Consider the following 53,859-nt stretch of genomic DNA (forward strand, 5'->3'; position numbering starts at 1 on the left):
GTTGAGCTAATCGCTCCAATCGCAATGGACGAAGGTCTACGTTTCGCAATCCGCGAAGGTGGCCGTACAGTTGGTGCTGGTGTTGTAGCTAAAATCTTCGCTTAATAGCATTTAGATTTTTGCACACTCTTCATTAGAAGAGCACGCATCTGAAAAGGGGAGCTTCGGCTTCCCTTTTGTTTTCTCGAAAGAAATATTACCTTCCATCTATCTTCTTCCCTCTCGATACAAAACCAACTTCCAATAAATTCCGATTATTTTTCCAACACTACTTGCATACTAAAGTGTGATCTGTATAATGCATCGCACTGGCTAACGCTGGTTGTGAACCAATGAGCACTGAGGAGTAGGTCTTACCTAGTAATGTATACTCAGCTTATGTTCGCGGTTAATAAAAATAGTAAACTTTTTGTTTGCTTCAAAAGTTAACTGACAATGCGTCCTAATTTTGGATGCTACGGTTTCACATAAATCAATCGGCATTCTCTCGTTTTATCGGGTTTGAGTGGCGATATTGTTTGTGTAATTTTTAATAATTGGAGCTCTGTCTCATGCAGAACCAACGTATTCGTATCCGCCTTAAAGCGTTTGATTACAAGCTAATCGATGCTTCAACTGCGGAAATCGTTGAAACAGCAAAACGTACTGGCGCACAGGTTCGTGGTCCTATTCCACTTCCTACTCGTAAAGAGCGTTTCACTGTTCTTACCTCTCCACACGTCAACAAAGATGCACGTGATCAGTACGAAATCCGTACTCACAAGCGTTTGATCGACATCGTTGAGCCAACAGATAAAACTGTTGATGCTCTAATGCGTCTTGATCTTGCAGCTGGCGTTGATGTTCAAATCAGCCTAGGTTAAGGGAGATAAGAATAATGATTGGTCTAGTCGGACGTAAAGTGGGTATGACCCGCGTATTTACTGAAGAAGGCGTTTCTATCCCAGTAACTGTTGTTGAGGTTGAAGCGAACCGTATTTCTCAAGTTAAAACTCTTGAGACAGACGGCTACGCAGCAATCCAAGTAACTACTGGTGCTAAGAAAGCTAACCGTGTAACTAAACCTGAAGCTGGTCACTTCGCGAAAGCGGGTGTAGAAGCAGGTCGCGGTCTTTGGGAATTCCGTTTAGAAAACGGCGAAGAGTTTGAAGTTGGCGCTGAGCTAAACGTAGAACTTTTCAACGAAATTAAAAAAGTAGACGTTACTGGTACATCTAAAGGTAAAGGCTTCCAAGGCGCTATCAAGCGTTGGAACTTCTCTACTCAAGATATGACTCACGGTAACTCTTTGTCTCACCGCGCACCGGGTTCAATTGGCCAATGTCAAACTCCAGGCCGCGTGTTTAAAGGCAAGAAAATGGCAGGTCACATGGGTGCTGAGCGTGTAACGACTCAAAACCTAGAGATCGTACGTGTTGACGCTGAGCGCAATCTACTCCTTATTAAAGGTGCAGTACCGGGCTCAACAGGCGGAAACGTGATCGTAAAACCTGCTGTTAAAGCATAACGTCTAGGAGTAAGTAATGGAATTGATGGTTAAAGGTGCTGATGCACTAACTGTTTCCGAGACTACTTTCGGACGTGACTTCAACGAAGCTCTTGTACACCAAGTAGTTGTTGCATATGCAGCAGGTGCTCGTCAAGGTACTCGTGCTCAAAAGACTCGTTCTGAAGTATCTGGCGGTGGCGCTAAGCCATGGCGTCAAAAAGGTACTGGCCGCGCACGTGCTGGTACAATTCGTAGCCCAATCTGGCGTACAGGTGGTGTTACTTTTGCTGCGAAACCACAAGATCACAGCCAAAAAGTAAACAAAAAAATGTACCGCGGTGCTATGAAGAGCATTCTTTCTGAGCTAGTTCGTCAAGAGCGTTTAATCGTTGTTGATAACTTCTCTGTAGAAGCACCAAAAACAAAAGAACTTGTAGCTAAGCTTAAAGAGCTTGAGCTAAGCGACGTTCTGATTGTGACTGGCGAAGTAGATGAAAATCTATTCTTAGCTGCTCGTAACCTATACAAAGTAGATGCACGTGATGTTGCTGGTGTTGATCCAGTATCACTAATCGCTTTCGACAAGGTTCTAATGACTGCTGACGCAGTTAAGCAAGTTGAGGAGATGCTAGCATGATCACTGAAGAGCGTATCTTAAAAGTTCTACGTGCTCCGCACATCTCTGAAAAAGCAACTATGGCAGCTGAGAAAGCGAACACTATCGTTTTCAAAGTAGCTAAAGATGCAACTAAGAAAGAGATCAAAGCAGCTGTAGAAAAGCTATTTGAAGTTGAAGTTAAGTCTGTAAATACTCTTGTATTAAAGGGTAAGACCAAACGTCAAGGTATGCGTGAAGGCCGTCGTTCAGACGTGAAAAAAGCCTACGTTACTTTGAAAGAAGGTCAAGATCTTGACTTCGTTGGCGGCGCGGAATAACAGGAGTAGTAAAAATGGCTATTGTTAAATGTAAGCCGACTTCCCCTGGTCGTCGTCACGTCGTTAAAGTTGTTAACGCTGACCTACACAAGGGTAAGCCATACGCACCACTTCTAGAGAAAAACTCTAAGAACGGTGGTCGTAACAACAACGGTCGTATTACAGTACGTCACATCGGTGGTGGTCATAAGCACCATTACCGTGTAATTGACTTCAAACGTACTAAAGATGGCATCCCAGCGAAAGTTGAGCGTCTAGAATACGATCCAAACCGTAGTGCTAACATCGCTCTAGTTCTGTACGCAGACGGTGAGCGTCGTTACATCATTGCACCTAAAGGTGTTAACGCAGGCGACCAGATTCAATCTGGCGTAGATGCTGCAATCAAAGCAGGTAACACTCTGCCGATGCGCAACATCCCAGTAGGTTCTACTGTACACTGTGTTGAACTTAAGCCTGGTAAAGGTGCTCAACTAGCTCGTTCGGCTGGTGCTTATGCTCAAATCATCGCTCGCGATGGTGCATACGTAACTATCCGTCTACGTTCTGGTGAGATGCGCAAAGTACTTTCTGAAGGTCGTGCAACGATCGGTGAAGTTGGTAACTCTGAGCATATGCTACGTGAACTTGGTAAAGCTGGTGCTTCACGCTGGCGCGGCGTACGTCCAACCGTACGTGGTGTAGTAATGAACCCGGTGGATCACCCACATGGTGGTGGTGAAGGCCGCACATCTGGTGGTCGTCACCCAGTTTCTCCTTGGGGCGTTCCTACTAAGGGCTTCAAGACTCGTAAGAACAAGCGCACTGACAAGTACATCGTACGTCGTCGCACTAAATAATTTATAAAGAGGAATCGCCATGCCACGTTCTCTCAAGAAAGGTCCTTTTATTGACCTACACTTGCTGAAGAAGGTAGAGAAAGCGGTGGAAAGCGGAGACAAAAAGCCTATTAAGACTTGGTCCCGTCGCTCAATGATCATCCCAACAATGATTGGTTTGACCATCGCTGTCCATAATGGTCGTCAGCACGTTCCAGTTTTCGTTACCGAAGAAATGATCGGTCACAAACTGGGCGAATTTGCACCAACTCGTACTTATCGCGGTCATGCTGCAGATAAGAAAGCTAAGAAGAAATAAGGAGTAGATGATGGAAGCTTTAGCTAAACATAACTTTGCTCGTATTTCTCCACAGAAAGCTCGCTTAGTTGCAGACCAAATTCGCGGTAAGTCGGTAGACCAAGCTCTAGAAATTCTAACTTTCAGCAACAAAAAAGCTGCTGTATTAGTTAAGAAAGTTCTTGAGTCAGCTATCGCTAACGCGGAACATAACGAAGGTGCAGATATCGACGATCTAAATGTCGCTAAAATCTTCGTAGATGAGGGCCCTATCATGAAGCGTATTATGCCTCGTGCTAAAGGTCGTGCGGATCGTATCTTGAAGCGTTCAAGCCACATCACTATTGTTGTAGCAGATCGCTAAAGACTAGGAGAGTAAGCAATGGGTCAGAAAGTACATCCTAATGGTATTCGTCTTGGCATCGTTAAGCCTTGGAATGCTACATGGTTTGCTAATACCAACGAATTCGCTGACAACCTAGACGGCGACTTCAAGGTACGTCAGTTCCTTACAAAGGAACTACAAAAAGCATCATTATCTCGTATCGTTATCGAGCGTCCAGCTAAGAGCATCCGTGTGACTATTCACACTGCTCGTCCTGGCGTTGTTATCGGTAAGAAAGGTGAAGACGTAGAGAAGCTACGCGCAGCTGTAGCTAAAATCGCAGGTGTACCAGCGCAAATTAACATCGCTGAAGTACGTAAGCCTGAGCTAGATGGTCAGCTTGTAGCTGATAGCATCGCGTCTCAACTAGAGCGTCGTGTTATGTTCCGTCGTGCAATGAAGCGTGCGGTACAAAATGCTATGCGTCTAGGCGCTAAAGGCATCAAAGTACAAGTAGGCGGCCGTCTTGGCGGTGCTGAAATCGCACGTTCTGAGTGGTACCGTGAAGGCCGTGTGCCTCTACACACTCTACGTGCAGACATTGATTACGCAACTTCTTCGGCTCACACTCAATACGGTGTGATCGGCATTAAAGTTTGGATCTTCAAAGGTGAGATTCTAGGCGGTATGCCAGCTGCTAACGCAGTAGAGCCAAAAGGCGATAAGCCTAAGAAGCAGCGTAAAGGCCGTAAGTAAGGAGTCGAACGATGCTACAACCAAAACGTACTAAGTTCCGCAAGGTTATGACTGGTCGTAACCGTGGTCTAGCTAAAGGTACTGAAGTAAGCTTCGGCGAATTCGGTCTTAAAGCTGTTGGCCGTGGTCGTCTGACTGCACGTCAAATTGAAGCGGCACGTCGTGCTATGACACGTCACATTAAGCGTCAAGGTCAAATCTGGATCCGTGTATTCCCAGACAAGCCGATTACTGAAAAGCCTCTTGAAGTTCGTCAAGGTAAAGGTAAAGGTTCAGTTGCGTACTGGGTTGCTCAAATCCAACCAGGCAAAGTTATGTACGAGATGAATGGCGTACCTGAAGAGTTGGCACGTGAAGCGTTCCGCCTAGCGGCACGTAAACTGCCTGTTAAAACTACTTTTGTAACTAAGCAGGTGATGTGATGAAAGCACAAGATCTACGCGAAAAGAACGTTGAAGAGCTTAACGCTGAGCTATTGAATTTGCTACGTGAACAGTTCAACTTGCGCATGCAAGCTGCAACTGGTCAACTACAGCAAACTCATACTCTAAAAGCTGTACGCCGTGACATCGCACGTGTGAAAACTGTTTTGACTGAAAAGGCAGGCGCATAATGAGCGAAACTAACCGCATCCAGCAAGGCCGTGTAGTAAGCGACAAGATGGACAAGTCTATCGTTGTTGCTATTGAACGCACTGTAAAACACCCAATTTACGGTAAGTTCATCAAACGCACGACTAAAGTACACGCACACGACGAAGACAACACTTGTGGCCTAGGCGACAAAGTTGAAATCGCTGAGTGTCGTCCTCTGTCTAAGACTAAGTCTTGGACATTGGTTAAAGTTCTAGAAAAAGCGAAGATTTAATCTTTGTAATTCTATAACTTATAAGCGGCTCCAAATAATTTTTTGGAGCCGCTTGTTTTTTGTCTACCCAATTTAAAAAAAGGGTGGTACAATTCGCGTCCCTTTTAAAGAGGCAGCCCGACCCGAGAGGGTCTAGTTTTAATATTTAGCGGAGCACTAACAATGATCCAGATGCAAAGTACACTTGACGCAGCAGATAACTCTGGCGCGCGCAAGGTAATGTGTATTAAGGTTCTGGGTGGCTCTCACCGCCGTTATGCACATATCGGTGACGTCATCAAGGTTACAGTGAAGGAAGCGATTCCTCGCGGTAAAGTAAAGAAAGGTGATGTTCTGAAGGCGGTAGTAGTGCGCACCCGTAAAGGCGTTCGTCGCCCAGACGGTTCTGTCATTCGCTTCGACAGTAATGCTTGTGTATTGTTAAATGACACTACTGAGCAACCAGTCGGCACACGTATCTTTGGTCCTGTGACTCGTGAACTTCGTAACGCGAAATTCATGAAGATTGTATCACTAGCACCTGAAGTTCTGTAAGGAGCGGCAATATGGCAGCTAAAATCCGTCGTAATGACGAAGTAATCATTCTTGCTGGTAAAGATAAAGGCAAGAAAGGTAAAGTAACTAAGGTTCTGACAACTGGTAAAGTTATCGTTGAAGGCATCAACCTTGTTAAGAAACACCAAAAGCCGGTTCCGGCTCTAGGTCAACAAGGTGGCATCGTTGAACAAGAAGCAGCTATTGATGCTTCTAACGTTGCTGTTTTTAACGCGGCTACTGGTAAAGCAGACCGTATCGGTTTCCGTATCGAAGATGGCAAGAAAGTTCGTTTCTTCAAATCTAACGGCGAAACTGTTTCTAACTAATTAGAAGTAATTTGGAGTTCTACTATGGCGAAACTGCATGATTACTACAAGTCGTCTGTAGTCGCTGAGCTTACCAAAGAGTTCAGCTACACAAGCGTCATGCAAGTCCCTAGGATTGAGAAAATCACCCTAAACATGGGCGTTGGTGAAGCAATCAACGATAAGAAACTGCTAGAAAACGCAGCAGCTGATATGGCAACGATCTCTGGTCAAAAGCCACTTATCACTAAAGCGCGTAAATCTGTAGCTGGTTTCAAAATTCGTGAAGGCTACCCAATTGGTTGTAAAGTAACCTTGCGTGGTGAGCGCATGTGGGAATTTTTAGAGCGTTTAATCTCTATCGCACTTCCACGTGTACGTGATTTCCGTGGTGTTAGCGCTAAGTCTTTTGACGGTCGCGGTAACTACAGCATGGGCGTTCGCGAGCAAATCATCTTTCCGGAAATCGACTACGATAAAGTCGATCGTGTCCGCGGTCTTGATATCACTATCACGACTTCTGCGGGTTCCGATGAGGAAGGCCGAGCTCTGCTGGCTGCCTTTAACTTCCCATTCCGTAAGTAAGGGTAGGGTTACTGTTATGGCTAAACAATCAATGAAAGCACGTGAAGCTAAACGTGCAAAACTAGTAGCTAAGTTCGCTGAAAAGCGTTCTGCGCTAAAAGTTATCATTAGCGATGTAAACGCATCTGAAGAAGATCGTTGGAATGCGGTTCTTAAACTGCAATCTCTTCCACGTGATTCAAGTGCATCACGTCAGCGCAACCGTTGCAACCAAACTGGTCGTCCACACGGTTACCTACGTAAATTCGGTCTAAGCCGCATTAAGGTTCGTGAAGCTTGCATGAAAGGCGAGATTCCGGGTCTTCGTAAGGCTAGCTGGTAATTGCCACTTAATCATTTGGAGTAAATCTTATGAGCATGCAAGATCCGATTTCGGATATGCTGACCCGAGTTCGTAACGGTCAGGCAGCAAACAAAGTTGCTGTAAAAATGCCTTCTTCAAAGCTTAAAGTTGCAATTGCTGCATTACTTAAAGCTGAAGGTTACATCGTAGACTTCGCTGTTAACAGCGAAGCAAAACCTGAGCTAGAAGTTACTCTTAAGTACTTCCAAGCTAAACCTGTAATCGAGCAAATCAAGCGTGTATCACGTCCTGGTCTAAGAGTTTATAAAAATAAAGACTCTTTACCTACAGTGATGGGTGGTCTTGGTATTGCAGTTGTTTCTACTTCCAAGGGTCTGATGTCTGACCGTGCTGCTCGTAAAGCAGGTCTTGGCGGTGAAATCATCTGTTACGTAGCTTAAGGAGTAGATTATGTCTCGTGTTGCTAAAGCACCTGTCGCTATTCCAGCTGGCGTAGAGGTGAAACTAAACGGCCAAGAAGTTACTGTAAAAGGTAGCAAAGGTGAGCTTACTCGCGTTCTTAACAGCGCCGTAGTTATTGCACAGGAAGAAACCAACCTAACTTTCGGTCCGAAAGAAGGTGTTACTAACGCATGGGCACAAGCTGGTACAGCTCGCGCTCTAGTTAATAACATGGTTATGGGTGTTACTGAGGGCTTCACTAAGAAGCTAACTCTTAAGGGTGTTGGTTACCGTGCTGCTATGAAAGGCAACTCTGTAGCTCTAACTCTTGGTTTTTCTCACCCAGTAGAGCACGCTCTACCTGAAGGTATTAAAGCTGAGTGCCCTAGCCAAACTGAGATCATCATTACTGGTTGCGATAAGCAAGTAGTAGGTCAAGTTGCGGCTGACATTCGTTCTTACCGTGCTCCTGAGCCTTACAAAGGCAAAGGTGTTCGTTACGCAGATGAAAATGTGCGTACTAAAGAAGCTAAGAAGAAGTAAGGTATCACTATGGATAAGAAAGCATCTCGCATCCGTCGTGCTACACGTGCACGTCGTAAGATTGCAGAACTTGGTGCAACTCGCCTGGTAGTACACCGTACTCCTCGCCATGTTTACGCACAAGTTATCGCGGCAAACGGCTCTGAGGTTATCGCAGCTGCTTCTACTGTAGAAAAAGCGATCCGTGAGCAAGTTAAGAACACTGGTAACGTTGATGCAGCTAAAGCAGTTGGTAAAGCTGTTGCTGAGCGCGCTCTTGAAAAAGGCGTAGCTTCAGTTGCATTTGATCGTTCTGGTTTCCAATACCACGGTCGAGTAGCGGCGCTAGCAGAATCTGCTCGCGAAGCTGGTCTGAAATTCTAAGGTAGGGTTGGAAGATGGCTAAAGAACAACAACAAGCTAATGATTTGCAAGAAAAGCTGATCGCAGTTAACCGTGTATCTAAGACGGTTAAAGGTGGTCGAATCATGAGCTTTACTGCACTAACAGTAGTTGGTGACGGTAACGGTCGCGTAGGTTTCGGTTACGGCAAAGCTCGTGAAGTCCCTGCTGCGATTCAAAAAGCAATGGAAAAAGCGCGCCGTAACATGGTTACAGTATCGCTTAACGAAGGCACTCTTCACCACCCGGTGAAAGGTCGTCATTCGGGCTCTAAAGTTTACATGCAGCCAGCTGCAGAAGGTACAGGTGTTATTGCCGGTGGTGCAATGCGTGCTGTACTTGAAGTTGCGGGCGTACATAACGTACTTTCTAAAGCATACGGTTCAACGAACCCGATCAACATCGTTCGTGCAACGATTGGTGCTCTAGTAGACGTTAAGTCACCAGAAATGGTTGCTGCTAAACGTGGTCTAACTGTTGAATCTATTTCGGAGTAAGCACACGATGGCAACTATTAAAGTAACTCAAACTAAAAGCTCAATTGGTCGCCTACCTAAGCACAAAGCGTGTCTTAAAGGTCTAGGTCTTCGTCGCATCAACCATACAGTAGAACTTGAAGATACTCCGTGCGTACGCGGTATGATCAACAAGGTTTACTACATGGTTAAGATTGAGGAGTAATCAGAATGCGTTTGAATACTCTATCACCGGCTGCTGGCTCTAAACCTTCTAAGAAGCGTGTAGGTCGTGGTATCGGTTCTGGCCTTGGTAAAACAGGTGGCCGCGGTCACAAAGGTCAAAAGTCACGTTCTGGCGGCTCTGTTCGTCCAGGTTTTGAAGGCGGTCAAATGCCTCTAAAACAACGTCTACCTAAATTCGGTTTCACTTCTCGTAAGAGCCTAGTGTCTGCTGAAGTTCGCCTAGCTGAGCTAGCGAAAGTAACAGGTGACGTAGTTGATCTTAACAGCCTTAAAGCTGCTAACGTTATCACTAAGAACATCGAATTTGTTAAGATCGTTCTTTCTGGTGACCTAAGCAAAGCTGTTACTGTTAAAGGTCTACGCGTGACTAAAGGCGCTAAAGCTGCAATCGAAGCTGCAGGCGGTAAAATCGAGGAATAATCTCGAGGAACGAGGTACAGATGGCTAAGAAACCAGGACAAGATTTTCGTAGTGCTCAGAGCGGCTTAAGTGAACTAAAGTCGCGCTTATTATTCGTAATTGGTGCACTTTTAGTATTCCGAGCCGGCTCTTTTGTGCCGATCCCTGGTATTGACGCAGCTGTACTTGCCGATTTGTTCGATCAGCAAAAAGGTACCATCGTTGAAATGTTTAACATGTTCTCCGGTGGTGCTCTTGAGCGTGCATCTATATTAGCATTGGGTATCATGCCGTACATTTCGGCATCGATCGTAGTCCAATTGCTAACTGTAGTTCATCCAGCGTTAGCGGAACTCAAGAAAGAGGGTGAAGCAGGCCGTCGTAAGATAAGCCAATATACACGCTACGGCACGCTTGTACTTGCAACATTCCAAGCTATTGGTATCGCAACAGGCTTACCAAACATGGTCGACAATCTGGTTGTTATCAACCAAACCATGTTTACGCTTATTGCTACCGTGAGTTTAGTAACTGGTACCATGTTCTTAATGTGGTTAGGTGAACAAATCACTGAGCGAGGAATCGGTAATGGTATTTCCATTCTGATTTTTGCAGGTATTGTTGCTGGATTGCCTTCTGCAATCGGTCAAACAATCGAGCAAGCGCGTCAAGGTGAATTGCATGTGCTTCTTCTGCTGTTGATTGCTGTATTGTCTTTTGCTGTTATTTACTTCGTAGTTTTCATGGAACGTGGTCAACGCCGTATCGTCGTTAACTATGCGAAACGTCAACAAGGTCGTAAAGTTTTTGCAGCACAAAGCTCTCATTTGCCTCTTAAGATTAATATGGCAGGTGTTATTCCAGCGATTTTCGCATCAAGTATTATTTTGTTCCCAGGAACATTAGCGCAGTGGTTTGGTCAAAATGGTGAAAGCAGCGCGTTCGGTTGGTTAACTGACGTGTCATTAGCTCTTAGCCCAGGTCAACCTTTGTATGTAATGCTTTATGCAGCAGCTATCATCTTCTTCTGTTTCTTCTATACAGCGTTGGTGTTTAACCCACGTGAAACAGCTGATAACTTGAAGAAGTCTGGTGCATTCGTACCCGGTATCCGCCCAGGTGAGCAGACAGCGAAATATATCGATAAAGTGATGACTAGACTAACCCTTGCGGGCGCTCTATACATTACTTTTATATGTCTGATTCCTGAATTCATGATGGTCGCGTGGAACGTTCGTTTCTACTTCGGCGGCACATCACTACTAATCGTAGTGGTAGTTATCATGGATTTCATGGCACAGGTACAGACTCATCTGATGTCACAACAGTATGATTCTGTGTTAAAGAAAGCGAATCTGAAAGGTTACGGCCGTTAATTCGGTGGTAATTATTTCGATTCCATTTACGGAGTTTAGCAATGAAAGTTCGTGCTTCCGTTAAAAAAATCTGCCGTAACTGTAAAGTTATCAAGCGTAACGGTGTCGTTCGCGTGATTTGCAGTGAGCCAAAGCATAAGCAACGCCAAGGCTAATTAGCAGAAATTTTTACTTGAAATACAAGGTAGAGTCGAGTATATTCCTCGGCCTACCTTTTGCGTGCAAAAGAAGTAGTATGCCGCAGCGTATCCATAACGGGCTTTGCTGCGGATAATTCTTTTATGAACCCCTTAGGAGTGAATAATGGCCCGTATAGCCGGCATTAACATTCCTGATCATAAGCATTCTGTAATTGCACTTACTGCAATCTACGGTATCGGTAAAACTCGCTCTCAAGCTATTCTAGCTGAAGTGGGTATTGCTGAAGATGCTAAGATCAGTGAACTAACTGAAGAGCAGATCGATCAACTGCGTGATGGTGTAGCTAAGTACACTGTAGAAGGTGATCTACGTCGTGAAGTATCGATGAACATCAAGCGTCTTATGGACCTTGGCTGTTACCGCGGTCTTCGTCATCGTCGCAGTCTACCACTACGTGGACAGCGTACTAAAACCAACGCTCGCACCCGTAAGGGTCCGCGCAAGCCGATCAAGAAATAGTCGGATAAGGTAGAGTACAATGGCAAAACAACCAACTCGCGCGCGTAAGCGCGTACGCAAGCAAGTAGCTGATGGCGTAGCGCACATTCATGCTTCTTTCAACAACACAATCGTAACTATCACTGACCGTCAAGGCAACGCTCTTGCATGGGCTACAGCAGGTGGTTCAGGTTTCCGTGGTTCTCGTAAATCTACTCCGTTCGCAGCACAAGTTGCAGCTGAGCGTTGTGGTGAAATGGCTAAAGAATATGGCCTAAAGAACTTGGAAGTTATGGTTAAGGGTCCAGGTCCAGGTCGCGAATCTACTGTTCGTGCACTGAACGCTGCTGGTTTCCGTATCACTAACATTGTTGATGCGACACCAATCCCTCATAACGGTTGTCGTCCACCTAAGAAACGTCGCGTTTAAGTTTCGTTTCTAGGAATATTGGAGAAAGATCATGGCAAGATATTTGGGTCCTAAGCTGAAGCTTAGCCGTCGCGAAGGTACTGACTTATTCCTTAAGTCTGGTGTCCGTGCGATCGATACCAAGTGTAAAATTGATAACGCACCAGGTGTACACGGCGCTCGTCGCGGTCGTCTATCTGAGTATGGCGTTCAGCTTCGTGAGAAGCAAAAAGTTCGTCGTATCTACGGCGTTCTAGAAAAACAATTCCGCAACTACTACAAAGAAGCTGCACGTCTTAAAGGCAACACAGGTGCAAACCTGCTTCAGCTTCTTGAAGGTCGTCTTGATAACGTAGTTTACCGTATGGGCTTTGGTGCTACTCGTGCTGAATCTCGTCAACTAGTTAGCCACAAGTCTATCCTAGTTAACGGTAAAGTTGTAAACGTTCCTTCTTTCAAAGTAGCGGCAAACGACGTTGTTTCTATCCGCGAGAAAGCTAAACAGCAATCTCGTATTAAAGCGGCTCTAGAAGTTGCTGAACAACGTGAAAAGCCAACTTGGATTGAAGTAGATGCTGGCAAAATGGAAGGTACATTCAAGCGTATGCCTGAGCGTTCTGACCTATCAGCTGACATCAATGAACACTTGATCGTCGAACTTTACTCTAAGTAAGGTTAAAAAAAGAGAGGACACAATGCAGGGTTCTGTAACAGAATTTCTTAAGCCGCGTCTTGTTGACATTGAACAGATCAATACGACACACGCGAAAGTAACTCTTGAGCCATTAGAGCGCGGTTTCGGCCACACTCTAGGTAATGCTCTTCGCCGCATTCTTCTATCTTCTATGCCGGGTTGTGCCGTAACAGAAGTTGAAATCGAAGGTGTGCTACACGAATACAGCACTAAAGAAGGCGTTCAGGAAGATATCCTGGAAATCCTTCTAAACCTTAAAGGTTTGGCTGTACGCGTTGCTGAAGGCAAAGATGAAGTGTTTATTACACTGAACAAATCAGGCTCAGGCCCTGTTGTTGCAGGTGACATCACCCACGATGGTGATGTAGAGATCGCTAACCCTGAGCACGTAATTTGTCACCTAACGGATGACAATGCTGAGATCGCTATGCGTATCAAAGTAGAACGTGGTCGTGGTTACGTTCCAGCTTCAGCTCGTATCCATACTGAAGAAGATGAGCGTCCTATCGGTCGTCTACTAGTTGACGCTACTTACAGCCCGGTTGATAAAATCGCTTACGCTGTAGAAGCGGCACGTGTAGAACAACGTACCGATTTAGACAAGCTTGTTATCGATATGGAAACGAACGGTACTCTAGAACCTGAGGAAGCAATCCGTCGTGCAGCTACTATTTTAGCTGAACAACTGGATGCGTTCGTAGATCTTCGTGATGTACGTGTACCTGAGGAGAAGGAAGAGAAGCCAGAATTCGATCCTATCCTACTACGTCCTGTAGACGATCTTGAACTAACAGTTCGCTCTGCTAACTGTTTGAAAGCAGAAGCGATTCACTACATCGGTGATCTTGTACAGCGCACTGAGGTTGAGCTACTTAAAACGCCAAACCTTGGTAAGAAATCTCTTACAGAGATTAAAGATGTGCTTGCTTCACGTGGTCTGTCTCTAGGCATGCGTCTAGAAAACTGGCCACCAGCGTCAATCGCTGAAGATTAATCGAAAAGTTAGAAGGATTAGGTCATGCGCCATCGTAAAAGTGGTCGTCAACTCAACCGCAACAGCAGTCATCGCAAAGCGATGTTCAGCAACATGGCTAGCTCTCTTGTTCGTCACGAAGTTATTAAAACTACCGTGCCTAAAGCAAAAGAACTACGTCGCGTAATTGAGCCATTGATTACCCTAGCTAAGACAGACAGTGTTGCTAACCGTCGTCTTGCATTTGCTCGCACTCGTGATAACGAAGTTGTGGCAAAACTATTTAATGAACTAGGCCCGCGTTTCGCGGCTCGCCAAGGTGGTTACACTCGCATTCTTAAATGTGGTTTCCGTACTGGTGATAAAGCTCCAATGGCTTACATTGAGCTTGTAGACCGCCCAGCTGCTGAAGAAGCTGCTGAGTAATCTATACTAGATTCTTAATACAAAAGCCGAGCATTAGCTCGGCTTTTTTGTATCTGTAGAATAAGGAAATCTATACTAAGTAATTGCACCACGATGTTTGGCATTTTTGCTTGTCTTATCTGCTCCATTTTTCAAAAATATCTCTCGTATCTCGTATCTCGTATCTCGTATCTCGTATCTCGTATCTCGTATCTCAAATATCTTTTCTTTCACGCATAAAAAAGAGCACCGAAGTGCCCTTATCAGATTTCCATACTAGCTATTAATAATTAGCTATTATTGCCATACAGCAGCAAGTGAATCCATTAGACCGCTTGTTGCGCCTTGCGACTGCAGTGCTTGAAGAACGATTGGCGCAAATGTTGAAACCATCGATGAGTCCATTCCTAGACTTGTGAAGGCACTTTCAACCGCACTTTGCGAGTTAAGTAGTGATGATAGTCCAGTTGACTCAAGAGTCGACATGCCAGGAATAAGTGTCGCGAGTTCTTTGTTGTCGGCTGTGCCAAGTGAATTTTGTGCAAGGGCCAACATTGAACCGATGCCGCCAATTGCTTGATCGCTGGTAACAGAAGCTTGGTCAGCGACAGTATCTGCAAGAGGTGTTGTTTCATTCTGTTGAGACCAAATATTCACTGCTGCCATTAGTGCAGTTTGTGATAGTTGGGAATAATTGGTATCTGATGATGAACTGGTTTGTTCTGAGTCGCTAGTGCTAGCGCAAGAGACAACAGCAAGGCTGCTTAAAACTGTGATGAGTACTTTCTTCATTATTCGTCCTTAAGTAATAAAGTAATTTACTCTTTCACTATAAACGAAAAACGGCGATGTAGTCACATCGCCGTTGGATTATTTCAATTTTATTTGCCTATAGTATTTTGTTTTACTATAGGATTTTATAAAAATTAAAGAATTGCTAGAAGTTCTACTTCAAATACTAGAGCAGCAAATGGTGGGATTGCAGCACCTGCGCCGCGCTCACCGTATGCTAGATCTTGAGGGATGTATAGCTTCCACTTAGAGCCAACAGGCATCATTTGTAGAGCTTGTACCCAACCTTGAATTACGCCAGTTACTGGGAATTCAGCAGGTTGACCGCGAGATACAGAGCTGTCGAAAACAGTACCGTCAGTTAGTTCACCGTGGTAGTGAACACGTACTTGCTTGTCTGCAGTAGGGATTTCGCCAGTACCTTCAGTTAGTACTTCGTACTGAAGACCAGACTCAAGAACTGTTACTTCTGAACGAAGAGCGTTGTCAGCTAGGAAAGCTTCGCCGTCAGCAGCAGCAGCTTTAGCTAGTTCTTGACGTGCAGCTTCACCACGAGTGTGTAGCTCTTGTAGTGCGTTGTTGATTTCGTCAACTTCGATAGCTGGCATGTCACCAACTAGAGCTGTTGCAATACCAGCAGCGATTGCGTCAACGTTTAGGCCTTCAAGACCAGAACCAGCAAGTTGTTGGCCCATTTGTAGACCGATACCGTAGCTAGCTTTTTGCTCTACAGTTTCAAATTTTACTTCAGACATGAAAAGTCACTCTTTTTGTCAGTACGAAAAGGGTAAGAATACCAGTATTAGCAGCGTGAAGAAACGGCTAGCCCCTGATCACTTACGCTTTACCGTGTCCAAATCACAGCTATGTCAATTTTCTTGCTTTGGTCTCTGTTGTAGCGGAAAGATCTATACTGTTGGTACTTTGGTTTTTATACTGTAGTTATTCAATGTATAGGACGCAGTGGTATGAATCGTCGTCAAAAGAAAAAACAGAAAGTTGACCACTTAGCAGAATTCAAGGATCGACTGAATCAGGTCAAAGAGAAGTTGAGTTCGATCGATATGAAGAAAATGAAAACCTCAACCGTGCAAACTTGGGGGTCATTGCCGAAGTTACACCAAAGACTGTTGATGGTGATTTTTCCGATCGTACTGATATTACTTTTTGTGCCGCTACCAGAACCTAAAGTAGACGCTGCGCCAACAACATCGCGCGTTGAGCTTGAGATAAACACCGTTGGTTTAAGCGAACAGCAAAATGCCAAGAGCAGTTCATCAGAACTGAGTAACAACAATTGGCAGGAGTACCTCGTAAAGCAAGGGGATACGTTAGCACAGGTTTTTCGAAACAACGATTTACCGTTGTCGGACTTGAACGCGCTAGTGCGTATTGAAGGCTCAGACAAACCACTAAGTCAGATTCGTAAAGGCCAATTAGTTCGATTCAAACTTGCCGAGACCGGGCAGCTGGACATTCTTCAGTTAGAAAAAGGCGACACTTCGGTAATGTTCTTCCGTTTATCTGATGGCGGCTTTGGTCGCAGTAAATAGATGAATAGTGGTCCTGAGTTAAAGAATTTCACTAGGCATAGATAGACAATAGAAAAGAGCTAAGCATTAGCTCTTTTTTTTGGTCGCTTGAAAGGGGCCAGCGGTAAGATGATCAGCATAATTCCAATAAAGGTTAATGTGTCTGGAATCTCATTGAACCATATAGCACCGATCAACGCGACAAACACTAACCCTGAATACTCAGCCAAAGCAATTTGGCTAGAGTGTGCTTTTTGATAGGCAGCAACCGCAAGGCCGTTGTAGCTCAATATCAGTGTTGCACTCAGGGCGATGTATCCCAAGTGTTCGACAGATACCGGTTGCCAGTATAGGAAGCACAGTATCAACGATGCAGGAATAGAGAATAAGGTTGTCCACCACAGCGTAGTGACCACCGTTTGTTCGCTAGGAAGCTTTCTTACCAATACATTGAACAGTGCGAGCGTCAGCGCTGTGCCTAACGCAAACAGTGCTGCCCAATGAAATTGTGATGGCCTCAATACAATTAATGCACCAATAAAACCTATGGTCGTGGCGATAACCTTGCCAAGTGCCGGTTGCTCTTTCAACAGCAACATAGAGAGAGGTAACATCAACAGGGGGGCGACGTAAAATACTGCGTTGGCGGTAGCCAAAGACAAGTGGGTGATCGCGACCACCATACATCCGCTGCCGATTAGGATCAGTTGTCCTCGAATAAAGGTCACTTTAGCTTGTTGTAAGCGTCGTTGTTCTTTTTTCTGTTGTAGCCACAAAGGGGTAATGAGTAACAGGGATATCAGCTGACGGAAAAAAATATACTGAAGAGGCGGTACTTCGCCGTTCAATAATTTCACGGCTACGTCAGAGAGCGAGGCAAACAGGTTACCTGCAATCAGCAGTAGGATACCGACAGTGATATTCGACATTACTTCTCTAATCTCATGTCTACGTGTGGAATATCATCTTCCAAGTACATATCAGAGATTGTCTTGAATCCATGGCTCGCATAGAAATCTTTTAGGTGCTCTTGTGCACCAATATCAATGGCCGTATTAGGCCAAAGATCCTCACAGCGTGTTAATGCTTCTTTTACTAATTGATGCCCCAAGCCACCACCTCTCGCTGATTGTTTAGTTGCTACTCGGCCGATGCTGGTATTGTCGTAAGAGGTGCCTGGTGGTAATAAGCGTGCACACGCGACCAACTCTTCATCAGAATAGCCAAGCAGGTGCTCAACACCCGCGAGTGTATCTTTACCGTCGAGCTCAGGGTAAGGACAAGTTTGCTCGACAACAAATACATCGACTCTTAATTTAAGTAGTTGATAAAGCTGATGTGTTGAGAGTTCAGAAAAGGGAATTGAGTGCCAAGTGATCATGTTTACATCCAGAGGTTATCGATGCTCTGAATGTACTATGCGCGATGATTGTTGGCATTAACTATTGTTAATTCGGCCTTTAATTCTGCTAAGGCTGATTGCAGTTATTCCTAGGTAAGCGGCAATTTGGTTGTCGTTCAAGCGCTGTTCAAGGTCGGGATAGTGTTCGCAGAACAGCTGATAACGTTGCTCTGGTGTGTAGAGCAGCATGAAGCGTTCTTTGTTTTCCTTATGCATCAGTTGAGTTTCTAATAGCTTTAAATACAAAGGATTATTTGATGCACGCCACTCGATAACCGCATTCATTGGCAGCTCTAACATTGTGATGGGAGTCAGTGTTTCTAATAGGTAAGGAGACGCTTGGTTCTTTATCAAACTCTCGAAGCCAATTATCCAATCTTGTTCCCAGTAGAACTCTTTGCTGTACTGTTTACCGTCATTGGTCAGGTAGCAAGCATGGCACAAGCCTTCAAGCACGAAGTAAATTGATCCTGCCATCTCTCCTTGATTGATAAGGATGTGTCTGGTTGGCAGCTCAAGTGGCTTCGCGACAGCTAGTAGCGATTCAATCTGGCTTTCAGAGAAGTCGAAGCTTTGTAGTTGTTCGATAAAAGAGGTGTGCATGAAAATAACCGATCCCAAATAAGTGCCGAAATCATCGCACTTATTTATGGATAGGTACAGAGTAAGATAAATCAGCGTCGAGCGTGTTGCTCTAGGTAGTCTTGAGCGAGTTCTCGACCCATGTATTTACCTAAGGTCTTCAAAGGTACCTTCTTAAGGTTCACCACAATCAAACCATCTAAGGCATCATTAAACGATGGGTCGACATTAAAACACACCAACTTCCCGTTCATCCCTAGATATTGTCGCAATAATACCGGTAGGCCTTTTCCTTGTTCCATACGAGCTAGCACTTTAGAAAGCAGAGGCACACTCGCCAATGACGACAATAGATGATTCTGCCAGAAAACATGACTACTGGTATTGAGCGGTGAAGAAGGGGAAACCAGATTCGCTTTTTCTTCATCGTAGTGGTGAATCGATAAGGTGGTTGCTATCAACAGGCGCGCATTGTGGCTGTAATCATTACTGATGCTGACCGGGCCAAATAGGTGGGTGTATTTAGGGTGACGAGAGACAAAGGTCGCAATACCTTTCCAAAGCAGTAACAGTGAGTTAAGGCTCTTTTGATAAGGTTTACTCACTACAGAGCGACCAAGCTCAATGCTGTTATCTAACGTATCGATAAACTCTAGGTTATAGTTAAACAGACTGCGGGAATAGAGTTGATCCAACCCGTGCTCTGCGATTAACTTGTCGACCATACCCAATCGATAAGCACCGACCAATTCTGCCTTAGTTTTGTTCCACACAAACAATTGGTGGTAGTAAAGGTCGTACTCATCTAAATCACAAGCAAGCCCACTGCCTTCTCCAACTTCACGGAAGCTCTCTTCTCTTACTCGACCAATCTCACGCATTAAGTTAGGAATAGATTGGCTTGGCGTGCAGTAGACCTCGAAGCCCCCTTGCTCAAGTAACTTCATCTCTTCCGGAAGAGAATCGACCTCTATTGACAACACTTCTGGTGGAATAGGCGCAATCACTTGGGTATCAAAAGAGGGGGCTTGGATTGGCGTGTTCGGACTATCTTGTTGACTCATTAGGTAGGTATTGAGTCGTAGGTAGTTGACGATATCCATCTCTTTTTCAAACGATTTTATCTCTGAGTATAGAATCGAAGAACCGATAGAAATCGAGATGGTCGAAGCTCGTTTATTAAGAAGTTCACGCCCGAGTAGAGCGGTTCTCAGTAATGGATGAACACGACCTGCTTGATAGAAAAGCTCACTGTTTTTACCATTGATAAAGATAGGCACCGTGGTGGCTTGGTGACGCTTCACGAATTTCGCGACCGACTTGCTCCACTCGATGTCTGTCAGTGTTTTTACCCCTTTACGGTAGCTCGATACTTCACCTGCAGGGAACACGATCAACAGCCCGCCGTCGGCTAAGTGATGATTGGCATCTCGAATGGCTTTAGCATTGGTTCGTTTCGACTCTTTACTATTAAAGACATCAACGCCAATGAAAAGATCATCCAGTTCAGGTAGTCGCTTGAGCAATTCATTCGCCAACACCTTCACATCCTTCCTGACTGATCCTACGAGATCGGCAAGGATCACACCTTCAATGGCGCCAAGTGGGTGGTTCGCCACAATCACGACAGGCCCTTCTTCCGGGATATTCTCTGTGCTTCCTGATGCAACCGAGTAGTCGATATTAAGTGCCGATAGGGTGTAATTCATGAATTCAAAGCTAGATAACTCGTTTTTTCGATCTTGGTAGAGTCGGTCTAGCTTAGATAGCCCAGTTGCCCACTCGACAACAGACTCACCTAAACCAAAAGGCGTGTAACGTGGTAAACGAAAAGGACTATCAATCATAATGAAGCTACCTTATTGACTAAAGTTGTTTAGGAAACCGTCTTGATTCTTGAAATCTTTCACACTTAAAAAAGCACCGCATAACCACACTAGGCATGCCATGCCAAACAATAATCCACCGTCGTAACCGACAATTTCACCCGCAGCATTGAACTCAGGCATTTGAATGCCGAGCGGCGTAAACAGGTGGAAAAATATCGCACCACTCATGATGCCAACGCTCATAATGGCACCCAGGCCGTGCCAACGCGTGAAGAGCAAAATGGCAGCAATCAATTCAGCGAATCCAATCAAGTAGCCGCCAAACGAGCCGAACCAACTGAGCCCTGACCATGTCGCGAGCGTGCCAAAGATATGCTCTGTCTCGTATGAGCCAGTGAACTTAAAGAACAGCGACTGAATAAACACAAACGCGATAAATGCCGCAGGGATATGTTTGGCTGGAGTGAATGTCATGATTATTCCCTTACTTAATCAGTTGCGGCCAAACTTTATCGGCTTGTTGAATATGCTGTGCTTGGTCTTGCTCCCAACGCAGCTTAATCTCTTGGTCATAGTTGAGGTAAAGCTTGTTATCAACAATCGTCCATTGATGTGGGTCACCCGGTGCAAAGTCACTCTTCGCTGATACTGCCCAAGCGCAATAGCCACCATATTGAGGGGCATATTTTTCAGGATTATTAACAAATAAAGTCAGATTCTTTTCAGAAGAGAAATACCAATCCGCCCCTTTGTACTCGGTGCTGAATTTTTTACTGCCTTCAATGGGCTTACCGGAAGTGAAATACGCGACGGTATCGTAGCCATCGAGCGCCTTACTGCTAAAGAAACCAGTGTAGATTTCATCGGCGGCAAATACGTACGGGCTAACAAGTAGCAGAACCATAGTTAATAGTTTTCTCATGATGGACTCCATCTATAGATTGATTGCGGGTGATAAATCGAACGTAAAGCGCTGTTGATTTATCTGGCATTGCTTAATGGGTTCACAAGGCGAGCCGGGTGCATAAAACATCGAGGCTTGGCCATGTAGATTATGTAAGTGTGTAAAGCTCACCGTATGTGCGTCTTCACGATGCATACAGGTCGCTAAATGATGCTGTTCGCTATGATGGTGGGAGTGAAATTGAAGTAAGTTCTGCTGATTCTTGCCTGTTGTCATAAGTTGATCGTATTTTGCTTGTCGGTAGGCTTGTACTCGCTCTAAATCAACACCGGATGAGAAGAGTGGAGAATCAGTGTTGACGATGTGCTGTTGAATACCATCCCACATGTAGGCGATAACCAAACCATTGTTCTGAGTTAAATTCGGCGCGAAAGCCAACAAGGTAAAGGGGGCAAAAGAGTGCAGATCGAGCTTATGAAATGCTTCAGAGAGCTGACTGATATTACGACTCGATGATAGGTTCTTGAGTAACAAACCACGGCTGACTAAAAGTCCATCAGGTACGATGCCTTGATAGTTATTGAGTAGGCATAACGAAAGCCCGAACTCATTGATACTGATCCAGCTACCACCGCCGGTTGGGTCGAGTGGCATGATGATATCGACGCCGTTAACTCGATATTGTTTAGGTGGCATCGCCAGTGCCCGTGTCTTTTGTTCATCACGATTAAAGAAGACCTGATAGCCATTGTCTTCAAGCAGCCAAGATACTGAACACATGATTATTGCTCCCTCAGATAGCTGCTGGTGGTTGGGGCATAACCAAAGGTGTTGCATGTTTCGACATCAAGAAAGGTCGTGATCACCTTGATCATCGCGTAATGATGATTGGCGTGCAGCGCAGCAAAGGTGACTTCTCTTTCTAGCGTAGAAGGTAGGCTTGCAAACACCTGAACATCCATCGAAACCTCGGTTTGGATCATGATAGGCGCTTCGAGATCTCTGCGGTCTAATCGTTCAAGCCAGTTGATCACGTAATGGATCTCTTTTACTGCGATTGACCTGTCGAATTCGACAGGGTGACCACGGCGACGAGTGTTGTAATCAACGGTCGCGTTCTCTTTTAAAATAAGCGCATGAAAAAGATCGAGCGTGTGGCGAGTATGCTCACCAATAGAGCTTGTGACGTGCGGATTCGCTCGTGTCAGGTAGTCGCTGTCAGATATCGTTAACAAAAACTCTAAACCCTGATTCAATATCTCTACCGCTCCCTTGATACTAGGAGAGAAAGAAGTGAGGGCGCTCGGTTGGGCTATGGGGTTCATTCATTGTCCTCGTACAAAGTTAGTCAGTGGTCGGATATTGTTGAACAAGACGTCGCTCTTCTTGCCACGCAGCGAATAAGCTCTTGAAAGAAGGAGTCTTATGGCCTCGTTGTTTTTGCTGAGCGCCAATATCAAAAAGAATGCGGTATTGCAGAAGTAGCGTAGAAAATATCTCTCGCAGCTGTGTGTTGCGATCCCAGATATGCCCAGCCTCACTGCTTGCGCCATTGACCTCAAGGATCGTGAAATCCTCGCCGTTCATTAAGCTGTGCATGTCTTTAAACTTGACGTCGAGTCGGCCAAAATGAAAACCATCGAAGTCATCGAATATCTCGTCTAAACGTTCAGTTAAAGCCTGAGTAATGTATTGATTGCCATCGCGGAAGATGCAGCCACGGCTATGGCTACCTGCGAACGCGAGTTGGAACTCTTCGCCCTCTGCGAGCACTTGATCCAATCTATCTTGATGTCTTGGCAGATAGAGGTGACTGAGCTGCCCAGCACGCGGGCTATTTTCAATTAACTGTTTGATTGTCGACTTGCCATCACCCATCACCATTGGCGCATATTTGAGTGTGATCGAGATGATCTCGCCTTGCTTTTTGTTTGGGTAACGAACATAGAAAACGCCAGCTTCTGCCTGATAAGGCGCCTTTTCTTGCAGTAGAAAGCGAGCATTATTTGGGAAAGATTCAACATATTGCTCAAGTTGATCTTGTGTGTTGATTAGCTTGACGCCAACGCCTCGACAGCCAAGATCTGGTTTAGCTACAATCGGGAAATCAAGATCTGATTGTATGAGTGCGCTGCGTGCATCTTCAGCTTGTTTCTTACCGCTGAGATCCGTTTTGGTGAGGGTGATAAACGGAGAGATCCAACGCTGACTTGAAGATCCGGCAAGGCTTAATATCTCGTGTTTTGATTCGCCGACCATGCCGCTTAACTTGATGCTTGGGTTGGCAATGAGCGGTAGCGCCCAGTCAAAGTGCCGTAACCCTTGCATCAGGCTTTGAATCACCACTGGTGTGTAGAAGAACCAAGTTGGAAGAAACTCATAAGGAGAGACACTGCGCACGGTATCTTTTTCAAGCAAAGGCATGCCTGCATTGATTTGATGTGCGGGAATGATGCGAATATCTTGCGGTGAACTCATGATAATCCTCTAGAGTAGGTTTTATTCATTAATCGATTACCGATAAACAGTAAAGCGATGGCACACGGGATGATGATCCATTGATATTCAGAGGCTTGCAGCCACGCTGATGTCCCTAAATAGTAGATGGCAGAGAAGACAATGCCAGTCCAGATCGCAGTGGCACTAATAACGGCAAACAAGAAAGTAGGCAGTGGGATTGCGAAAAAGCCACTTAAGGTAAAGCCGACGGTACGAAGCCCTGGAATAAAGCGGATGACAAAAAGACTGCTGAAAGCGTTTTGACGTAATTTAGTGCGAAGTGCACGAAAGTATCGGTTGGTGAGGGCTTTGTAACGAACGCCTCGGAAATAACTTCCTGATTTACCTAGGTAATAGAGACCGAGATCACCTGTGGCAATACCGATGAAAATGGCAAGCAACGCATATTGAGGAAGAATCAGTCCTTGTGTTGCTAAACCTGCCGCCGTAACAATCGCAAGATCTTCAAGCAGGTAAGAAAGCGCGATAATGCCAAGCATCAGCCATAGCAGCGACTCCTCTCCTGAGTGTAACCATGCTTGAATGCTCTCGACGGTGCTCATCAAATGTCCTTATCTATCCTATAGATGAATGCCTTAATAGCTATTCATTGAGTGTAGTAAATTAAATAGACAGGAAGAGCCGAGAAAAACTTACAACGAATTGCAGCTTTTTTAATCTGGTTGGGCGCCGTTGGGTATCAACTTAGTATGTTTCGATGAGGGAACGCGATAAGAGGCTGTGATTTTAAAAGCAGTTTGAGAGTGACGAATTATTAGAGGTTCAGAAATAATCTATCTGCTATTCAATTACTTAAGTTGTTTGAAAACAAAAAGGCTGAGTCGTGAGACTCAGCCTTTAGAAGGTTAACTATCGATTACTTGAGTAATTTATTTAGTTAGGTCGATTTGGTAAACAGCGAAACCAACATCGTCAGTCGCAACACGTTTCATCGGGTATTGACCCTTCTCTTTGATGAACTCTGCCGCTTTCTCGCTTGGCGACGTTTCAAAGCGGATATCTAGCTTGTTATCTGTTTTGATTGGCGCAAATGACCAGTTGTTATCAGCAGTTGGGCTTACTTGACCTTGCTCTTTGCTTACGCGAGAGATGTAGTTTGCAAGAACAGTACGGTTCTCATCTGGTGCATCAAATGCGATGAAATCTTCACCTGTACCTGGGAACTTAGCACTGTATGCACGGTAGTTGTTGGTTGCGATCAGGAAGTCTTGCTCCATGTCGATTGGCTTACCTTGGTAAGTTAGACCAACAATACGCTGTGAGTCAGGGTTAACCACTTTACAGTTTGCATCGTATTTCGCAGGTTGAGTGACGTCGATTTGGTAATCAACACCGTCGATAACATCGAAGTTGTAAGTACGGAAGTTATCCCACTCGATCAGCTGTTGTGGTGCAGTTGAGTTCACGTCGATCTGGTTGAATTGACCAGCAGAGCACTCAAGCCACTCTTTTACTTCGTGACCTGTTACCTTCATCGCCACTAGAGTGTTCGGGTAAAGGTATAAGTCAGCTGCGTTACGAAATGTCAGTTGACCAGATTCAACTTCAGTGAAGTTAGCTGGGTCATTCTTACGACCGCCCGCTTTGAATGGTGCAGCTGCTGAAAGTACTGGCGTACCATCTAGGTCAGGATCGCCTTGGATGAACTGCTCAACGTAATCTTTCTGTGCAAGGTTAACAATTTGTACTGTTGGGTCGTCTTGTACTAGAGATAGGAAGCTGTACATCACATCGTCTGCTTTACCAATTGGTTGGTTAACAAACTCACGCGTACCTGCGTGGTCTTTTTCTAGTGCTGTTACGATGCCTTCATCAGCTGCAGCAAGCGATTTTTTCTCAACCTTGTCGTAAATAGGGCGTGCTTCTGATTGGCCTTTAACCACTTCCCACTTACCGTCTTTTTGTGCAAGTGTTAAGTCCATAACACCCACGTGGCTACCCCAACGACCTGGCATGACTGCCGCAACACCGTTCATGGTGCCATTTTCGTTATCAACACCTTGGATGTTGTCGAATCCTTTACCTGGGAATACCGCGTGAGAGTGACCGAATGCGATAGCATCAATGCCTTCTACTTCAGAAAGGTAAAGCGTAGAGTTTTCTTCGCCAGCTTTGTATGGGTCTTGAGACACGCCAGAGTGAGGGATTGCAACGATAACGTCTGCACCTTCAGCCTTCATTTGAGGCACTAACTCGTTAGCGGTTTCAATGATGTCACGAGCAGTAACTTTACCTTCAAGGTTCTTCTTATCCCACGTCATGATTTGTGGTGGAACGAAACCGATGTAACCCACTTTGATCTCATGTTCTACGCCAGCTGTATCTTCAAACGTGTGTGTCTTGATGATGTAAGGCGTGAAGTAGTGCTCTTTGGTTTCTGCGTCGTAAACGTTAGCACTGATGTATGGGAAATCAGCGTCGTTGATAGACTCTTCTAGGAACTCAAGACCGTAGTTGAATTCGTGATTACCGATGTTTGCTGCGTCATAGCTTAGTTGGTTCATTGCTTTGTATGCAGGGTGAACTTCACCTGCAACGATGCCTTTGTCTGCCATGTAGTCACCCATTGGGCTACCTTGCAGCAAGTCACCGTTATCAACTAATACGCTGTTGGTTACTTCGTTTTGAGCTTCTTTTACTAAAGTTGCAGTACGTGCTAAGCCGATTTTTTTCGATGGCTTGTCTTTGTAGTAATCGTAATCCATTAGGTTGGTATGGATGTCCGTTGTCTCTACGACACGTAGTTTAATCACTTCATCGGTATCTGGTGTTGTTGTACAGCCTGCTAGAGTCAAACCAAGACCCGCAAGTACAGCCAATGACAAAGGTTTCATTGCAACTTTCATTTTGTAGCTCCAAAGTGGATAGTAGAAAATTCGTTGCGTAATGTAACAAAATGGAATGAAACAATGATTACAACGAATGTTAATTCGTGACTTAGATCGATTACTTTATGGTGTTCTGCAAGACGTCTCCCAAAGCTGCTCAATCGATGCGCAATTGGTATCAATTATATTAGTCCATTCATTTCACTTGCTTATCGATAAATTTAATCCCTTATCAGCTTTTCGAATAAAAAATGAAATTTTAGAATTTCCAGTAATATGAGAGGCTCGTCATAATGCCTATATCAAGGACGTATCAGGCAGATGAATAGCAAGGATAGCTCAACACGAAGCTTCTGTTTTCTTCTAGTGCCAATACTCCCATTCACTCAAGTGGATGAGTTAAATCCCATGCTTGGCAAGACCAAGTAATGAATTGCTCGTAACGCGAGCCTTAAAGGAAGCACTGAAATGGACCAAGAACGTTTAACCCACTTAAAACAGCTCGAAGCGGAAAGTATTCATATTATCCGTGAAGTGGCGGCTGAGTTTGATAACCCAGTGATGATGTACTCCATCGGTAAAGATTCTTCTGTGATGCTTCATTTAGCTCGCAAAGCGTTTTACCCAGGCAAGATTCCATTCCCATTATTACACGTTGATACGGATTGGAAATTCCGCGAGATGATTGAGTTTCGTGACCGCACAGCAGAAAAGTACGGTTTTGACCTTTTAGTACATAAGAACCCTGAAGGTATCGAGATGGGTTGTAGCCCATTCGTACATGGTTCTTCGAAACACACAGACATCATGAAAACTCAGGGCCTTAAGCAGGCGTTAAACAAGTATGGGTTCGATGCCGCTTTCGGTGGTGCGCGTCGTGATGAAGAGAAATCTCGAGCGAAAGAGCGTGTTTACTCATTCCGCGATAAGAACCACACATGGGACCCAAAAAACCAACGTCCAGAGTTGTGGCACACCTACAACGGTCAGGTAAATAAGGGCGAAAGCATTCGCGTATTCCCTCTGTCAAACTGGACTGAACTGGATATTTGGCAATACATCTATCTAGAGAGTATCGATATCGTTCCACTTTACCTTTCTGATAAACGCCCAGTTGTTGAGCGTGATGGCATGCTGATCATGGTTGATGATGAGCGAATGGAGCTGCAAGAAGGTGAAGTAATTGAAGAGAAAAGCGTTCGTTTTCGTACTTTAGGCTGTTACCCACTAACCGGAGCGGTTGAATCTGAGGCGAATACGCTAACAGGCATTATTGAAGAGATGCTGGTGGCGACGTCTAGTGAGCGTCAAGGTCGAGCGATTGACCATGATCAGTCGGGCTCTATGGAGCTGAAAAAGCGCCAAGGTTATTTCTAAGAATCTAAGGAAAGAAAAATGAATAGTGCAGTAGAAGCCGAATTGGCTGAACTAGGGATTGAAGGTTATCTAAGTCAGCATCAGCATAAATCTATGCTTAGATTTTTAACTTGTGGCTCAGTCGATGATGGTAAAAGTACGCTAATCGGTCGCTTGCTCCATGATACAAAACAGATTTATGAAGATCAGCTAGCAGCCGTTCACTCGGATAGCCAACGAGTGGGTACGACAGGTGAGAAACCTGATTTGGCACTGCTTGTTGATGGCCTGCAGGCTGAACGTGAGCAAGGAATTACGATCGATGTGGCTTACCGTTACTTCTCGACTCAAAAACGTAAGTTCATTATTGCTGATACTCCAGGGCATGAGCAGTACACGCGCAACATGGCAACAGGTGCTTCAACCTGTGATCTAGCGGTGATCTTAATTGATGCTCGTAAGGGCGTTCTGGATCAAACACGTCGTCACTCGTTTATTTCTAACCTGCTTGGTTTGAAGCATTTCATTGTCGCTATAAATAAGATGGATCTCGTGGATTACGCACAAGATCGTTTTGAAGAAATTCGCGATGAATACCTAGAGTTTGCTGAAAACCTAGAAGGCGAAACTAACATTCAGATCTTGCCAGTTTCAGCGCTTGAAGGCATCAACGTTGCTGCACCAAGTAAAGAACTAGCATGGTTCGAAGGCCCATCTCTATTAGAAGTGTTAGAGAATGTCGACATCGACCAAAAACGTTCTGCAGGTGAATTCCGATTCCCAGTTCAGTACGTAAACCGCCCTAACTTAGACTTCCGCGGTTTTGCAGGCACTGTGGCTTCTGGCCGCGTGAGTGTCGGTGATGAAATCAAGGCGCTGCCGTCTGGCAAAACCTCTAAAGTTGCACGCATTGTGACCTTTGATGGTGATTTGGAATCTGCGCAAGCGGGTTTAGCGGTAACGCTGACCCTTGAAGATGAGATCGATATCAGTCGCGGTGATTTGATTGTGCTGGAAAACGCTCAGATTGAATCTACTAACCACGTATTGGCTGACATCGTGTGGATGACAGAGCAACCGTTGCAACCGGGCAAAGCTTACGACATCAAGATCGCAGGCAAGAAAACTGTCGGTCAGGTTGAAACGGTTCGTCACCAATATGACATCAACAACCTGTCGACTCACGCTGTCGATGAGTTGCCACTGAATGGCATTGGCTTGTGTGAATGGTCACTGAACGAGACTGTCGCGCTGGATAAATACCGTGAGAGTGCTGATACCGGTGGTTTCATCGTTATCGACCGACTAACCAACGTGACGGTTGGTGCGGGTTTGATTCGAGACCGTTTGGACTCTGTTGAACAGCAAGTCGGTAACATCTCTGCATTTGAACTTGAGTTCAACGCTCTGGTTCGTAAGCATTTCCCTCATTGGGATGCCAAAGATTTAAGCCAATTACTGAAGTCATAAACGACCAAGTAACAGCTTATTGAATCAGGCGGAAACCGATCGTTTCCGCCATAAAGGACGGGTATATGTGGCAACAAGGATTTGTATTAGCGATTTTGCTCGGCATCATTACTTGCCTGCTCGTTACCCGTATTAAGCCAAGCTTTATCTTTGCTGGCGCGGCGTTTATTGCTTTTATGGCTGGCATGATCGACTTGTCGAGCCTAGCTAATAATTTCACTAACTCCTCGTTACTGACTTTAATTCTTCTGATCCTCGCATCAAGTGCGTTGGAGAAAACTCGCTTAATCAGTTGGGTTAGCCGCAATATCTCTGAAGGTAGGCTAGGCACAGTGGTTGCGAAGTTGGGTATTTCCACAGCGCTACTTTCTTCTTTTACTAATAACACTGCGGTGGTTGTCTCTTTGATCGGAGCGATCAAACGTAATCAGCAACATGCGCCATCTAAACTACTTATCCCATTGTCATACGCTGCCATTTTAGGTGGAACGCTGACATTGATCGGCACCTCAACCAATTTGATCATTAATAGCTTTGTTGAAGATGCCGGACTGCCGAGCTTAAACTTTTTCACACCAACCTTGATCGGTCTGGCGGTCTTGGTCGGTGGCGTGTTGATCCTTATCCCTCTGAGTTATTTCTTACCAAGCTACGATGATGGTTCCCAAGATGATTTGCCTTACTTCTTAGAAGCTAGAGTTGAGCCGGGCTCACCACTAGTTGGCCGCAGTGTAAGCGAAAATAATCTTAGAGCTCTAAGAAAACTGTTCTTAGCGGAAGTGATTCGAGACGGAAAAACAACCGCGTCTATTGACCCTGATTTTATTCTTCAAGCTCGTGACCGATTGCTGTTTTGTGGCGATGTCGAGAGTGTGGCAACACTGCAAGAAATCCAAGGACTGACTCTTTTTGGTCAGCATCATTTGAATGGTCAGAGTTTTGTTGAAGTTGTAGTGAGCTCGTCGGCAAGCTTCTGTAATAAAACATTAAAAACCAGTCAGTTTAGAGACCGTTTCGATGCGGTTGTGGTTGCTATTCGTCGTGGCCATGAACGCCTTGAAGGTGGTCTTGGAAACATCATATTGACCGCTGGTGATACTTTGATTTTGGTTCCCGGCAAACGCTTTGAAGAGCAGCGTCAGCAACACAACAAAGAGTTTGTGTTGATGAATGACTTAGATTCGAGTGCCAAGCTTGATGCAGATAAGTCGACGTTCGTGTTGCTTGGTTTTGCCAGTGTGATTGGCCTCGCTCTGGTTGACGCAGTACCAATTATCAAAGGCTTAGCTGGTTTTCTATTGTTGCTGGTGGCATTTGGCGTGGTACAGCTGGGTGAGCTCCGCCGCCGTTTCCCAGTCGATATTGTGGTGATCGTGGGCTCTGCACTTTCTATTGCCCAACTGATGATTTCATCGGGTTTGTCTGAGCGCATGGGGCTGATGTTCATGGAGGCATTTAATGGTTGGGGCGTATTCGGTGCGTTAGTTGCGACCTACTTTATGACCTTGGTTCTGACTGAGCTGGTGACCAATAATGCGGCCGCAGCACTCTCATTTCCGATTGGCTACAGTATGGCAGTAGGCTATGGCGTTGACCCTATGCCGTTCATTATGGCGGTACTGTTTGGTGCCAGTGCCAGTTTTATCTCTCCATACGGCTACCAAACCAACTTACTTGTTTATAGCGTAGGTAATTACCATTTAACGGATTATCTACGTATTGGTATTCCAATCTCGATTGTTTATTCGGGTTTGGTATTGACCCTAATTCCTTACTTTTTCCCATTTTAATGCTGTTTATTTAAAGGACTAATTATGACCGCAGTACTCAAACCTAAAGATGAGAATGTTGTGTGGCATCAACACTCGATTGATAAAACATTTCGCGCGGATCTGAAATCACAAAAGCCAGCCGTGCTCTGGTTCACGGGGTTGTCTGGTTCTGGTAAATCGACAGTCGCTGGAGCATTAGAAAATCGCTTAGCACAGCTTGGTTACCATACTTACTTATTGGATGGTGACAATGTGCGTCATGGCTTATGTAGCGACCTTGGCTTCTCTGAACAAGATCGTCGAGAGAATATTCGTCGTATTGGCGAGCTTGCTAAATTGATGGCAGATGCAGGCTTAATTGTGCTGTCTGCTTTTATTTCTCCACATCAAGCGGAACGACAACTTGTGCGAGATTTATTACCTGAAGGCGAGTTTCTTGAGGTGTTCGTTAATACGCCATTAGAGGTTTGCGAACAGCGTGACCCTAAAGGTTTGTATAAGAAAGCACGTGCGGGAGAAATTCTTAACTTCACAGGGATTAGTTCGACTTACGAAGCGCCAGAGAACCCTGAGATTGATCTACCAGCAGGAGAGAAGACGATCGATGAATTGGTAGAGTTGTGTATTGATGCGTTGGAGAAGCGAAATATTTTAGCCAATTGAGATCGTTGGTATGACTAAGGCTGCCAACTTGCTTATCGTTTTATTCATGACTGATAAGTAGTGCAGCCTTGGTTTACCGAGACAAGAAACCTACCTTTTAGATTCTCTTTATTCTTCTCAATACACTTCACTTTTTACACCGTCTATTTTTTACACCGTCGATTGTCTAGACGGTGTAATTCACGCTGCTTTTTACTTCTGTCTGAACCGTGAATTTTTGGCTTAATAGCGCAATCAATTGGTCGTAATACTGCGTGTTTGGCTTGTTGCCAAGTAAGGTACAAAGCTCATTACCTGTTGGGCTGAATCGGTAGTAAACCAGCTTCACCCCTTTTGATAACGGTGCCAGTGACATACTCTTACCTTGATAGGTTAGGTGCAGAGCTGGATCGAAATCAATTTCTCCAGACTCTAACTCAGTGCCCAGAATGATACCGAGTTCAATCAAATGGAGCAGGCTAGAGTAGGGTAGGTTATGCCCACCAAGGTTGATGGTGTTGGTGGTGTCCCTTTTGCCAAAACTAAATAGTCCTGCGTGAGATTTGAAGCCGAGTAAGAGCTTTCTGCTGTTATCGCTACCAAAGCTACAACCTAGTGATGCAGCTCTTTGTAGGGTCAGTGCTTCCTTTGGCGTCATGTCTTTTAAGATCTGAAGCGCCTTCATCGACGTCGAGCCTGGGTTAGTGACCTCTCGTTTCAGTACTTGAGCCCATAGCCTTTGCATCGATGTATTGTGGATCTCTTGTGCCATATCGAAAAAGCGGTACAGCCAGTCCTGATCCGGGTCTCCAGCCGCTTCATCCTTACATGAAGAGTGCGCCAACTTTAGAATCTGTTCTAGGTTCTTTTGGCGAAGCTCTCTACGTTTTTTCTCTCGCAATAGTGCCCGTTCGATAAGGGTACTCTCACCTCTATCGTTTGGCTTTGCATTGTGACTAATTAAAGAATCGAGGCCGAAGCTTTGTGCGATGTGCAGCATTCTGCTGGCACTGTCGGCAATATGAGGCTTTTTCTCATGCTTGTGCTGTGTATCGCTAGCATGCTCGATGATCACTGGCTGTTTGGTTTCTGACATAAGAGTACCCTAAGGAAACGACTTAACTGTCTAAAATGTAACTCTTTATCTTATTGGTGGCTAGATTTTGCGTGCAGAGTTGAAGGTTTCAACAAAATTTTACTGTTGCTAATGATAATAAAATGTTAAATTTGTTGTAGTTCTCAAGGAGGAGTTATGAATCAAGTCAATGATAACAAGCTGAAGAAACAGCTTTGTATAGGGTTATTACTCGCGACTTATGTCGCTGTGCTAGCTTACTTATCTAATTACATTGCGTAATTCAGAAGAAAATTATCGTTATTAAACTGTTATTGAATGATATCACTCGTTCAGTGACGGCAGCTCATCCTTGAGCCACCCTTCTAATGACTACATGTCGTCATATTCTTCAATCGCAGTACCTTCAATAAGATAACCGGTTTGCGCTAAGTCATGGCTGATCGACTCAGTTTTCAGCGTACCGACTAAATAAATCACATCCCATAACTGCTGTATTGGTGCACCTTTCGGGAACTTCACGTAGATGATTTGGTTCGGTGGTGGCGGTGGTACGTGGATACATGCGCCAAAGTAGGGTACTAGCAGAAACTCAGTGATCATATTCTCATCACCTTCCAATGGAATCACAAAACCAGGAATCTTTACTGTGCTGCCATTCAGTTCTGGGCGAACAGCACCAAGTGTCGATTGTTGAGGTTTGTCCATACTATTGTGGTCAACCATCGGCATGCCAAATGAATCTAGTTGAGCACGCTCTGATTCTGGAATCAAATCAATCCAATCAAGTGTTAACACCGATTCGTCGTTCTGAGTGGTTTCAGCGTGAGCTGTGCTGATAAATGGGAACAGAAGTAGCCCAAATATCAGGAGGAATTTGCGTTGCATCGTAGGTTCCTATTTTAGATTCGAATGGTCATGCCATCAGATAATGACTGACGGTAAGCCCTGAAAGCGGGAATAAAGCCGATAATGATTCCGGCAACTTGCACCAACATAAGCAGTTTCCACTCATGAGGTGTGATTGCGGATATCGATATGTTGATACCATAACTTTGTTGCACAATAGGAGCAACCACTGCGATCAGAGCAAACAACACCGCAACACCTAATGTAATGCCAAGGAAGGTTAGCGCACTGGCTTCACTGATCAGTAAACCAAACACATGACGAGGTCTGGCACCCATCGCACGCAGAATGGCCATCTCTCGACGTCTTTCTTGCAAGCTAGTGAGTAGACTACTCAGCATCCCTAGCAGTCCCGCGACTACAACAAACCCTGAAACAATCAGCAGTGCTTGCTCTGCCACTGCCATCATTCCCCACAATTCGTGAAGTGCAATGCCCGGCATAATGGCGCTCAAAGGTTCTTGGCGGTAGTTATTGATTTCTCGTTGCAGTGCAAAGGTTTGGATCTTCGAGTTAAGGCCAACCATCATCGCGGTAATCTGCTTTGGTTGGAAGTCACGTTGCTTTAGCGCTTCAGCATCCGGTGTGTGCCCGAGGTTAGCTCCCGATTCCCAACCAACGTGAATCGCTTCAATGGCCTCTAACGAAACATGCACCGTTTTATCTACTGGTGTGCCGGTTGGCGCGAGTATTCCGACAATGGTGAAGGGCAGATTGTCGTGGCGACTGAAGGCGACATCACTGATACCGTGCGCCAGAATGATGTGATCACCAATCTTGTAATCTAACTTCTTCGCGACATCGGCACCAATCACGACATCAAATAGCTGATTAAACTCTTTACCTTGCTGAAAAGTAAGTGGTTGCTTACTTCCATAGCGATAATTCTCGAAGTAGCTATGGTTAGTGCCCATTACGCGGAAGCCTTTATGTGAATCACCCAATGAGATTGGGATCGCCCACTTTACAGCGTTGTGCTGGCTAAATTCTTCATAGCTTTTCCAGTCGATGTTGTTGGTCGCATTACCGATTCGAAATACGGAATAAAGCAGCAGGTTTACCTGACCTGAGCGGCCACCGACGATAAGGTCAGTACCTGAAATCGTATTCGCAAAGCTGCTCTTAGCTTCGGTTCTTACACGTTCCACACCGAGCAAGAGAATCACTGACACCGCCACGGTGAGAATAGTCAGAATGGCTGTGGCTTTACGGTTGAGTACGCTTTTTAAGGCTAAGTGAGTAATTACTTTCATACGACAACCTTAGCTTGGTTAACGGTTTTTAAATCTATGGTTCGAGTGAACAGTTTTTCTAGTGTTGGATCGTGACTAACAAAGATCAGGGTAGAACCCGCCTGATTCGCTTGTTCTAGCAACAGTTCGATAAAGGCTTCTCGGTTGTCATGATCCAGAGCCGATGTCGGTTCGTCGGCAATAATGATTTTGGGTTGGCCGATCAAAGCACGAGCGGCAGCAACACGTTGTTGTTGACCAATACTCAACTCGGTAACGGGCTTGTCCATGAGAGCTTGAGGTAGCTTTAATCTGAGCAACAACTCTTGAGCGGTGGCTTGCAGGCTGTTCTGACTTTTAGTGACTTGCTGCTTACGAATCTTAGAAAACTGACAAGGAAGCGTCACGTTGTCGATGACTGACAAGTAAGGAAGCAGGTTAAATTGTTGGAATATATAACCAATATGATCGGCTCTGAATTTGTCTCTCTGGCGAGGTGTTAGCTGTGTGAGATCTTGGCCAAGGATAGATACTTCGCCTTGTTCAGCTTGGTTGATTCCGGTCAGTAACCCTAACAATGTTGATTTCCCGCAACCACTAGGCCCTTTGATGAAAAGGTGCTCTTGGGCTTGGATGTGCAGTGAGGTGATCTCTAGCGTTGGGGGCAATTCAGGCTTCCAACGAAAGCTGATATTTTCGAGTTTGACCACAAGTGATGAACTGTCAAAAGACATATTAGCTCCAATAATTAAAGCGGTGTCTCTACTGGACAGTTATTAGAATAATAAATTCCCAGAGCACACCGATTTGTACAGCCAAGTAAGTGAACACTTACTTGGCTGCTTATCTACGTTTAATTCAATCTAATGCTAATTAGAATCGAAAACTAATACGATCTGCGTTAAGCACTTCTTGAATTTGAGCACTGTCAGTTAGCAGGTTTACAGTCATTGATTTTGTGTTGCTGAACTTAGAGAACCACTGAGTATTCACGGTATCCAGTTTTTCAATGTCTGAACATTGGTAGTGGTACTCGACAGTGAACTCACCGTGGCCGCCTTCTGAGTGGTCATGGCCTTCGTGGTCATCATGATTGTGTTCTGCGTGGTCGTGGTCTTTGTGGTCGTCATGAGCGTGCTCTGCGTGGTCGTGGCCTTTGTGGTCGTCATGATCGTGCTCTGCGTGGTCATGGCCTTTGTGGTCGTCATGATCGTGCTCTGCGTGGTCATGGCCTTCATGGTTATCATGATTGCCTTCCAAGGTGTTAGTCACTGACTTGAACTTCAGAGTACAACTTGCATTATTGAAACCAAATAGATCTTCTGGCTTGTTTAATTGCGCGATAGCTTGTTCAAACACTTTCTTTTGCTCAGCCGTTTCTGGAGCATGCTCAAAGCCAACCACATCAGCACCGGGTGCTGTCACTTCAACAAGTAGCTCTTGTCCATCTTGAGCGATGTTCACTTCAACTTTACCGTGCACGTGTGCTTCGTGAGAGCGGAATTCTTCGTTAGCTAGAACACTAGCAGAGACAGTCATGCCGATAACAACGGCTAAGATAGTAGGTTTCATGTTTTTTTCCTGAATAAAGGTTAATTAAAAAGTAGTGGTAATTAAGCGATATTTACAGGAGGTGAGCGTGCCAAATAAGCGAAATATAGGCGTTGTAACGAAATAACTGGCTCTGTGATAGCGACAGTAAATTCCGAATGGAACTCTGGGAGCTGTGGAAGTGAGTGTGCCGTAATAAACTGATTTATCGAAAACAGCTCACAATGGTGTGAGGTGTGGTGTTCTGGTGCGATATCTACTACGTGCGTTGTAGCTAACACGCTTAACATGAGCATAAGCCCAAGCAAGAAGCCTGTTTTGCGTTTCACATTGTTAGGTGTTTTTTGCCACATCAGGATGATTAACCACAGAATTAAAAAAGGATACTGTTATAATATAACAATATCCTTTGGTTAGGTCTCGAAAAAGACGCGAATATCTTATTAAAGACTCGCTTTAATCAATTCAATGACTTGAGTGACTTCTGCTTCGTTTAATGCACCTTCTTTAACAAACAAGATTTTACCTTGCTTGTCTTGAACGATAATCGCTGAGCTTTCTTCTTTCAGAGCCCAAGATGACGCAACGGCGCCGTCTTCATCTAGAACCATAGAAGACCATGGAAACTCTTCTTTGCTACTTTCTGCTGACGATTTAACAAAAGAACCCGTACCCCAGATAGCATCATCTTGGTTGATGATGGTGGTGGTTTGGTAGCTGTCTTCTGAGAACTTCGAGGCGGTAATGGCGGCCATCAATGGTGCGTTTAGCTCTTTAGAGCTGCTGCGGCCAGCGATAGCTTGAACGACACGAACTTTACCTAGGAGATTGTTGGTTGCCCATGCTTGATATCCGGTATTTCCGTCGTTTAGTACGATTTCACCATAGTTGCTAACATCGACAGCAGGCAGAGTTGCACCTACAGATAGGTTGTGAGCATTGGCGAAGAGTGGAGAGGCTGCGGCTAAAAAAGCCAGTAGAGTTTTGTTTTTCATTATATTTTTGTTCCGCTTATTGGTTTGCACTGGAAGTATAATATGAAATTTGAAAAATGCCTCTTTAACTTTTTTATCGTACGATGTAGAAAAAAGTTGCAGGCTTGTTACCGAAAGGTATAATGCATCAATATCGAGATGAACAATAGATTATCTTGCTGTTTGCTAAAGGAGTTAGCGATTAAATCTGCTTTGAATAGTGATGCTGTTCAGGTATGTGACTGTAGTACTCAAATGGAATTGAGGTTGTATTATGTTAAGAAAGTTTTCTACTTACCGTCCACATCAAGTGGCGCGTTTCGTTAAAGTCCTGTTCAAAGGCCAATTTGCTATTGAAGGTGTTGGGGAGTTTCGCTTCGACCAAGGCAAGGTGCTTCTTCCTGAAGTTTCAGACAAACAAAAGCTCACTATTTTTAAAGAAGTTAACGGTACTATTGCAGCGTTGCCGGTGTAACTGCGCTTTATCGATTTGTTTACACCGAATAGATTAACAATGAAAAGGGCTTCTTAATGGAAGCCCTTTTTTAATGCGTATCGTTCTCGCTGGTATGTCGAGCTGTACTTTATTGTGGAGGGAAGCAGACACCGGTGCCACCCAACCCGCAATACCCATTCGGATTTTTAGCTAGGTATTGCTGGTGGTAGGTTTCTGCGAAAAAATATTTTCCAGCAGGCAGAACTTCCGTCGTGATCTCGTTGCCTAAAGATTCAGTCATTGCTCGTTGATATTCACGTTTAGAGTGCTCAGCGATAGATTGTTGTTCTTCACTGAAGGTGTAAATCGCGGAACGGTATTGAGTCCCTAAATCGTTGCCTTGGCGCATTCCTTGAGTTGGGTCATGACGCTCCCAAAAGGTTTCAAGTATTCGAGCTAGAGAGGTTTGTTCACTATCAAATATGACACGAACGACTTCGGTATGGCCGGTTTGCCCAGTACATACTTGTTCATAAGTGGGGTTAGCTGTGTATCCGCCAGCGTAACCAACGGATGTTGAAATAACGCCATCCAATTGCCAAAACAAACGCTCAGCTCCCCAGAAGCATCCCATACCAAACAGGACTTCTTGTTGAGAGCCCGTAGGCGTATCGAGCAGGTCGGTTTGGTTAACGAAATGGCGCTCAGTGATTCGAATTGGGTCAGCATTTCCCGGTAGTGCGGTTGCTGCAGAAACCAGTTGTTGTTTGTTTAGCATGTTATATTCCTTTTCGCATACGTTTACCGCGCTGGCTTTTATTTACTGTGGGTTCATATTAACGGTTGGTCAAGATTGAATAAGTCTTTAAATTAGACCGTGTTATTCCAGGATTTATTACAGACTCAATGCTTTTTTAGCGGTATTATTTCTTTTCACTTATTAACGTATTGATAACTTCTTCACCCATTAAACATGATAAGAAAAACTTTACCAGTTCTGATTGGCACTCTACTGTCATCGACGCTCGCTTTCGCTGATGTTTCCCTTGAAATTAAAGGGCTGGATGGAGCGCTTGAGGATAATGTTGATGCTTATCTTAGTGCGATCCCTGAAGAAGAGTATTCGGTTTCATTAAGGTTCCAGTCTCGCTTGGAATCTATGATAAAAGAAGCCCTGAATGCGTTAGGCTACTACCAACCTATTATCACGTTTACTCACTCCGAAGATGATACCGAGTTGACCGTTACGGTTGAGGCGGGAGAGCCTGTTGTTATCTATACTTCCGATATCGTTCTGACTGGTGAAGCCAAAGATGATCCAGACTTTTTAGTCTTGATTGCCAAGAGTAAGTTGTCCAAAGGTTCGATTTTGAATCATGGTAATTATGATTCTTTGAAATCGTCGATACGCAACCTTGGCTTAGCGAAAGGCTATTTCGATGGGGCATATGCTCTCAGTAAGCTAGAAGTCGCCCCTGAATTAAACCGAGCTTATGTTCGTCTTCATTATAACAGTGGTATACGCTACCACTTTGGTACCACTCAGGTTACTGGTAGCCAGATTGAAGAAGATAAGGTGCAGTCACTCAAACCATTTGAGGATGGCGAACCTTACTCGATAACCAAAGTCGGTGAGTACAACCAAAACCTGTCCAATACGGATTGGTTTTCTTCTGTTTTTGTTGAACCTGATTTAAGCCAATTGGGCGAAGGCCGTGAAATTCCGATGAAGGTCAGCCTTGCTCCGCAAGCGCGTAACCAAATCGAAACAGGTATCGGTGTATCAACAGACCTTGGTGTAAAAGGCACCCTAAAATGGAAGAAACCTTGGGTTAACGAGAAAGGTCATAGCTTTAATAGTAGCCTGTCGATCTCCAAGCCCGAGCAGACGATTACCGCGACTTATAAAATCCCATTGGATGACGTGCTTAATGACTACTATCAAATTAAGTACGGTATGAAGAATTTGGATAATCGAGATACCAAAAGTTTGGAGTCAAACTTAGCCTTAGAAAGATATTGGCGTCTGGATAATGGCTGGCAACGTACTGTATTTATTCGATACTTGGTCGAAAACTATGAACAAGGTTTGCAAGATGACTTAGCGCAATTCGTGTTGCCGGGTATCTCTTTCTCGCGAACTCGAACGCGTGGTGGGTCGATGCCGATGTGGGGCGATAAACAAACCATTATGGTTGAGGCTGCTGATGACACCTTATTATCGGAAACTAAGGTGGTGCGTTTTCAAGGGCAAACAGCATGGATTCGCAGCATTGGTAATAATCACCGCGGTTTAACTCGCCTTCAATTCGGCGGTAACTTTGCCGACGAGTTTGAAAAGCTGTCTCCCTCTCTAAGATTCTTTGCTGGTGGTGATAATAGCATTCGTGGTTATGGCTATGAGTCTATCTCTCCTCGAGATGAAAGTGGCGCACTAACCGGCGCAAAATACATGGCAACCAGCTCGTTTGAATACCAATACCGCTTAGTTGGAAACTGGTGGGGTGCTGCATTCTACGATATTGGTGATGCATTCAATGATAAGCCAGAGTGGAAGCACGGCACCGGTGTCGGGGTGCGTTGGGCCTCTCCTGTAGGTCCTGTGAGTTTAGACTTTGCTTGGGGCCTAGATGCGAAGAAAGGCGATGAGTTCCAACTGCACTTTAGTTTAGGGCCTGAATTATGATTAACGTTGTGGGTAAGTGCATAAAATGGACTTCGATTTCATTGACGTCTATTTTGCTATTGTTGATAGCCTTGCTCGGTTTTGTTTTGTTCACCAATCCGGGGTTGAACACCGTGCTGTGGGGCGCTGAAAAAGCATTGCCACAACTTAAAGTGGAAAGTACTAAAGGCGCTCTTTTTCCAAGCTTTACGCTTAATAATGTCCAGTTCAAAGATGATAGCCTTCATATCGATACTAAGGTTCAAAAGCTGAACTTGGCTATTAATCCACGCTGTCTGCTCGATCCTAAGCTGTGTGTCGATCGTTTAGCTATTCAAGGGTTGGACTTCGCATTTACTGAATTACCGCCAGCTTCTACAGAAGAAGCAGAGCCTACACCGCCCGTAACATCGGTGAAAACACCACTACCAATAGTGATCAACCGTATTGCTTTGTCTGATATCAAACTGAATATCTTGGGGCATGAAATTGAATGGAGCTTGTTCTCCACAGCTCTGAGTATGCAGGGTGAAAAGCTGACGGTATCGCCAACCTTGTTCAATGACCTCAAAGTTAAGCTTGCTGAGTCGACAAAAGAACCGCAAACCGAAAAGGTAGAGCCAGAATCAACCGTTAAAACAGCGATCGAGCTGCCTGAAGTCTGGATTCCTTTACAGGTTGTACTGGAGCGTTTTGACCTCAACCGTTTCACCTTAGAACAAGAAACCCCAATTGTAGTGAACCACCTTGGGCTAGAAGCTCGAGCAGGTAAACATACGGTAGATGTTTCCACTCTAGACCTCGATATGCCACAAGCAAGCGCTAATCTTGCGGCTAAGGTTGAGCTTAAAGGTGGTTACCCGTTAGATCTTTCTTTAGATGCTTTGGTGAAAGAAACCGACCTTGCTGGCCAGAAACTGTCGCTGAAGGCGCAAGGCAGCGTGGCTAAACTGCATCTAGATTCTCAGTTTTCTGAATCGATTGAGGCAAAACTGTCTGGGGATATTCAACCCCTAGAGCCAACTCTACCATTTGACCTTCTTTTAGAGGGAGGTAAAGCGCAATGGCCTCTTACCGGAAAAAGCGATTACCAAGCTGCAATTGATAAATTCAAAGCCAATGGCTCATTAGATGGTTTTAATGTGCAGCTCAAAGGCGAAGCTAATGGTAAGGATATTCCTGCGTTAGCCATCGACCTACAGGGTAAAGGTACCACTGAGCAGATTGAGCTCGAGCGTCTAAAGCTGAACACGCTAGGCGGTGAACTTAACGGTGTCGTTAAAGCGAACTGGAAGAGTCTCGTTAACTGGCAAGCTGACGTGACACTCAAAGATATTCAACCGGGCCTACAGTGGCCAGAAGCCGAGGGTAACATTAGCGGAAGCATAGTCACTTCGGGTGAGTTGACGGAAGCGGGCGGTTGGGCGATTGAGCTACCTAAGCTTGATATCGAGGGTATCTTGCGTGATTACCCGTTGGACATCGAAGGTCAGTTGTCAGCGTCGGATCGTAGTGCAAGTGGTGAGCCTAAACTGCAAACCAGCGGCTTGAGCTTGGCTCATGGTGTTAACTCGATTAAGGCACAGGGACAGCTTGATAAGCAATGGGATATGGGCGTTGATATTTACTTCCCTGAGCTGGTGAAAAGTGTTCCAGACTTGAAAGGACAAGTGATTGGTAACATCCAACTTAGCGGCCCCACGAAAGAGCCTGAAGTCGATCTTGCACTTAATGTTGATAAGGTCGATTGGAATAACGAAGCAACACTAGAATCCCTATCGCTTAATGGTTCGGTGGTTCCCCTACCATTGCCTGAAGCTCAAGCCGATCTTGTATTAAAAGCTAAGAACCTAACCTATCAAGATCAAAGCGTGGAAAGCATTGATCTTACGGTGAGTGGTGGCGAAAAGAAACACACAGTGACACTTGATGTGATATCCGACATCGTGTCGACTAGCTTGGCTATCTCTGGAGAATTGATTCAGAAGCCTTCTCTTATTTGGGATGGCTCGTTAGACAGAGTCAAAATCACCACTCAGCAGGGGCCTTGGGTATTAGACCAGCCTGTCGCGATAAAGGCGGATGTCGATAAGCAGTTTGCCGACGTTCAAGCTCACTGTTGGAAACAATCTAGTTCGAGTGTGTGTCTGGATGAGGATATCCGCGCCGGAAAATCAGGTGAGGCCAAGATTGCAATCAACCAGTTCGACTTCGAGCAGATCAAAGCCTTTGTTCCTAAAGAGACGCAACTGCAAGGTTTAGTGAATGTTAAAGCTCATGCCAAGTGGTCTGAACAAGGTGAGCCTGAGGTTACGGTAAGCGTTGATATGCCGAAAGGTCAGGTTGTTCAACAAGTTGGCGAGCCAATCACACTGGGTTGGGAAAGTGTTGCATTGAATGCCCAGCTAAAAGACAACAAACTGGATGCCGATTTTAATTTGGATGTTTCCGACAATGGTGATCTGTCTGGAACGGTGTCGCTACCGGATATTCTTGTCGAAGACAAAATGGTCGATGCTGCAATTAAGCTGACCACGTTCCACCTCGATTTCTTGCAACCAATCCTAGGTGAGTACAGCCTATTGAAAGCTGACCTTGAGAGTGTTCTTCAAGTTAAAGGCTCTTTGATGCACCCTCAAGTTTTTGGTCAGTTCTCGGTTGATGGTATTCAAGTCAAAGGCGATGTGACGCCTGTTGATGTGAAAGATGGCCGTATCGATCTCGACTTTGATGGTTATAGTGCAAAACTGGATGCGAATGTAGAAACGCCTGACGGTCATCTTGATATTGAGGGAACCGGAGATTGGCAAGATCTTAAAGCATGGCACTCTAACGTTAGAGTTTTTGCCGATGAGTTGATGGTTGATATCCCGCCGATGGTCAAGGTTAAGGTCGTACCTGATATGACTATTGATGTCACGCCCGAGCTGGCAAAAATTACGGGTGACATAGCACTACCATGGGGACGAATTGTGGTAGAAGACTTACCACCGTCAGCGGTTGGTGTGTCTTCCGATCAGGTGATATTGAACAAAGATCTTGAGCCTGAAAGTGAAGATACGATCCCATTCAATGTGATGACCAATATTAATATCTCCATTGGTGATGACTTTAAATTGTCTGCCTTCGGTCTTGAAGGCGACTTGGTTGGTAAGCTCAATGTAGCTCAAAAAGACCAAGGCCCATTCATCACTGGTGAAGTGAATATCGTCGATGGTACTTACCAATCATTCGGGCAAGACCTCTTGATCGAAGAGGGTAAAATTCTAATGAATGGTCCACCGGATCAGCCATATGTAGCCATTAATGCGATTCGTAACCCTGATAATACTCAGGATGATGTGACCGCAGGTATTCGAGTGACAGGCCCTGCGACAGAGCCGACCATCGAGATTTACTCTGATCCAGCGATGCCACAAGCGAACGCGCTGTCTTATATTTTGCGTGGCCAAGATATCGATGGTGAGTCGAGCGGTTCGATGACAACAACCTTGATCGGTTTGAGTTTGGCGAAGAGTGGTAAGGTTGTTGGCGAAATCGGCGAAGCCTTTGGTGTACAAGATTTACAACTGGATACAGCAGGCTCTGGGGATGACTCTCAGGTTACGGTAAGCGGCTATATTCTCCCTGGTTTACAGGTGAAATATGGTGTGGGTATCTTTAACTCGTTAGGCGAGTTTACCGTTCGTTATCGATTGATGCAGGATCTCTACGTTGAGGCAGTATCGGGTCTAGACAGTGCTGTGGATCTTCTCTATCAATTTGAATTTGAGTAACACTTTGAGCGGTGATTGATTAGCGGATGACGAATGCTAGGGAGTGAGTATGCAGCACCTCATTTTTGTTTATGGGACATTGAGAAAAGACCAATCGAACCACCACTATTTAAAACAGTGTGAGTGTTTAGGAAGGTTTGACACACCTGAGGAATACGCACTTTTTGATTTAGTTGCGTATCCGGCGATGATTTTCGGAAAGAAAAGTGTCGCTGGCGAGGTCTATATCATTAACGACGAAATTTTGGAGTCGCTCGATCGGCTAGAAGATGTTCCTGTTGAGTATCGTCGCGAGCAAATAGAGACTATATTTGGATTAGCATGGGTATATTTATATCAGCTTGATCTAACAGCTAATAAAGAAATACTTTCGGGTGACTGGTGTAAGCAGAACAACCCGCTATAGTGAATGAACTACTGGAAGCATTCTGACGCAATAGCTAAAAGTCTCAATGTACAGGCTAGTCTTTTCCACTAGGAGGAAATTATGAAATATCTATTATTGGTGCTATCAGTAATGTTATTTGGTTGTGCGCAAACTCCGCCACCAACGTCAATGAACACAGCCGATTGGCAGAGCTTTGGCGAAGAAATGGCGCTAAAAGGAAAAACCAAGCAGACTGAAGCAAGTTTGGCTGAAGCCGCGTCTTCACCATCCATTGATGCAGACTTATATGGCGCTTATGGTCAGGGTTATGAAATGGGTAAAACTCAGTATTGTTCTCAAAACCCGAGAGCGCTAGGGCGCCGTGGTGAGACTTACCTTGGGATTTGTGACGACGTCGATAAATGGTTCCGTTTCAACTACGAACGTGGTGCTGAATCAAAGTATAGCGTTCAATAATTCGGTGATTGTTTAACGCAGCGAACAACAAAAAGCCAGCATATGAATGCTGGCTTTTTTGATGACGTTAATTTTATAAATAAACGAATGGTTTAGTCTGGGTTAAGCTCAAGAAACTCTTCTACTTTTTTTACCATGCTCTTCGAACCGACAAAGAAAGGTACACGTTGGTGTAGCTCTGTTGGTTTGATATCCATGATGCGTTGGGCACCATCGGAGGCGATACCACCAGCTTGCTCCATTATGAAGGCTATTGGGTTGCACTCATACAATAGACGCAGCTTACCTTGAGGATGGCTTTCTGTACTTGGGTACAGGTAGATGCCGCCTTTAAGTAGGTTACGGTGAAAATCAGAGACAAGAGAACCAATGTAGCGAGAAGTGTAAGGACGATTATCACTTGGTTCGCTTTCCTGACAGTACTTGATGTACTTCTTAACACCTGTAGGGAAACGAATGTAGTTACCTTCGTTGATTGAGTAAATCTTACCTTCGTCAGGGATCATCATGTTTTCATGAGATAGACAGAAGGTACCCAGTGATGGGTCGTAGGTGAAGCCATTTACGCCAGCACCTGTTGTGTAAACAAGCATGGTTGAAGAACCGTAAATTACGTAACCCGCAGCTACTTGCTTGTGTCCAGGTTGTAGGAAATCTTCTTGTGTTGGTGGAGTACCAATCGGTGATACTCGGCGGTAGATTGAGAAAATTGTACCAACCGATACATTCACATCGATGTTTGAAGAACCATCAAGTGGATCCATCAGTACAACGTATTTTGCGTTTTTGTTGAGCTCTTTATTGAAGGCGACGGCTTCGTCTTCTTCTTCACTCGCGACACCACAAACTTGGTCTCGGGCTTCAAGTGCGGCTTTAAATTTGTCGTTAGCGTACAGGTCTAGCTTTTGTTGCTCTTCACCTTGAACGTTGTCTGTACCAACAGCGCCAGTAATATCGACAAGACCTGCCTTGTTAATTTCGCGGTTAACAATTTTTGCAGCAAGACGAATTGATGACAAAAGGGATGATAGATCACCGCTTGCATGGGGGAAGTCATTTTGTTTTGCAACAATGAACTCACCAAGGGTGCGCATCTCAGACATGTTATTTCCTTAAACTTCTCTGAATATTAGGGGGATTTGAGCACTATAGAATTGGCCTCTTGTACGGGCTTTATTCATCTAGACGCTTACCTAAATTCTAAAGGCTAGATCTTTTTAATGGTAATGAACTAAGCGACGCAGATCTCACTTACTATGTCGACTAAATTTGTTTTGCATTGCCGCTCGCTTTTAACCGCTATTTAATGATAATGAGTGCAAGCCGTTTTAATTAGGGCATCGTTTATTTAGCCAAGCGTTTGGAAGCAATTTATGCATATTCATATCTTAGGAATTTGTGGCACCTTTATGGGTGGTGCTGCGGTATTGGCTCGTCAACTAGGTCACAAGGTTACCGGTAGTGACGCGAATGTTTACCCACCAATGAGCACTTTGTTGGAATCTCAAGGGATTGACATTATTGAAGGGTTCGACCCTAGCCAACTCGAGCCAAGGCCGGATCTCGTGGTTATCGGTAACGCGATGAGCCGTGGTAACCCGTGTGTTGAGTATGTATTGGATAACAATCTTAGATACACCTCTGGCCCTCAGTGGTTGCAAGAATTCTTGCTGCATGACCGTTGGGTGTTGGCGGTATCGGGAACGCATGGTAAGACCACGACATCAAGCATGCTGGCTTGGGTCTTGGAAGACTGTGGCTATGCACCGGGCTTTTTAGTTGGCGGTGTGTTGGGTAACTTTGGTATCTCTGCTCGCCTTGGTGAAAGCATGTTCTTCGTGGTCGAAGCTGACGAATATGACAGTGCTTTTTTCGATAAACGATCTAAGTTCGTCCATTACCACCCAAGAACCTTGGTCATGAATAACCTAGAGTTCGATCATGCGGATATCTTCGATGATCTTGAGGCGATTAAACGTCAGTTCCATCACTTAGTGCGCACTGTGCCAAGCAATGGCCGTATTTTCTCACCTAAACAAGATGTGGCTATTCAAGATGTTCTATCTCGTGGCTGTTGGAGTGAGACTGAATCAAGCGGCGAGCAAGGCGATTGGGATGCTAAGAAGTTAGTCAAAGACGGCTCTCAATTTGAGGTCTACTTCCAAAATGAATGTGTTGGAACGGTAAACTGGGATTTAGTGGGCGACCACAACGTAAACAATGCCTTGATGGCGATAGCAGCTGCACGACACGTAGGTGTGACTCCTGACTTAGCGTGTGAATCACTAGCTACTTTCATTAACACTAAGCGCCGCTTGGAGTTTAAAGGCGAGGTGGCAGGTGTTTCTGTTTATGACGATTTTGCTCATCACCCAACGGCGATTGAACTTACGCTAGGCGGGTTACGTAATAAGGTCGACACTAAGAAGATCATTGCCGTTTTAGAGCCTCGTTCTGCCACCATGAAACGTGGTGTGCACAAAGAAACCTTGGCTGATTCGTTGAAGCAGGCGGATTCTACCTACTTATTCCAACCGGGTAACATTGATTGGTCGGTTCAAGATGTTGCAGACGCTTGTCACCAACCTGCACACGTGAGTGATGACATGGATGCATTCGTTGCTAAAATTGTCTCAGAGGCACAAGCGGGTGACCAAATCTTGGTAATGAGTAATGGTGGCTTTGGTGGTATTCACCAAAAACTGTTGGATGGATTGGCACTCAAAGGCTAACGGCATCCACGACCTTATAATTTGAAGTAATTGAGAACATGACAAAACACGATAAAGCGATAACTCTTGCTTTCACTGGCGCATCCGGTGCGCCTTATGGCCTACGTTTACTTGAATGCCTTTTGGCGGCCGATTATCAGGTCTATTTGCTGATTTCATCGGCTGCGCGAGTGGTATTGGCGACCGAGCATGAGCTTAAGTTACCTGCTGGGCCGGATGCGGCGAAACAAGCTTTGGTTAAACACCTTGGCTGCGCCCCAGAAAAGCTTGTGGTGTGTGGCAAAGACGACTGGTTCTCACCGGTTGCCTCTGGTTCAGCAGCGCCTAAGCAGATGGTAGTGTGTCCATGTTCTGCGGGAAGTTTGGCTTCGATTGCACACGGCTTGTCGGATAACTTGATTGAGCGAGCAGCAGACGTGGTCATGAAAGAGCGAGGTCAACTGTTATTAGTAGTTCGTGAAACGCCATTTTCTACGCTTCATCTAGAGAACATGCACAAACTATCGACCATGGGCGTGACGATCATGCCTGCGGCTCCGGGGTTTTATCACCAACCTAAGTCTATTGAAGATCTGGTCGACTTTATGGTGGCGCGTATTCTTGATCATCTTGGTATCGAACAAGGTTTAGTGCCACGTTGGGGCTACGATCAACGTAATTGATCCAAACTTGATAGCTTATTGTTAAAAATCAAATTACAATTCTGAACACTCATCGGGGAGCGAACCATTCAAATAATGAATGCGAGCTGAGATCAAGCAGATGCTTGGGACCCGTAAACCTGAACCAGATAATGCTGGCGTAGGAATTGAGTTAGGAACAACCTCTACCGTTCTCCTCCCTCAAACCTGTGCCGCTCAGACTATGGAGAGCGTCCAGTGAAATTCACATTAACTACTCTTGCTGTTACTACAGCGATCTCTTTTTCTGCCTTTGCTGCAGACAATACTTTGACCGTATACACCTATGACTCTTTTGCTGCGGATTGGGGCCCTCGTCCTGCCGTTGAAAAAGCATTCGAAGAAAAATGTGGTTGTGATGTGAATTTTGTCGCGCTAGAAGATGGCGTCTCTATCCTGAACCGTTTACGTCTTGAAGGGGGCAACAGCAAAGCCGATATCTTGCTAGGTCTCGACAACAACCTGATGGCTGAAGCGAAAGCGACGGGCTTATTGGCTGAGCATAATGTTGATACTTCATCAGTAACGCTTCCTAATGGTTGGAACGATAGCACTTTTGTTCCCTATGACTTTGGCTACTTTGCTTTTGTTTACAACAAAGAGAAGTTGGCAAACCCGCCGAAGAGCTTGAAAGAACTGGTTGAGCTGCGAGATGATCTTAAGGTTATCTACCAAGACCCACGTACATCAACACCAGGTCAAGGCATGATGCTTTGGATGAAGTCGGTATACGGTGATGAAGCGACAGCAGCATGGAAGAAGCTTGCTCAGAAAACAGTGACTGTAACCAAAGGTTGGTCTGAAGCTTATTCTATGTTCCTAGAAGGTGAGTCGGATTTAGTGTTGTCTTACACAACGTCTCCGGCTTACCACATTATTGCTGAGAGCGATTCTAAGTACGCAGCAGCAAGCTTCGAAGAAGGGCATTACACTCAAGTTGAAGTGGCCGCTAAAGTTAAAGGCAGTAAGAACGAGAAACTGGCTGATGATTTTATGGCGTTTATCCTAAGTAATGAATTCCAATCGGCGATGCCAACAGGCAACTGGATGTACCCAGTGACCGATATTGAGCTTCCAAAAGGGTTCGAGCAACTTACGGTTCCTCAGAAAGCGCTAAGCTTCACGCCTGAAGAAATTGCCGCTAAGCGCAAGCCTTGGATCCGAGAGTGGCAGAGCGCACTTACTTTTTAACTTACTATTTAAAAAATGAGCTTTCTAACGTACTTTAAAAAAACTAGCTTTCTGTATTTAAAGGTTCATTCGTTATGTTTGGAGTGAACCATTTACGGTAAAAAATCAATTTATGATAAAGAAAACACCTAAGGTCGGGATCTGGGTTGCGATACTCATTACCGCCTTCGTGGTTTCAGCAGTTGGGGCATTGCTTAGCAATGCCCCTTCTCTTGATATCAGCCAAGTATGGTCCGATCCCTACTATTGGCATGTAACGAAATTCAGCTTTTATCAAGCGACACTCTCAACAGTGCTGAGTGTTGGCTTTGCTATACCTATTGCTCATGCGCTGTGCCGTAGACAATTTTTTGGACGCGCTTTGTTGTTAAGGTTGTTCGCGTCCACCTTAGTCCTGCCGGTGTTAGTCGGTGTATTTGGCTTACTTGCGATCTATGGTAATAGTGGTTGGTTAGCTAAGTTTTTGGCGAACTTCGATATTGAACTGCCATTTTCGATTTATGGCTTGAATGGTATTTTGTTGGCGCATGTTTTCTTTAACTTGCCTTATGCTAGTCGTTTACTTTTGCAAGCGTTAGATACTGTGCCTGCCGAGCAGCATAAACTCTGTGCTCACTTAGGCATGAGCCATTGGAATAAATTTAAATGGGTTGAATGGCCGAGGCTAAGGCAGCAATTACCGCATGTGTGTGGCTTAGTGTTCATGCTGTGCTTCACCAGCTTTGCTACCGTGATGGCGTTGGGTGGTGGTCCGAAATCGACCACCATTGAGCTCGCCATCTATCAAGCAATCAAATTCGACTTTGACCTGCAGGCTGGCGCGCTACTTGCGATATGGCAAATGCTGCTGTGTGGAGTGCTCGCGGTCAGCATTCAACGCCTATCGAAACCTATTTCTGTGACGGCCAGCCAGTTGGCGGAAGAGAAATATTTGGTTAAGGACAGCTGGTGGTCAAAAGCTTGGGACAGCTTCTGGATCATCATAGTCTCAATGCTGGTATTGCCGCCATTAGCTATGGTTATCGTCAGTGGTATTAACTCGCAAGCACTGACAGTACTCAGTAGTGAGCCGTTTTGGGCGGCATTAATGACCTCGGTTAAAGTCGCGTCATTAGCAAGTGTTATCGCGGTTGGTATTGGTATCGCGATACTACTGACCAGCAGAGCATGGCGCTTACAGAATAAGAACTTTCGAGCCGATAAAATCGAGCTGATTGGCACTATTATCTTAGTCACTCCGGGGCTAGTGATCAGTACGGGTATCTTCCTACTATTACGCTCATTTACCGATGTGTTCAGCTTGGCTTTCTTTATCGTGATTGCCGTCAACAGTTTAATGGCACTGCCTTACGTAATTAAAACCTTAGCTCAACCTATGCTGCATTTGTCTCAGCAGTACCAGTATGTGTGTGCAAGCTTAGGAATGACAGGATTCACTCGCTTTAGGTTGGTGGAGTGGCGCGCATTACGTAAGCCGATGGCGCAAGCCTTCTCGATCAGCTTTATGCTGGCGATGGGCGACTTAAGTGCGATTGCCTTATTTGGTAGCCAAGACTTTAGAACACTGCCTTTGTACCTATTCCAATTGCTAGGCAGCTATCAGATGGAAGCCGCAGCCGTTGTTTCGGTTAGTCTGCTGCTGTTGAGTGTGGGCAGTTTTAGCTTCATTGAATTTTTATTTACTCGAACCTCAAATCTCAATGCTAAAAAGTTAAGGAACCGATGATGTTAGTGATGAAAGATGTGGATTACCACTATCACCAAGAGTTGTTTAGTTTTGATTTCCAAGCTGAGCAGGGCGATATTGTTGCTCTGATGGGACCAAGTGGTGCGGGTAAATCAACGCTACTTGCATTGGTTGCTGGGTTTATTGAGCCGACATCGGGTGAGATCTCGGTGGCAGGACAATCATTGATTGGCAAAGAAGCGCACCAACGCCCGCTGGCGATGTTGTTCCAAGAACACAACCTATTTGCTCACCTCACGGTGCGTGAAAATATTGGCTTAGGCTTGCATCCGGGGTTAAAGCTTACGGCAACCCAAAAGCTCGACGTTGAGCAAGCGGCTGCGCAGGTGGGTGTAGCGGAGTACTTAGATAGGCTGCCTGAACAATTATCCGGCGGTCAACGCCAGCGTGTCGCACTAGCGCGTTGTTTTGTTCAACCACACGATATTTGGTTACTTGATGAACCTTTCTCTGCGCTTGACCCTTTGCTACGCGAAGAGATGTTGAGCTTGGTAAAACGATTAGCGGCAGAGCGCAACATCACCGTCTTGATGGTGACACACCACTTAGGTGACGCTCGCAGTATTGCGAACAAGTTTGTGTTTGTCGCATTGGGGAAGGTGTTGGTTGAAGACTCAATAGCCGAGCTTACCGCTGACCACCCACAACCAGAACTCAGTTCGTTTGTGAAAGCGGGTGAGTGATAGTTTTGATATTGAATGTGTTTTGATACTGAATACACCGAAAACAAAAAGACCTAGCATGCGCTAGGTCTTTTATTATCTTACAGAGTAAAGCAACAAAGATTAGTCTTCTAGCTTTAGCTCTTTTAAGATTTGGAAGATCTCACGAGAAGCCTTTGCTGGCTTGTTCGCTGATTTCTCTTTGTTAGCTTGGCGAGCTAGCTGACGAAGACGCTGACGGTCTGCTTCAGGGTACATGTCCATGACTTCTGAAATGGCAGCATCGCCTTCAGCAACAACACGATCACGCAGTTGCTCAAGCTTGTGCAGCTCAGCTGTTGCTTGTGAGTGTTTATTACGTACTTTATCCAAAGCCGCCTGAATTGGCTCTGGATCGACATTGCGCATTACTTTACCAATGTATTGAAGTTGACGACGCTTCGCTTCATTTTTAAAGCGTTGTGCATCTTTAATCGCTTGTGCCAAATCTTCAGACAGCGGAAATTTGTCTAATACAGAAGGCTTTAGACCAACAAGCTCTTCTCCCAGCTTTTGCAGGGCATCCATGTCCGTTTTCATTTCTGTCTTACTTACCCAGATGATTTCTTCTTCTGGTTCCCATGGGGCTTTTTGGTTTTTGCGAGCCATCTTTTCTGCCTATGTCACTATCTCAAACGAATATATTGCCTATTTTAGCAAGAATCTTGGGGAGAAAGCGAAATTCTTGTTATCCTACGTAATATTGACCTGAAAAATTAGAATAGATATGGATGTAAAACAGCAAGTCGCCCAGCAAAGAGTTGAACTAGAAGCCGCAGTAGCTAAAGCGTTGGATATGGCATCAGTGAGTGCAGACGCAGCTGAGGTCGCTATTACTAAGTCAACGGGTTTAAGTGTTTCAACACGTATGTGTGAAGTGGAAAACGTTGAATTTAATAGTGATGGTGCGCTAGGTATTACTGTTTATCGCGGCCAGAAAAAAGGCAGCGCATCTACATCTGATCTGAGTGAAAAGGCCATTGCTCAAACAGTAGCGGCTGCGCTTGATATCGCTCAGTACACTTCTGAAGACCCATTTGCAGGTCCTGCAGCAAAAGAATACATGGTAAAAGAAATTCCAGACTTGGATCTTTTCCACCCTGATGAACCAAACCCTGATTATGCTGCTGAGATTGCGATTGCTGCTGAGAAGCAAGCGTTAGCTTATAGCGATAAGATCAAACAGAGTGATGGCGCAAGCTACGACAGCCATTATGGTGTTAAGGTTTATGGTAACAGCCATGGCTTACTAGCAAGCTACGCTTCGAGTCGCCATAGCACGAGCTGCTGTGTGATTGGACAAGGCGCTAACGGTGAGATGGAGCGAGACTACAGCTACACCGTTGCACGTCACCGTGATGAGCTATGGACGCCTGAGCGCGTAGGTCAAGAAGCAGCAGAAAAGACCATTAGCCGTTTGGATGCGAAAAAGCTACCAACAGGCCAATACCCAATTATGTTCGCTAACGATGTTGCTACTGGCCTGATTGGTCACCTTGTGATGGCAATCAGTGGTGGTAATCTTTACCGTAAATC

67 protein-coding genes, 1 pseudogene and 1 riboswitch (1 of these 69 only partly in view) are annotated in these 53,859 nt (G+C 45.1%); of the genes and pseudogenes, 45 read left to right on the forward strand and 23 right to left on the reverse strand.

The genetic code is table 11. From position 1 onward, the window contains the following. The 29 genes and pseudogenes from QQ041_RS03285 to rplQ all read left to right on the forward strand — a co-directional run. Nucleotides 1-105: pseudogene (locus QQ041_RS03285) on the forward strand (elongation factor Tu); the annotation flags it as partial. 446 nt (nucleotides 106-551) lie between these two features. Further along, nucleotides 552-863, forward strand: coding sequence for a 30S ribosomal protein S10 (gene rpsJ / locus QQ041_RS03290; protein ID WP_004736761.1), 312 nt, complete (start codon nucleotides 552-554; stop codon nucleotides 861-863). A 14-nt stretch (nucleotides 864-877) separates the two neighbouring features. Further along, nucleotides 878-1,507: a 50S ribosomal protein L3 gene (gene rplC / locus QQ041_RS03295; RefSeq protein ID WP_004736763.1), complete on the forward strand. Its 630-nt coding sequence runs from the start codon at nucleotides 878-880 to the stop codon at nucleotides 1,505-1,507. A 16-nt stretch (nucleotides 1,508-1,523) separates the two neighbouring features. After that, on the forward strand, nucleotides 1,524-2,126 hold the full coding sequence (rplD, locus tag QQ041_RS03300; protein ID WP_004738803.1) for a 50S ribosomal protein L4: 603 nt from the start codon (nucleotides 1,524-1,526) through the stop codon (nucleotides 2,124-2,126). After that, the gene (gene rplW / locus QQ041_RS03305; RefSeq protein ID WP_004736765.1) at nucleotides 2,123-2,425 is read left to right on the forward strand and encodes a 50S ribosomal protein L23; all 303 of its coding nucleotides are present in this window, start codon (nucleotides 2,123-2,125) and stop codon (nucleotides 2,423-2,425) included. Before rplD ends, rplW begins: the two co-directional genes overlap by 4 nt. 14 nt (nucleotides 2,426-2,439) lie before the next feature. Then, nucleotides 2,440-3,264: a 50S ribosomal protein L2 gene (rplB, locus tag QQ041_RS03310; RefSeq protein ID WP_010435149.1), complete on the forward strand. Its 825-nt coding sequence runs from the start codon at nucleotides 2,440-2,442 to the stop codon at nucleotides 3,262-3,264. Nucleotides 3,265-3,283: 19 nt separating this feature from the next. Beyond that, nucleotides 3,284-3,562: a 30S ribosomal protein S19 gene (rpsS, locus tag QQ041_RS03315; protein WP_004736729.1), complete on the forward strand. Its 279-nt coding sequence runs from the start codon at nucleotides 3,284-3,286 to the stop codon at nucleotides 3,560-3,562. 10 nt (nucleotides 3,563-3,572) lie between these two features. Further along, nucleotides 3,573-3,905, forward strand: coding sequence for a 50S ribosomal protein L22 (gene rplV / locus QQ041_RS03320; protein ID WP_004736732.1), 333 nt, complete (start codon nucleotides 3,573-3,575; stop codon nucleotides 3,903-3,905). 18 nt (nucleotides 3,906-3,923) lie between these two features. Further along, nucleotides 3,924-4,622 carry a 30S ribosomal protein S3 gene (rpsC, locus tag QQ041_RS03325; RefSeq protein WP_004736734.1) on the forward strand — a complete coding sequence of 233 codons (699 nt, stop codon included), beginning with the start codon at nucleotides 3,924-3,926 and terminating at the stop codon, nucleotides 4,620-4,622. A gap of 11 nt (nucleotides 4,623-4,633) precedes the next feature. After that, nucleotides 4,634-5,044 (forward strand): 50S ribosomal protein L16, encoded by a 411-nt coding sequence (rplP, locus tag QQ041_RS03330; RefSeq protein ID WP_004736736.1) that lies wholly within the window; start codon nucleotides 4,634-4,636, stop codon nucleotides 5,042-5,044. Further along, entirely contained in the window at nucleotides 5,044-5,235 is a 192-nt protein-coding gene (gene rpmC / locus QQ041_RS03335) for a 50S ribosomal protein L29 (protein ID WP_004736737.1), read from the forward strand. The genes rplP and rpmC overlap by 1 nt, the downstream gene beginning before the upstream one ends. Then, nucleotides 5,235-5,489 (forward strand): 30S ribosomal protein S17, encoded by a 255-nt coding sequence (gene rpsQ / locus QQ041_RS03340; protein ID WP_004736739.1) that lies wholly within the window; start codon nucleotides 5,235-5,237, stop codon nucleotides 5,487-5,489. Before rpmC ends, rpsQ begins: the two co-directional genes overlap by 1 nt. Nucleotides 5,490-5,651: 162 nt before the next feature. Beyond that, the gene (rplN, locus tag QQ041_RS03345) at nucleotides 5,652-6,023 is read left to right on the forward strand and encodes a 50S ribosomal protein L14 (RefSeq protein ID WP_004736740.1); all 372 of its coding nucleotides are present in this window, start codon (nucleotides 5,652-5,654) and stop codon (nucleotides 6,021-6,023) included. Between the two features lie 11 nt (nucleotides 6,024-6,034). Further along, complete coding sequence (rplX, locus tag QQ041_RS03350) at nucleotides 6,035-6,352, forward strand: 50S ribosomal protein L24 (protein WP_004738792.1); 318 nt, start codon at nucleotides 6,035-6,037, stop codon at nucleotides 6,350-6,352. Between the two features lie 24 nt (nucleotides 6,353-6,376). Beyond that, entirely contained in the window at nucleotides 6,377-6,916 is a 540-nt protein-coding gene (rplE, locus tag QQ041_RS03355; protein WP_004738790.1) for a 50S ribosomal protein L5, read from the forward strand. 16 nt (nucleotides 6,917-6,932) lie between these two features. Beyond that, nucleotides 6,933-7,238 (forward strand): 30S ribosomal protein S14, encoded by a 306-nt coding sequence (gene rpsN, locus QQ041_RS03360; RefSeq protein ID WP_004738789.1) that lies wholly within the window; start codon nucleotides 6,933-6,935, stop codon nucleotides 7,236-7,238. A gap of 29 nt (nucleotides 7,239-7,267) precedes the next feature. After that, the gene (rpsH, locus tag QQ041_RS03365) at nucleotides 7,268-7,660 is read left to right on the forward strand and encodes a 30S ribosomal protein S8 (RefSeq protein ID WP_017061309.1); all 393 of its coding nucleotides are present in this window, start codon (nucleotides 7,268-7,270) and stop codon (nucleotides 7,658-7,660) included. A 10-nt stretch (nucleotides 7,661-7,670) separates the two neighbouring features. Further along, nucleotides 7,671-8,204, forward strand: coding sequence for a 50S ribosomal protein L6 (gene rplF, locus QQ041_RS03370; protein ID WP_017061308.1), 534 nt, complete (start codon nucleotides 7,671-7,673; stop codon nucleotides 8,202-8,204). A 9-nt stretch (nucleotides 8,205-8,213) separates the two neighbouring features. After that, complete coding sequence (gene rplR / locus QQ041_RS03375; protein WP_004738784.1) at nucleotides 8,214-8,567, forward strand: 50S ribosomal protein L18; 354 nt, start codon at nucleotides 8,214-8,216, stop codon at nucleotides 8,565-8,567. 14 nt (nucleotides 8,568-8,581) lie between these two features. After that, complete coding sequence (gene rpsE, locus QQ041_RS03380) at nucleotides 8,582-9,082, forward strand: 30S ribosomal protein S5 (protein ID WP_017061307.1); 501 nt, start codon at nucleotides 8,582-8,584, stop codon at nucleotides 9,080-9,082. 7 nt (nucleotides 9,083-9,089) lie between these two features. Next, nucleotides 9,090-9,266, forward strand: coding sequence for a 50S ribosomal protein L30 (rpmD, locus tag QQ041_RS03385; RefSeq protein WP_004736756.1), 177 nt, complete (start codon nucleotides 9,090-9,092; stop codon nucleotides 9,264-9,266). 5 nt (nucleotides 9,267-9,271) lie between these two features. Continuing rightward, entirely contained in the window at nucleotides 9,272-9,706 is a 435-nt protein-coding gene (rplO, locus tag QQ041_RS03390; protein WP_004736758.1) for a 50S ribosomal protein L15, read from the forward strand. A gap of 20 nt (nucleotides 9,707-9,726) precedes the next feature. Next, nucleotides 9,727-11,061, forward strand: a complete 1,335-nt coding sequence (gene secY / locus QQ041_RS03395) for a preprotein translocase subunit SecY (RefSeq protein WP_004738781.1) — start codon at nucleotides 9,727-9,729, stop codon at nucleotides 11,059-11,061. Nucleotides 11,062-11,102: 41 nt separating this feature from the next. Beyond that, nucleotides 11,103-11,216 carry a 50S ribosomal protein L36 gene (gene rpmJ / locus QQ041_RS03400; RefSeq protein WP_000868186.1) on the forward strand — a complete coding sequence of 38 codons (114 nt, stop codon included), beginning with the start codon at nucleotides 11,103-11,105 and terminating at the stop codon, nucleotides 11,214-11,216. 148 nt (nucleotides 11,217-11,364) lie between these two features. Beyond that, on the forward strand, nucleotides 11,365-11,721 hold the full coding sequence (gene rpsM / locus QQ041_RS03405) for a 30S ribosomal protein S13 (protein ID WP_004738779.1): 357 nt from the start codon (nucleotides 11,365-11,367) through the stop codon (nucleotides 11,719-11,721). 19 nt (nucleotides 11,722-11,740) lie between these two features. Then, a complete protein-coding gene (gene rpsK, locus QQ041_RS03410) occupies nucleotides 11,741-12,130 on the forward strand; it encodes a 30S ribosomal protein S11 (protein WP_004738778.1) in 390 nt (129 codons plus the stop codon). 31 nt (nucleotides 12,131-12,161) lie between these two features. Beyond that, nucleotides 12,162-12,782: a 30S ribosomal protein S4 gene (gene rpsD / locus QQ041_RS03415; protein WP_004738777.1), complete on the forward strand. Its 621-nt coding sequence runs from the start codon at nucleotides 12,162-12,164 to the stop codon at nucleotides 12,780-12,782. 22 nt (nucleotides 12,783-12,804) lie between these two features. Then, nucleotides 12,805-13,797, forward strand: a complete 993-nt coding sequence (gene rpoA, locus QQ041_RS03420) for a DNA-directed RNA polymerase subunit alpha (protein ID WP_004729813.1) — start codon at nucleotides 12,805-12,807, stop codon at nucleotides 13,795-13,797. Nucleotides 13,798-13,821: 24 nt separating this feature from the next. After that, the gene (gene rplQ, locus QQ041_RS03425; RefSeq protein ID WP_004729812.1) at nucleotides 13,822-14,202 is read left to right on the forward strand and encodes a 50S ribosomal protein L17; all 381 of its coding nucleotides are present in this window, start codon (nucleotides 13,822-13,824) and stop codon (nucleotides 14,200-14,202) included. Nucleotides 14,203-14,478: 276 nt separating this feature from the next. Here rplQ and QQ041_RS03430 read toward each other — a convergent pair whose 3' ends face one another. Both QQ041_RS03430 and QQ041_RS03435 read right to left on the reverse strand, forming a co-directional pair. Continuing rightward, complete coding sequence (locus QQ041_RS03430) at nucleotides 14,479-14,973, reverse strand: DUF2780 domain-containing protein (RefSeq protein WP_285953123.1); 495 nt, start codon at nucleotides 14,971-14,973, stop codon at nucleotides 14,479-14,481. Nucleotides 14,974-15,107: 134 nt separating this feature from the next. Next, nucleotides 15,108-15,728 (reverse strand): FKBP-type peptidyl-prolyl cis-trans isomerase, encoded by a 621-nt coding sequence (locus QQ041_RS03435; RefSeq protein ID WP_008220519.1) that lies wholly within the window; start codon nucleotides 15,726-15,728, stop codon nucleotides 15,108-15,110. A gap of 213 nt (nucleotides 15,729-15,941) precedes the next feature. Between QQ041_RS03435 and QQ041_RS03440 the strand changes: the two genes are divergently transcribed. Next, a complete protein-coding gene (locus QQ041_RS03440) occupies nucleotides 15,942-16,526 on the forward strand; it encodes a LysM-like peptidoglycan-binding domain-containing protein (RefSeq protein ID WP_285953124.1) in 585 nt (194 codons plus the stop codon). Between the two features lie 59 nt (nucleotides 16,527-16,585). On the opposite strand, the gene QQ041_RS03445 is transcribed toward QQ041_RS03440, so the two are convergent. The 11 genes from QQ041_RS03445 to QQ041_RS03495 all read right to left on the reverse strand — a co-directional run bounded on the left by QQ041_RS03445 (nucleotide 16,586) and on the right by QQ041_RS03495 (nucleotide 26,588). Continuing rightward, nucleotides 16,586-17,434, reverse strand: coding sequence for a DMT family transporter (locus QQ041_RS03445; protein ID WP_285953125.1), 849 nt, complete (start codon nucleotides 17,432-17,434; stop codon nucleotides 16,586-16,588). Beyond that, nucleotides 17,434-17,886 (reverse strand): GNAT family N-acetyltransferase, encoded by a 453-nt coding sequence (locus QQ041_RS03450; protein ID WP_146489847.1) that lies wholly within the window; start codon nucleotides 17,884-17,886, stop codon nucleotides 17,434-17,436. The genes QQ041_RS03445 and QQ041_RS03450 overlap by 1 nt, the downstream gene beginning before the upstream one ends. 57 nt (nucleotides 17,887-17,943) lie before the next feature. Beyond that, complete coding sequence (locus tag QQ041_RS03455) at nucleotides 17,944-18,510, reverse strand: Crp/Fnr family transcriptional regulator (RefSeq protein ID WP_285953126.1); 567 nt, start codon at nucleotides 18,508-18,510, stop codon at nucleotides 17,944-17,946. A gap of 71 nt (nucleotides 18,511-18,581) precedes the next feature. Beyond that, nucleotides 18,582-20,336, reverse strand: coding sequence for a lysophospholipid acyltransferase family protein (locus tag QQ041_RS03460; protein WP_285953127.1), 1,755 nt, complete (start codon nucleotides 20,334-20,336; stop codon nucleotides 18,582-18,584). Between the two features lie 12 nt (nucleotides 20,337-20,348). Further along, entirely contained in the window at nucleotides 20,349-20,792 is a 444-nt protein-coding gene (locus QQ041_RS03465; protein ID WP_017096575.1) for a hypothetical protein, read from the reverse strand. Between the two features lie 10 nt (nucleotides 20,793-20,802). Further along, entirely contained in the window at nucleotides 20,803-21,240 is a 438-nt protein-coding gene (locus QQ041_RS03470) for a YHS domain-containing (seleno)protein (RefSeq protein WP_146489843.1), read from the reverse strand. A gap of 12 nt (nucleotides 21,241-21,252) precedes the next feature. Further along, nucleotides 21,253-22,002: an NRDE family protein gene (locus tag QQ041_RS03475; RefSeq protein ID WP_210446783.1), complete on the reverse strand. Its 750-nt coding sequence runs from the start codon at nucleotides 22,000-22,002 to the stop codon at nucleotides 21,253-21,255. 2 nt (nucleotides 22,003-22,004) lie between these two features. Further along, a complete protein-coding gene (locus QQ041_RS03480; protein WP_146489841.1) occupies nucleotides 22,005-22,547 on the reverse strand; it encodes a DinB family protein in 543 nt (180 codons plus the stop codon). 19 nt (nucleotides 22,548-22,566) lie between these two features. After that, nucleotides 22,567-23,700 (reverse strand): ATP-grasp domain-containing protein, encoded by a 1,134-nt coding sequence (locus tag QQ041_RS03485; RefSeq protein ID WP_285953128.1) that lies wholly within the window; start codon nucleotides 23,698-23,700, stop codon nucleotides 22,567-22,569. After that, nucleotides 23,697-24,284 (reverse strand): DedA family protein, encoded by a 588-nt coding sequence (locus QQ041_RS03490; protein ID WP_285953129.1) that lies wholly within the window; start codon nucleotides 24,282-24,284, stop codon nucleotides 23,697-23,699. The genes QQ041_RS03485 and QQ041_RS03490 overlap by 4 nt, the downstream gene beginning before the upstream one ends. A gap of 327 nt (nucleotides 24,285-24,611) precedes the next feature. Further along, entirely contained in the window at nucleotides 24,612-26,588 is a 1,977-nt protein-coding gene (locus tag QQ041_RS03495) for a bifunctional 2',3'-cyclic-nucleotide 2'-phosphodiesterase/3'-nucleotidase (protein ID WP_285953130.1), read from the reverse strand. A 414-nt stretch (nucleotides 26,589-27,002) separates the two neighbouring features. Between QQ041_RS03495 and cysD the strand changes: the two genes are divergently transcribed. From cysD to cysC, 4 genes are all read left to right on the forward strand, one after another. Then, complete coding sequence (gene cysD, locus QQ041_RS03500; protein ID WP_261383389.1) at nucleotides 27,003-27,947, forward strand: sulfate adenylyltransferase subunit CysD; 945 nt, start codon at nucleotides 27,003-27,005, stop codon at nucleotides 27,945-27,947. 18 nt (nucleotides 27,948-27,965) lie between these two features. Next, the gene (gene cysN / locus QQ041_RS03505) at nucleotides 27,966-29,396 is read left to right on the forward strand and encodes a sulfate adenylyltransferase subunit CysN (RefSeq protein WP_285953131.1); all 1,431 of its coding nucleotides are present in this window, start codon (nucleotides 27,966-27,968) and stop codon (nucleotides 29,394-29,396) included. Nucleotides 29,397-29,461: 65 nt separating this feature from the next. Further along, nucleotides 29,462-31,186 carry an SLC13 family permease gene (locus QQ041_RS03510; RefSeq protein WP_285953132.1) on the forward strand — a complete coding sequence of 575 codons (1,725 nt, stop codon included), beginning with the start codon at nucleotides 29,462-29,464 and terminating at the stop codon, nucleotides 31,184-31,186. A gap of 24 nt (nucleotides 31,187-31,210) precedes the next feature. Continuing rightward, nucleotides 31,211-31,831 (forward strand): adenylyl-sulfate kinase, encoded by a 621-nt coding sequence (cysC, locus tag QQ041_RS03515; protein WP_146489834.1) that lies wholly within the window; start codon nucleotides 31,211-31,213, stop codon nucleotides 31,829-31,831. A 166-nt stretch (nucleotides 31,832-31,997) separates the two neighbouring features. Here cysC and QQ041_RS03520 read toward each other — a convergent pair whose 3' ends face one another. The 7 genes from QQ041_RS03520 to QQ041_RS03550 form a co-directional block, all read right to left on the reverse strand. Then, a complete protein-coding gene (locus QQ041_RS03520; protein WP_146489833.1) occupies nucleotides 31,998-32,906 on the reverse strand; it encodes a TIGR03899 family protein in 909 nt (302 codons plus the stop codon). A 351-nt stretch (nucleotides 32,907-33,257) separates the two neighbouring features. After that, the gene (locus QQ041_RS03525) at nucleotides 33,258-33,773 is read right to left on the reverse strand and encodes a DUF3299 domain-containing protein (protein WP_061019147.1); all 516 of its coding nucleotides are present in this window, start codon (nucleotides 33,771-33,773) and stop codon (nucleotides 33,258-33,260) included. Between the two features lie 14 nt (nucleotides 33,774-33,787). Then, a complete protein-coding gene (locus QQ041_RS03530; protein WP_285953133.1) occupies nucleotides 33,788-35,047 on the reverse strand; it encodes an ABC transporter permease in 1,260 nt (419 codons plus the stop codon). Beyond that, nucleotides 35,044-35,760 carry an ABC transporter ATP-binding protein gene (locus tag QQ041_RS03535; RefSeq protein ID WP_146489831.1) on the reverse strand — a complete coding sequence of 239 codons (717 nt, stop codon included), beginning with the start codon at nucleotides 35,758-35,760 and terminating at the stop codon, nucleotides 35,044-35,046. Before QQ041_RS03535 ends, QQ041_RS03530 begins: the two co-directional genes overlap by 4 nt. Nucleotides 35,761-35,899: 139 nt before the next feature. Then, on the reverse strand, nucleotides 35,900-36,598 hold the full coding sequence (locus QQ041_RS03540) for a DUF2796 domain-containing protein (RefSeq protein ID WP_285953134.1): 699 nt from the start codon (nucleotides 36,596-36,598) through the stop codon (nucleotides 35,900-35,902). 41 nt (nucleotides 36,599-36,639) lie between these two features. Next, a complete protein-coding gene (locus QQ041_RS03545; RefSeq protein ID WP_285953135.1) occupies nucleotides 36,640-36,930 on the reverse strand; it encodes a DUF2607 family protein in 291 nt (96 codons plus the stop codon). Nucleotides 36,931-37,020: 90 nt separating this feature from the next. Beyond that, nucleotides 37,021-37,572, reverse strand: a complete 552-nt coding sequence (locus tag QQ041_RS03550) for a YtfJ family protein (RefSeq protein WP_102480206.1) — start codon at nucleotides 37,570-37,572, stop codon at nucleotides 37,021-37,023. Nucleotides 37,573-37,825: 253 nt separating this feature from the next. Here QQ041_RS03550 and QQ041_RS03555 point away from each other — a divergent pair, with 253 nt between their 5' ends. After that, complete coding sequence (locus QQ041_RS03555) at nucleotides 37,826-38,026, forward strand: DUF1107 family protein (RefSeq protein WP_019821424.1); 201 nt, start codon at nucleotides 37,826-37,828, stop codon at nucleotides 38,024-38,026. 109 nt (nucleotides 38,027-38,135) lie between these two features. Here the strand turns inward: QQ041_RS03555 and msrA are convergent, their stop codons facing one another. Next, a complete protein-coding gene (gene msrA / locus QQ041_RS03560) occupies nucleotides 38,136-38,765 on the reverse strand; it encodes a peptide-methionine (S)-S-oxide reductase MsrA (RefSeq protein WP_146489828.1) in 630 nt (209 codons plus the stop codon). Nucleotides 38,766-38,960: 195 nt separating this feature from the next. On the opposite strand from msrA, the gene QQ041_RS03565 reads away from it, so the two are divergent. The 4 genes from QQ041_RS03565 (at nucleotide 38,961) to QQ041_RS03580 (ending at nucleotide 45,272) form a co-directional block, all read left to right on the forward strand. After that, entirely contained in the window at nucleotides 38,961-40,673 is a 1,713-nt protein-coding gene (locus QQ041_RS03565) for an autotransporter assembly complex family protein (RefSeq protein WP_285953136.1), read from the forward strand. Further along, the gene (locus QQ041_RS03570) at nucleotides 40,670-44,428 is read left to right on the forward strand and encodes a translocation/assembly module TamB domain-containing protein (RefSeq protein ID WP_285953137.1); all 3,759 of its coding nucleotides are present in this window, start codon (nucleotides 40,670-40,672) and stop codon (nucleotides 44,426-44,428) included. The genes QQ041_RS03565 and QQ041_RS03570 overlap by 4 nt, the downstream gene beginning before the upstream one ends. Before the next feature lie 49 nt (nucleotides 44,429-44,477). Further along, on the forward strand, nucleotides 44,478-44,834 hold the full coding sequence (locus tag QQ041_RS03575; protein ID WP_285953138.1) for a gamma-glutamylcyclotransferase: 357 nt from the start codon (nucleotides 44,478-44,480) through the stop codon (nucleotides 44,832-44,834). 81 nt (nucleotides 44,835-44,915) lie between these two features. Continuing rightward, nucleotides 44,916-45,272 (forward strand): DUF2799 domain-containing protein, encoded by a 357-nt coding sequence (locus QQ041_RS03580; RefSeq protein WP_146489824.1) that lies wholly within the window; start codon nucleotides 44,916-44,918, stop codon nucleotides 45,270-45,272. Nucleotides 45,273-45,364: 92 nt separating this feature from the next. On the opposite strand, the gene fbp is transcribed toward QQ041_RS03580, so the two are convergent. Continuing rightward, entirely contained in the window at nucleotides 45,365-46,375 is a 1,011-nt protein-coding gene (gene fbp / locus QQ041_RS03585) for a class 1 fructose-bisphosphatase (protein ID WP_060983522.1), read from the reverse strand. A 270-nt stretch (nucleotides 46,376-46,645) separates the two neighbouring features. Between fbp and mpl the strand changes: the two genes are divergently transcribed. The 5 genes from mpl (at nucleotide 46,646) to thiQ (ending at nucleotide 52,305) form a co-directional block, all read left to right on the forward strand. Next, nucleotides 46,646-48,004, forward strand: a complete 1,359-nt coding sequence (gene mpl, locus QQ041_RS03590) for a UDP-N-acetylmuramate:L-alanyl-gamma-D-glutamyl-meso-diaminopimelate ligase (RefSeq protein WP_285953139.1) — start codon at nucleotides 46,646-46,648, stop codon at nucleotides 48,002-48,004. 38 nt (nucleotides 48,005-48,042) lie between these two features. Further along, nucleotides 48,043-48,666, forward strand: a complete 624-nt coding sequence (locus QQ041_RS03595; protein ID WP_099165086.1) for a flavin prenyltransferase UbiX — start codon at nucleotides 48,043-48,045, stop codon at nucleotides 48,664-48,666. A gap of 43 nt (nucleotides 48,667-48,709) precedes the next feature. After that, nucleotides 48,710-48,829, forward strand: a riboswitch (TPP riboswitch). A 53-nt stretch (nucleotides 48,830-48,882) separates the two neighbouring features. Then, complete coding sequence (gene thiB, locus QQ041_RS03600) at nucleotides 48,883-49,875, forward strand: thiamine ABC transporter substrate binding subunit (protein WP_210446775.1); 993 nt, start codon at nucleotides 48,883-48,885, stop codon at nucleotides 49,873-49,875. Between the two features lie 112 nt (nucleotides 49,876-49,987). Further along, nucleotides 49,988-51,601, forward strand: a complete 1,614-nt coding sequence (gene thiP, locus QQ041_RS03605) for a thiamine/thiamine pyrophosphate ABC transporter permease ThiP (RefSeq protein WP_285953140.1) — start codon at nucleotides 49,988-49,990, stop codon at nucleotides 51,599-51,601. Further along, nucleotides 51,601-52,305 (forward strand): thiamine ABC transporter ATP-binding protein, encoded by a 705-nt coding sequence (gene thiQ, locus QQ041_RS03610; protein WP_210446773.1) that lies wholly within the window; start codon nucleotides 51,601-51,603, stop codon nucleotides 52,303-52,305. The genes thiP and thiQ overlap by 1 nt, the downstream gene beginning before the upstream one ends. A 102-nt stretch (nucleotides 52,306-52,407) precedes the next feature. On the opposite strand, the gene yjgA is transcribed toward thiQ, so the two are convergent. Next, a complete protein-coding gene (gene yjgA / locus QQ041_RS03615) occupies nucleotides 52,408-52,932 on the reverse strand; it encodes a ribosome biogenesis factor YjgA (RefSeq protein ID WP_239716708.1) in 525 nt (174 codons plus the stop codon). Nucleotides 52,933-53,050: 118 nt separating this feature from the next. Between yjgA and pmbA the strand changes: the two genes are divergently transcribed. Next, a protein-coding gene (gene pmbA, locus QQ041_RS03620; protein WP_285953141.1) for a metalloprotease PmbA crosses the window boundary here: on the forward strand, nucleotides 53,051-53,859 show its 5' portion. The gene runs 535 nt beyond the window's last position; only the first 809 of its 1,344 coding nucleotides appear in the window; its start codon is at nucleotides 53,051-53,053; its stop codon lies beyond the right edge, outside the window.

The organism is Vibrio sp. TMPB1044 (assembly GCF_030442075.1).
GTDB lineage: Bacteria > Pseudomonadota > Gammaproteobacteria > Enterobacterales > Vibrionaceae > Vibrio > Vibrio satsumensis.

Bases quoted from the DNA above. Each gene is read 5' to 3' on its own strand.
- rpsJ (WP_004736761.1), top strand. From the start codon at position 552: ATGCAGAACCAACGTATTCGTATCCGCCTTAAAGCGTTTGATTACAAG.
- rplC (WP_004736763.1), top strand. From the start codon at position 878: ATGATTGGTCTAGTCGGACGTAAAGTGGGTATGACCCGCGTATTTACT.
- rplD (WP_004738803.1), top strand. From the start codon at position 1,524: ATGGAATTGATGGTTAAAGGTGCTGATGCACTAACTGTTTCCGAGACT.
- rplW (WP_004736765.1), top strand. From the start codon at position 2,123: ATGATCACTGAAGAGCGTATCTTAAAAGTTCTACGTGCTCCGCACATC.
- rplB (WP_010435149.1), top strand. From the start codon at position 2,440: ATGGCTATTGTTAAATGTAAGCCGACTTCCCCTGGTCGTCGTCACGTC.
- rpsS (WP_004736729.1), top strand. From the start codon at position 3,284: ATGCCACGTTCTCTCAAGAAAGGTCCTTTTATTGACCTACACTTGCTG.
- rplV (WP_004736732.1), top strand. From the start codon at position 3,573: ATGGAAGCTTTAGCTAAACATAACTTTGCTCGTATTTCTCCACAGAAA.
- rpsC (WP_004736734.1), top strand. From the start codon at position 3,924: ATGGGTCAGAAAGTACATCCTAATGGTATTCGTCTTGGCATCGTTAAG.
- rplP (WP_004736736.1), top strand. From the start codon at position 4,634: ATGCTACAACCAAAACGTACTAAGTTCCGCAAGGTTATGACTGGTCGT.
- rpmC (WP_004736737.1), top strand. From the start codon at position 5,044: ATGAAAGCACAAGATCTACGCGAAAAGAACGTTGAAGAGCTTAACGCT.
- rpsQ (WP_004736739.1), top strand. From the start codon at position 5,235: ATGAGCGAAACTAACCGCATCCAGCAAGGCCGTGTAGTAAGCGACAAG.
- rplN (WP_004736740.1), top strand. From the start codon at position 5,652: ATGATCCAGATGCAAAGTACACTTGACGCAGCAGATAACTCTGGCGCG.
- rplX (WP_004738792.1), top strand. From the start codon at position 6,035: ATGGCAGCTAAAATCCGTCGTAATGACGAAGTAATCATTCTTGCTGGT.
- rplE (WP_004738790.1), top strand. From the start codon at position 6,377: ATGGCGAAACTGCATGATTACTACAAGTCGTCTGTAGTCGCTGAGCTT.
- rpsN (WP_004738789.1), top strand. From the start codon at position 6,933: ATGGCTAAACAATCAATGAAAGCACGTGAAGCTAAACGTGCAAAACTA.
- rpsH (WP_017061309.1), top strand. From the start codon at position 7,268: ATGAGCATGCAAGATCCGATTTCGGATATGCTGACCCGAGTTCGTAAC.
- rplF (WP_017061308.1), top strand. From the start codon at position 7,671: ATGTCTCGTGTTGCTAAAGCACCTGTCGCTATTCCAGCTGGCGTAGAG.
- rplR (WP_004738784.1), top strand. From the start codon at position 8,214: ATGGATAAGAAAGCATCTCGCATCCGTCGTGCTACACGTGCACGTCGT.
- rpsE (WP_017061307.1), top strand. From the start codon at position 8,582: ATGGCTAAAGAACAACAACAAGCTAATGATTTGCAAGAAAAGCTGATC.
- rpmD (WP_004736756.1), top strand. From the start codon at position 9,090: ATGGCAACTATTAAAGTAACTCAAACTAAAAGCTCAATTGGTCGCCTA.
- rplO (WP_004736758.1), top strand. From the start codon at position 9,272: ATGCGTTTGAATACTCTATCACCGGCTGCTGGCTCTAAACCTTCTAAG.
- secY (WP_004738781.1), top strand. From the start codon at position 9,727: ATGGCTAAGAAACCAGGACAAGATTTTCGTAGTGCTCAGAGCGGCTTA.
- rpmJ (WP_000868186.1), top strand. From the start codon at position 11,103: ATGAAAGTTCGTGCTTCCGTTAAAAAAATCTGCCGTAACTGTAAAGTT.
- rpsM (WP_004738779.1), top strand. From the start codon at position 11,365: ATGGCCCGTATAGCCGGCATTAACATTCCTGATCATAAGCATTCTGTA.
- rpsK (WP_004738778.1), top strand. From the start codon at position 11,741: ATGGCAAAACAACCAACTCGCGCGCGTAAGCGCGTACGCAAGCAAGTA.
- rpsD (WP_004738777.1), top strand. From the start codon at position 12,162: ATGGCAAGATATTTGGGTCCTAAGCTGAAGCTTAGCCGTCGCGAAGGT.
- rpoA (WP_004729813.1), top strand. From the start codon at position 12,805: ATGCAGGGTTCTGTAACAGAATTTCTTAAGCCGCGTCTTGTTGACATT.
- rplQ (WP_004729812.1), top strand. From the start codon at position 13,822: ATGCGCCATCGTAAAAGTGGTCGTCAACTCAACCGCAACAGCAGTCAT.
- QQ041_RS03430 (WP_285953123.1), bottom strand. From the start codon at position 14,973: ATGAAGAAAGTACTCATCACAGTTTTAAGCAGCCTTGCTGTTGTCTCT.
- QQ041_RS03435 (WP_008220519.1), bottom strand. From the start codon at position 15,728: ATGTCTGAAGTAAAATTTGAAACTGTAGAGCAAAAAGCTAGCTACGGT.
- QQ041_RS03440 (WP_285953124.1), top strand. From the start codon at position 15,942: ATGAATCGTCGTCAAAAGAAAAAACAGAAAGTTGACCACTTAGCAGAA.
- QQ041_RS03445 (WP_285953125.1), bottom strand. From the start codon at position 17,434: ATGTCGAATATCACTGTCGGTATCCTACTGCTGATTGCAGGTAACCTG.
- QQ041_RS03450 (WP_146489847.1), bottom strand. From the start codon at position 17,886: ATGATCACTTGGCACTCAATTCCCTTTTCTGAACTCTCAACACATCAG.
- QQ041_RS03455 (WP_285953126.1), bottom strand. From the start codon at position 18,510: ATGCACACCTCTTTTATCGAACAACTACAAAGCTTCGACTTCTCTGAA.
- QQ041_RS03460 (WP_285953127.1), bottom strand. From the start codon at position 20,336: ATGATTGATAGTCCTTTTCGTTTACCACGTTACACGCCTTTTGGTTTA.
- QQ041_RS03465 (WP_017096575.1), bottom strand. From the start codon at position 20,792: ATGACATTCACTCCAGCCAAACATATCCCTGCGGCATTTATCGCGTTT.
- QQ041_RS03470 (WP_146489843.1), bottom strand. From the start codon at position 21,240: ATGAGAAAACTATTAACTATGGTTCTGCTACTTGTTAGCCCGTACGTA.
- QQ041_RS03475 (WP_210446783.1), bottom strand. From the start codon at position 22,002: ATGTGTTCAGTATCTTGGCTGCTTGAAGACAATGGCTATCAGGTCTTC.
- QQ041_RS03480 (WP_146489841.1), bottom strand. From the start codon at position 22,547: ATGAACCCCATAGCCCAACCGAGCGCCCTCACTTCTTTCTCTCCTAGT.
- QQ041_RS03485 (WP_285953128.1), bottom strand. From the start codon at position 23,700: ATGAGTTCACCGCAAGATATTCGCATCATTCCCGCACATCAAATCAAT.
- QQ041_RS03490 (WP_285953129.1), bottom strand. From the start codon at position 24,284: ATGAGCACCGTCGAGAGCATTCAAGCATGGTTACACTCAGGAGAGGAG.
- QQ041_RS03495 (WP_285953130.1), bottom strand. From the start codon at position 26,588: ATGAAAGTTGCAATGAAACCTTTGTCATTGGCTGTACTTGCGGGTCTT.
- cysN (WP_285953131.1), top strand. From the start codon at position 27,966: ATGAATAGTGCAGTAGAAGCCGAATTGGCTGAACTAGGGATTGAAGGT.
- QQ041_RS03510 (WP_285953132.1), top strand. From the start codon at position 29,462: ATGTGGCAACAAGGATTTGTATTAGCGATTTTGCTCGGCATCATTACT.
- cysC (WP_146489834.1), top strand. From the start codon at position 31,211: ATGACCGCAGTACTCAAACCTAAAGATGAGAATGTTGTGTGGCATCAA.
- QQ041_RS03520 (WP_146489833.1), bottom strand. From the start codon at position 32,906: ATGTCAGAAACCAAACAGCCAGTGATCATCGAGCATGCTAGCGATACA.
- QQ041_RS03525 (WP_061019147.1), bottom strand. From the start codon at position 33,773: ATGCAACGCAAATTCCTCCTGATATTTGGGCTACTTCTGTTCCCATTT.
- QQ041_RS03530 (WP_285953133.1), bottom strand. From the start codon at position 35,047: ATGAAAGTAATTACTCACTTAGCCTTAAAAAGCGTACTCAACCGTAAA.
- QQ041_RS03535 (WP_146489831.1), bottom strand. From the start codon at position 35,760: ATGTCTTTTGACAGTTCATCACTTGTGGTCAAACTCGAAAATATCAGC.
- QQ041_RS03540 (WP_285953134.1), bottom strand. From the start codon at position 36,598: ATGAAACCTACTATCTTAGCCGTTGTTATCGGCATGACTGTCTCTGCT.
- QQ041_RS03545 (WP_285953135.1), bottom strand. From the start codon at position 36,930: ATGTGGCAAAAAACACCTAACAATGTGAAACGCAAAACAGGCTTCTTG.
- QQ041_RS03550 (WP_102480206.1), bottom strand. From the start codon at position 37,572: ATGAAAAACAAAACTCTACTGGCTTTTTTAGCCGCAGCCTCTCCACTC.
- QQ041_RS03555 (WP_019821424.1), top strand. From the start codon at position 37,826: ATGTTAAGAAAGTTTTCTACTTACCGTCCACATCAAGTGGCGCGTTTC.
- msrA (WP_146489828.1), bottom strand. From the start codon at position 38,765: ATGCTAAACAAACAACAACTGGTTTCTGCAGCAACCGCACTACCGGGA.
- QQ041_RS03565 (WP_285953136.1), top strand. From the start codon at position 38,961: ATGATAAGAAAAACTTTACCAGTTCTGATTGGCACTCTACTGTCATCG.
- QQ041_RS03570 (WP_285953137.1), top strand. From the start codon at position 40,670: ATGATTAACGTTGTGGGTAAGTGCATAAAATGGACTTCGATTTCATTG.
- QQ041_RS03575 (WP_285953138.1), top strand. From the start codon at position 44,478: ATGCAGCACCTCATTTTTGTTTATGGGACATTGAGAAAAGACCAATCG.
- QQ041_RS03580 (WP_146489824.1), top strand. From the start codon at position 44,916: ATGAAATATCTATTATTGGTGCTATCAGTAATGTTATTTGGTTGTGCG.
- fbp (WP_060983522.1), bottom strand. From the start codon at position 46,375: ATGTCTGAGATGCGCACCCTTGGTGAGTTCATTGTTGCAAAACAAAAT.
- mpl (WP_285953139.1), top strand. From the start codon at position 46,646: ATGCATATTCATATCTTAGGAATTTGTGGCACCTTTATGGGTGGTGCT.
- QQ041_RS03595 (WP_099165086.1), top strand. From the start codon at position 48,043: ATGACAAAACACGATAAAGCGATAACTCTTGCTTTCACTGGCGCATCC.
- thiP (WP_285953140.1), top strand. From the start codon at position 49,988: ATGATAAAGAAAACACCTAAGGTCGGGATCTGGGTTGCGATACTCATT.
- thiQ (WP_210446773.1), top strand. From the start codon at position 51,601: ATGTTAGTGATGAAAGATGTGGATTACCACTATCACCAAGAGTTGTTT.
- yjgA (WP_239716708.1), bottom strand. From the start codon at position 52,932: ATGGCTCGCAAAAACCAAAAAGCCCCATGGGAACCAGAAGAAGAAATC.